Source organism: Ignavibacteriales bacterium, from assembly GCA_020635255.1.
In the GTDB taxonomy this organism is placed as follows: Bacteria; Bacteroidota; Ignavibacteria; order Tepidaquicellales; family Tepidaquicellaceae; genus JAEYVS01.
Genome location: JACKAC010000003.1, coordinates 115,343 through 173,013, shown reverse-complemented (window position 1 = coordinate 173,013; position 57,671 = coordinate 115,343). Strand labels below are relative to the sequence as shown.

General features: G+C 42.3%; 57 protein-coding genes (2 of these 57 running past the window's edge). 24 read left to right on the top strand and 33 right to left on the bottom strand.

What is annotated here, in order from left to right; translation table 11 throughout:
- On the bottom strand, window positions 1–857 hold the 5' portion of the coding sequence (gene alr / locus H6614_13300) for an alanine racemase (GenBank protein MCB9244646.1). Its footprint begins 304 nt before the window's first position; only the first 857 of its 1,161 coding nucleotides appear in the window; the start codon lies at window positions 855–857; the stop codon falls past the left edge of the window.
- Between the two features lie 406 nt (window positions 858–1,263).
- On the opposite strand from alr, the gene dnaA reads away from it, so the two are divergent.
- The 11 genes from dnaA (at window position 1,264) to H6614_13245 (ending at window position 13,059) form a co-directional block, all read left to right on the top strand.
- A complete protein-coding gene (dnaA, locus tag H6614_13295; protein MCB9244645.1) occupies window positions 1,264–2,799 on the top strand; it encodes a chromosomal replication initiator protein DnaA in 1,536 nt (511 codons plus the stop codon).
- Window positions 2,800–3,132: 333 nt separating this feature from the next.
- On the top strand, window positions 3,133–4,839 hold the full coding sequence (gene recN, locus H6614_13290) for a DNA repair protein RecN (GenBank protein ID MCB9244644.1): 1,707 nt from the start codon (window positions 3,133–3,135) through the stop codon (window positions 4,837–4,839).
- Between the two features lie 130 nt (window positions 4,840–4,969).
- Window positions 4,970–5,431 (top strand): hypothetical protein, encoded by a 462-nt coding sequence (locus H6614_13285; GenBank protein ID MCB9244643.1) that lies wholly within the window; start codon window positions 4,970–4,972, stop codon window positions 5,429–5,431.
- 10 nt (window positions 5,432–5,441) lie between these two features.
- Entirely contained in the window at window positions 5,442–6,746 is a 1,305-nt protein-coding gene (locus H6614_13280) for a tetratricopeptide repeat protein (GenBank protein ID MCB9244642.1), read from the top strand.
- A gap of 28 nt (window positions 6,747–6,774) precedes the next feature.
- On the top strand, window positions 6,775–7,089 hold the full coding sequence (locus tag H6614_13275; GenBank protein ID MCB9244641.1) for a hypothetical protein: 315 nt from the start codon (window positions 6,775–6,777) through the stop codon (window positions 7,087–7,089).
- Window positions 7,090–9,066 (top strand): tetratricopeptide repeat protein, encoded by a 1,977-nt coding sequence (locus H6614_13270; GenBank protein ID MCB9244640.1) that lies wholly within the window; start codon window positions 7,090–7,092, stop codon window positions 9,064–9,066. It abuts the gene before it with no gap.
- Between the two features lie 146 nt (window positions 9,067–9,212).
- Complete coding sequence (locus tag H6614_13265; protein MCB9244639.1) at window positions 9,213–9,725, top strand: hypothetical protein; 513 nt, start codon at window positions 9,213–9,215, stop codon at window positions 9,723–9,725.
- The gene (locus tag H6614_13260; GenBank protein ID MCB9244638.1) at window positions 9,725–10,192 is read left to right on the top strand and encodes a hypothetical protein; all 468 of its coding nucleotides are present in this window, start codon (window positions 9,725–9,727) and stop codon (window positions 10,190–10,192) included. Before H6614_13265 ends, H6614_13260 begins: the two co-directional genes overlap by 1 nt.
- Window positions 10,193–10,195: 3 nt before the next feature.
- Entirely contained in the window at window positions 10,196–10,969 is a 774-nt protein-coding gene (locus H6614_13255) for a hypothetical protein (protein MCB9244637.1), read from the top strand.
- Window positions 10,970–11,184: 215 nt separating this feature from the next.
- Complete coding sequence (locus H6614_13250) at window positions 11,185–11,553, top strand: hypothetical protein (protein MCB9244636.1); 369 nt, start codon at window positions 11,185–11,187, stop codon at window positions 11,551–11,553.
- Between the two features lie 69 nt (window positions 11,554–11,622).
- Complete coding sequence (locus tag H6614_13245) at window positions 11,623–13,059, top strand: serine hydrolase (protein ID MCB9244635.1); 1,437 nt, start codon at window positions 11,623–11,625, stop codon at window positions 13,057–13,059.
- A gap of 34 nt (window positions 13,060–13,093) precedes the next feature.
- Here H6614_13245 and H6614_13240 read toward each other — a convergent pair whose 3' ends face one another.
- Together H6614_13240 and H6614_13235 are read right to left on the bottom strand one after the other, a co-directional pair.
- On the bottom strand, window positions 13,094–14,077 hold the full coding sequence (locus H6614_13240; protein ID MCB9244634.1) for an aldo/keto reductase: 984 nt from the start codon (window positions 14,075–14,077) through the stop codon (window positions 13,094–13,096).
- An 82-nt stretch (window positions 14,078–14,159) separates the two neighbouring features.
- On the bottom strand, window positions 14,160–14,732 hold the full coding sequence (locus H6614_13235; protein MCB9244633.1) for a TetR/AcrR family transcriptional regulator: 573 nt from the start codon (window positions 14,730–14,732) through the stop codon (window positions 14,160–14,162).
- Between the two features lie 114 nt (window positions 14,733–14,846).
- On the opposite strand from H6614_13235, the gene H6614_13230 reads away from it, so the two are divergent.
- Window positions 14,847–15,209: a hypothetical protein gene (locus H6614_13230; protein ID MCB9244632.1), complete on the top strand. Its 363-nt coding sequence runs from the start codon at window positions 14,847–14,849 to the stop codon at window positions 15,207–15,209.
- A 1-nt stretch (window position 15,210) separates the two neighbouring features.
- Here the strand turns inward: H6614_13230 and H6614_13225 are convergent, their stop codons facing one another.
- A complete protein-coding gene (locus tag H6614_13225) occupies window positions 15,211–15,957 on the bottom strand; it encodes an SH3 domain-containing protein (protein ID MCB9244631.1) in 747 nt (248 codons plus the stop codon).
- Window positions 15,958–16,108: 151 nt separating this feature from the next.
- Here H6614_13225 and H6614_13220 point away from each other — a divergent pair, with 151 nt between their 5' ends.
- Window positions 16,109–16,963: a hypothetical protein gene (locus H6614_13220; GenBank protein MCB9244630.1), complete on the top strand. Its 855-nt coding sequence runs from the start codon at window positions 16,109–16,111 to the stop codon at window positions 16,961–16,963.
- Here the strand turns inward: H6614_13220 and H6614_13215 are convergent, their stop codons facing one another.
- The 4 genes from H6614_13215 to H6614_13200 all read right to left on the bottom strand — a co-directional run bounded on the left by H6614_13215 (window position 16,964) and on the right by H6614_13200 (window position 23,151).
- Window positions 16,964–17,713, bottom strand: coding sequence for a hypothetical protein (locus tag H6614_13215; GenBank protein ID MCB9244629.1), 750 nt, complete (start codon window positions 17,711–17,713; stop codon window positions 16,964–16,966).
- Window positions 17,714–17,810: 97 nt separating this feature from the next.
- Window positions 17,811–19,154, bottom strand: a complete 1,344-nt coding sequence (locus H6614_13210; protein MCB9244628.1) for a hypothetical protein — start codon at window positions 19,152–19,154, stop codon at window positions 17,811–17,813.
- A 133-nt stretch (window positions 19,155–19,287) separates the two neighbouring features.
- Complete coding sequence (locus H6614_13205) at window positions 19,288–21,414, bottom strand: T9SS type A sorting domain-containing protein (GenBank protein MCB9244627.1); 2,127 nt, start codon at window positions 21,412–21,414, stop codon at window positions 19,288–19,290.
- 369 nt (window positions 21,415–21,783) lie between these two features.
- Complete coding sequence (locus H6614_13200; GenBank protein MCB9244626.1) at window positions 21,784–23,151, bottom strand: T9SS type A sorting domain-containing protein; 1,368 nt, start codon at window positions 23,149–23,151, stop codon at window positions 21,784–21,786.
- Between the two features lie 328 nt (window positions 23,152–23,479).
- On the opposite strand from H6614_13200, the gene H6614_13195 reads away from it, so the two are divergent.
- On the top strand, window positions 23,480–24,931 hold the full coding sequence (locus H6614_13195; protein ID MCB9244625.1) for a hypothetical protein: 1,452 nt from the start codon (window positions 23,480–23,482) through the stop codon (window positions 24,929–24,931).
- On the opposite strand, the gene H6614_13190 is transcribed toward H6614_13195, so the two are convergent.
- From H6614_13190 to H6614_13180, 3 genes are all read right to left on the bottom strand, one after another.
- Entirely contained in the window at window positions 24,924–25,922 is a 999-nt protein-coding gene (locus H6614_13190; GenBank protein ID MCB9244624.1) for a choice-of-anchor J domain-containing protein, read from the bottom strand. The genes H6614_13195 and H6614_13190 overlap by 8 nt on opposite strands.
- A 291-nt stretch (window positions 25,923–26,213) precedes the next feature.
- A complete protein-coding gene (locus H6614_13185; protein MCB9244623.1) occupies window positions 26,214–27,215 on the bottom strand; it encodes a choice-of-anchor J domain-containing protein in 1,002 nt (333 codons plus the stop codon).
- A 320-nt stretch (window positions 27,216–27,535) separates the two neighbouring features.
- Entirely contained in the window at window positions 27,536–28,894 is a 1,359-nt protein-coding gene (locus H6614_13180) for a choice-of-anchor B family protein (protein ID MCB9244622.1), read from the bottom strand.
- A gap of 131 nt (window positions 28,895–29,025) precedes the next feature.
- Here H6614_13180 and H6614_13175 point away from each other — a divergent pair, with 131 nt between their 5' ends.
- On the top strand, window positions 29,026–30,087 hold the full coding sequence (locus H6614_13175; protein MCB9244621.1) for a hypothetical protein: 1,062 nt from the start codon (window positions 29,026–29,028) through the stop codon (window positions 30,085–30,087).
- Window positions 30,088–30,094: 7 nt separating this feature from the next.
- Here the strand turns inward: H6614_13175 and H6614_13170 are convergent, their stop codons facing one another.
- From H6614_13170 to H6614_13145, 6 genes are all read right to left on the bottom strand, one after another.
- Window positions 30,095–31,816 carry a GMC family oxidoreductase gene (locus H6614_13170; protein ID MCB9244620.1) on the bottom strand — a complete coding sequence of 574 codons (1,722 nt, stop codon included), beginning with the start codon at window positions 31,814–31,816 and terminating at the stop codon, window positions 30,095–30,097.
- Window positions 31,813–32,316 carry a twin-arginine translocation signal domain-containing protein gene (locus H6614_13165; protein ID MCB9244619.1) on the bottom strand — a complete coding sequence of 168 codons (504 nt, stop codon included), beginning with the start codon at window positions 32,314–32,316 and terminating at the stop codon, window positions 31,813–31,815. Before H6614_13165 ends, H6614_13170 begins: the two co-directional genes overlap by 4 nt.
- Before the next feature lie 160 nt (window positions 32,317–32,476).
- Window positions 32,477–33,217: a hypothetical protein gene (locus H6614_13160; protein ID MCB9244618.1), complete on the bottom strand. Its 741-nt coding sequence runs from the start codon at window positions 33,215–33,217 to the stop codon at window positions 32,477–32,479.
- 88 nt (window positions 33,218–33,305) lie between these two features.
- Window positions 33,306–33,851 (bottom strand): carboxymuconolactone decarboxylase family protein, encoded by a 546-nt coding sequence (locus H6614_13155; GenBank protein MCB9244617.1) that lies wholly within the window; start codon window positions 33,849–33,851, stop codon window positions 33,306–33,308.
- A 4-nt stretch (window positions 33,852–33,855) separates the two neighbouring features.
- Window positions 33,856–34,371, bottom strand: a complete 516-nt coding sequence (locus tag H6614_13150; GenBank protein ID MCB9244616.1) for a hypothetical protein — start codon at window positions 34,369–34,371, stop codon at window positions 33,856–33,858.
- A gap of 1 nt (window position 34,372) precedes the next feature.
- Complete coding sequence (locus H6614_13145) at window positions 34,373–35,038, bottom strand: DNA alkylation repair protein (protein MCB9244615.1); 666 nt, start codon at window positions 35,036–35,038, stop codon at window positions 34,373–34,375.
- 71 nt (window positions 35,039–35,109) lie between these two features.
- Between H6614_13145 and mscL the strand changes: the two genes are divergently transcribed.
- Window positions 35,110–35,538, top strand: a complete 429-nt coding sequence (mscL, locus tag H6614_13140; protein MCB9244614.1) for a large conductance mechanosensitive channel protein MscL — start codon at window positions 35,110–35,112, stop codon at window positions 35,536–35,538.
- Here mscL and H6614_13135 read toward each other — a convergent pair whose 3' ends face one another.
- Complete coding sequence (locus H6614_13135; protein MCB9244613.1) at window positions 35,539–36,399, bottom strand: hypothetical protein; 861 nt, start codon at window positions 36,397–36,399, stop codon at window positions 35,539–35,541.
- Between the two features lie 62 nt (window positions 36,400–36,461).
- On the opposite strand from H6614_13135, the gene H6614_13130 reads away from it, so the two are divergent.
- Window positions 36,462–36,965, top strand: coding sequence for a DinB family protein (locus H6614_13130; GenBank protein ID MCB9244612.1), 504 nt, complete (start codon window positions 36,462–36,464; stop codon window positions 36,963–36,965).
- Window position 36,966: 1 nt separating this feature from the next.
- On the opposite strand, the gene H6614_13125 is transcribed toward H6614_13130, so the two are convergent.
- Entirely contained in the window at window positions 36,967–37,323 is a 357-nt protein-coding gene (locus H6614_13125) for a hypothetical protein (GenBank protein MCB9244611.1), read from the bottom strand.
- A 78-nt stretch (window positions 37,324–37,401) separates the two neighbouring features.
- Between H6614_13125 and H6614_13120 the strand changes: the two genes are divergently transcribed.
- Both H6614_13120 and H6614_13115 read left to right on the top strand, forming a co-directional pair.
- Window positions 37,402–38,013 carry an NAD(P)-binding domain-containing protein gene (locus tag H6614_13120; GenBank protein MCB9244610.1) on the top strand — a complete coding sequence of 204 codons (612 nt, stop codon included), beginning with the start codon at window positions 37,402–37,404 and terminating at the stop codon, window positions 38,011–38,013.
- Between the two features lie 25 nt (window positions 38,014–38,038).
- The gene (locus H6614_13115; GenBank protein MCB9244609.1) at window positions 38,039–38,542 is read left to right on the top strand and encodes a hypothetical protein; all 504 of its coding nucleotides are present in this window, start codon (window positions 38,039–38,041) and stop codon (window positions 38,540–38,542) included.
- Between the two features lie 29 nt (window positions 38,543–38,571).
- Here the strand turns inward: H6614_13115 and H6614_13110 are convergent, their stop codons facing one another.
- Both H6614_13110 and H6614_13105 read right to left on the bottom strand, forming a co-directional pair.
- Window positions 38,572–39,831: an aspartyl protease family protein gene (locus H6614_13110; protein MCB9244608.1), complete on the bottom strand. Its 1,260-nt coding sequence runs from the start codon at window positions 39,829–39,831 to the stop codon at window positions 38,572–38,574.
- A 66-nt stretch (window positions 39,832–39,897) separates the two neighbouring features.
- Window positions 39,898–40,719 (bottom strand): DUF4886 domain-containing protein, encoded by an 822-nt coding sequence (locus H6614_13105; protein MCB9244607.1) that lies wholly within the window; start codon window positions 40,717–40,719, stop codon window positions 39,898–39,900.
- A 135-nt stretch (window positions 40,720–40,854) separates the two neighbouring features.
- On the opposite strand from H6614_13105, the gene H6614_13100 reads away from it, so the two are divergent.
- Window positions 40,855–41,433 carry a YceI family protein gene (locus H6614_13100; GenBank protein MCB9244606.1) on the top strand — a complete coding sequence of 193 codons (579 nt, stop codon included), beginning with the start codon at window positions 40,855–40,857 and terminating at the stop codon, window positions 41,431–41,433.
- Window position 41,434: 1 nt separating this feature from the next.
- On the opposite strand, the gene H6614_13095 is transcribed toward H6614_13100, so the two are convergent.
- The 8 genes from H6614_13095 to mnmG all read right to left on the bottom strand — a co-directional run bounded on the left by H6614_13095 (window position 41,435) and on the right by mnmG (window position 49,061).
- Window positions 41,435–41,728, bottom strand: a complete 294-nt coding sequence (locus H6614_13095; protein MCB9244605.1) for a hypothetical protein — start codon at window positions 41,726–41,728, stop codon at window positions 41,435–41,437.
- Window positions 41,725–42,090, bottom strand: a complete 366-nt coding sequence (locus tag H6614_13090) for a cupin domain-containing protein (GenBank protein ID MCB9244604.1) — start codon at window positions 42,088–42,090, stop codon at window positions 41,725–41,727. Before H6614_13090 ends, H6614_13095 begins: the two co-directional genes overlap by 4 nt.
- The gene (locus tag H6614_13085) at window positions 42,078–42,665 is read right to left on the bottom strand and encodes a hypothetical protein (GenBank protein MCB9244603.1); all 588 of its coding nucleotides are present in this window, start codon (window positions 42,663–42,665) and stop codon (window positions 42,078–42,080) included. The genes H6614_13090 and H6614_13085 overlap by 13 nt, the downstream gene beginning before the upstream one ends.
- The gene (locus H6614_13080; protein ID MCB9244602.1) at window positions 42,662–43,111 is read right to left on the bottom strand and encodes a damage-inducible protein DinB; all 450 of its coding nucleotides are present in this window, start codon (window positions 43,109–43,111) and stop codon (window positions 42,662–42,664) included. Before H6614_13080 ends, H6614_13085 begins: the two co-directional genes overlap by 4 nt.
- Before the next feature lie 112 nt (window positions 43,112–43,223).
- Window positions 43,224–43,919 (bottom strand): peptide-methionine (S)-S-oxide reductase MsrA, encoded by a 696-nt coding sequence (gene msrA, locus H6614_13075; protein MCB9244601.1) that lies wholly within the window; start codon window positions 43,917–43,919, stop codon window positions 43,224–43,226.
- A 40-nt stretch (window positions 43,920–43,959) separates the two neighbouring features.
- The gene (locus H6614_13070) at window positions 43,960–44,625 is read right to left on the bottom strand and encodes a class I SAM-dependent methyltransferase (protein ID MCB9244600.1); all 666 of its coding nucleotides are present in this window, start codon (window positions 44,623–44,625) and stop codon (window positions 43,960–43,962) included.
- Window positions 44,626–44,863: 238 nt separating this feature from the next.
- Window positions 44,864–46,522, bottom strand: coding sequence for an SBBP repeat-containing protein (locus H6614_13065; GenBank protein MCB9244599.1), 1,659 nt, complete (start codon window positions 46,520–46,522; stop codon window positions 44,864–44,866).
- Between the two features lie 634 nt (window positions 46,523–47,156).
- Window positions 47,157–49,061 carry a tRNA uridine-5-carboxymethylaminomethyl(34) synthesis enzyme MnmG gene (mnmG, locus tag H6614_13060; GenBank protein ID MCB9244598.1) on the bottom strand — a complete coding sequence of 635 codons (1,905 nt, stop codon included), beginning with the start codon at window positions 49,059–49,061 and terminating at the stop codon, window positions 47,157–47,159.
- A gap of 285 nt (window positions 49,062–49,346) precedes the next feature.
- Between mnmG and H6614_13055 the strand changes: the two genes are divergently transcribed.
- Window positions 49,347–50,702: an MBL fold metallo-hydrolase gene (locus tag H6614_13055; protein MCB9244597.1), complete on the top strand. Its 1,356-nt coding sequence runs from the start codon at window positions 49,347–49,349 to the stop codon at window positions 50,700–50,702.
- 48 nt (window positions 50,703–50,750) lie between these two features.
- Window positions 50,751–51,296 (top strand): hypothetical protein, encoded by a 546-nt coding sequence (locus H6614_13050; GenBank protein ID MCB9244596.1) that lies wholly within the window; start codon window positions 50,751–50,753, stop codon window positions 51,294–51,296.
- A gap of 17 nt (window positions 51,297–51,313) precedes the next feature.
- Here the strand turns inward: H6614_13050 and H6614_13045 are convergent, their stop codons facing one another.
- The 4 genes from H6614_13045 to H6614_13030 all read right to left on the bottom strand — a co-directional run bounded on the left by H6614_13045 (window position 51,314) and on the right by H6614_13030 (window position 56,311).
- Complete coding sequence (locus tag H6614_13045) at window positions 51,314–53,203, bottom strand: T9SS type A sorting domain-containing protein (protein ID MCB9244595.1); 1,890 nt, start codon at window positions 53,201–53,203, stop codon at window positions 51,314–51,316.
- A 157-nt stretch (window positions 53,204–53,360) separates the two neighbouring features.
- Entirely contained in the window at window positions 53,361–54,173 is an 813-nt protein-coding gene (locus tag H6614_13040) for a hypothetical protein (GenBank protein MCB9244594.1), read from the bottom strand.
- A 4-nt stretch (window positions 54,174–54,177) separates the two neighbouring features.
- Window positions 54,178–55,002 carry a class I SAM-dependent methyltransferase gene (locus H6614_13035; protein MCB9244593.1) on the bottom strand — a complete coding sequence of 275 codons (825 nt, stop codon included), beginning with the start codon at window positions 55,000–55,002 and terminating at the stop codon, window positions 54,178–54,180.
- A 49-nt stretch (window positions 55,003–55,051) separates the two neighbouring features.
- Window positions 55,052–56,311 (bottom strand): T9SS type A sorting domain-containing protein, encoded by a 1,260-nt coding sequence (locus H6614_13030; GenBank protein ID MCB9244592.1) that lies wholly within the window; start codon window positions 56,309–56,311, stop codon window positions 55,052–55,054.
- A 241-nt stretch (window positions 56,312–56,552) separates the two neighbouring features.
- Here H6614_13030 and H6614_13025 point away from each other — a divergent pair, with 241 nt between their 5' ends.
- The gene (locus tag H6614_13025; GenBank protein MCB9244591.1) at window positions 56,553–57,239 is read left to right on the top strand and encodes a class I SAM-dependent methyltransferase; all 687 of its coding nucleotides are present in this window, start codon (window positions 56,553–56,555) and stop codon (window positions 57,237–57,239) included.
- Window positions 57,232–57,671: the 5' portion of a DUF5063 domain-containing protein gene (locus H6614_13020; GenBank protein MCB9244590.1), read on the top strand. The gene runs 895 nt beyond the window's last position; only the first 440 of its 1,335 coding nucleotides appear in the window; the start codon lies at window positions 57,232–57,234; the stop codon falls past the right edge of the window. The genes H6614_13025 and H6614_13020 overlap by 8 nt, the downstream gene beginning before the upstream one ends.

Below are 57,671 nucleotides of genomic sequence, written 5' to 3'. Positions count from 1 at the left end.
TTTCTGCCGTAGGATATGCTCTCTCCTTTCGGCAGCTCTTTAACGAGGCTAACCTTCGATACCATTCGCATCACCGGCTTTAAGCCGATGTCTTTTTTCACCTTTGTCCTGTCGGTGTAGTATCCGTAGAGCATGATACCGGGACGCGTCATATTGCAGAAATCATCGCGGAAATTAAGTATTCCGCCGGAATTTTCTATATGCTTAAGTTCGAATTTATGGATATTACTTTCTATTTCCGAGACGACATCCTTGAAGGTTTTCAATTGTTTGAGCGAGTATGAATTTCCCGGCTGTTCGGCGGTCGCGTAGTGAGAGTATATGCCAACCAGGTTTAAATTTTTTAATTTCTTCAATTCGCTCACAGCTTTGTACGCGTCCTTTGCAAGGAATCCTATCCGGTTCATCCCTGTGTCGAGCTTTACGTGAACGTTCACGATTTTATTTTGTAAGGCCGCGTATTTATCGAGAGCCTTTGCAGATTTCAGATCTGTTATTGTAACTTCAATGGCATTTTCAATTACGTCTTTGAAATGTTCGGTGTCGAGTGTGAGCGCGCCAAGGCAAAGTATCTTCGCGTTTTTCATTTTCAAACTGAGATATTCTCTAAGGTCGACCGATTCAGTGAGAAAAGCAGTACCGAGATAATCCGCTCCGCAATCGATCAGCTCTTCGGCAATGCGTGTCATGCCGTGCCCGTAGGCATTTGCCTTAACAACAGCACAGATCTTTGTATTTTTGGACTTATTTTTTAAATTGGAGGCTTTACGTATTATGTTAAAATTGTCCTTTAAATTCCTTAAATTAATCTCCGCATAAGTATCGTATCCGTTTGAAGGGGAATTGTTCTTTTTCATTTACAAACTTAGTAAAAGCTGTCTTGAAAAAATATTTATTAATCCGTACACATTTTTGTGCGAAATTGCGGAGAAAATGAGTTCAAAATCTTGACAAAGTAAACAAGTTTGTTTAATATTATATATTAAAATTTACAAGTTCGTATCTGTTAACAACTTGTTAATAATCATCGGTTCTTAACATCGCATTTTTATTGGGTAAAAATTTCAGCTAAAGTTATTAACACCTCTTGTTAAGAACCCCGTACAATTAGCATAACCCCTTGAAATAATTGTTGTTTAGCCCTTAGGCTCTGTGTTAACAAAACAGCCGGGATGAGGGTTTTTTTCTTTACGAAATATGCGTTCACTTAAAGTAGTATTTTAAGTAATCAAGAATTGTTAATAAACATTTAAACCTCTTATCGTGGCAAGTTACTCTACTAATCTAAATGACATCAACGAACCTTTTGACAGTAGAGCCCAAAACCAAGTAAGTCCAGCCGACACAAAACCAGTAGAGCAGAAAGACGCGGAGCAGGTTTGGGGAAAGTTCTTAGAGTTACTATCGGATTCCATCAAAGAAGGAGAGATCAACACCTGGTTCTCCGTAATCACACCAAAAAGTTTTAAAGAAGGGGTATTAACAGTATCCGTGCCGAGCGAAGATTACTACGGCATGATAGAGCGCCGTTACAATTCACAGATCGCGCGCATAATCGACAGCGGTATACTGGGCGAGAACGGAAAGCTAAAGTACGAAGTAAGCCAACTGAACCTATTCACGCCGGGAATCCACGAAGAAGCGCCCGCAGAGAGAACAAGCATAAGAATCGCCGAAGAAGAGGACCGAATCGCAGATGACCCATATGACTTTAACATTATCACAGGCAAAAAAGAATACGCATCTAACCTATACCCAAAGAATACATTCGATTATTTTATAAAAGGTGAAAGCAACGAGCTGGCAACCGCGGCGGCTTACGCAATTACGAACAATCCTGGCAGAACATACAACCCGTTCTTTGTTTACGGAGGAGTTGGACTCGGCAAGACTCACCTGGTACAGGCGATCGGCAATGAGATACTGAAGAAATTTCCGGATAAGAAGATATATTACACTACTGCACCAGACTTTACGACACAGTTCACAACATCGATAGCAAAAGAGAGGATAGATTTTTCATCCAATACCGGCGGTACAAAGAAGCTGGATTCATTTTACAAGTCACTGGACGTACTTATTCTCGACGATATTCAGAACCTGAGCGGTAAGGAAAAGACTCAGGATTTTATGTACCAGATATTCAACTCCTTATTCAACGAAAAGAAACACATCATATTTTCGAGCGATAAACCTATCAGCCAGATAAAGGGCATAGAGGAGAGGCTCATATCGAGATTCCAGTGGGGCATTACGGTAGATATACAACCGCCGAACTGGGAGATGAGAGTCGCTATCACGCAAAAGAAGTTTGAAGCGGCAGGTGTATCGGTACCGGAAGAAATTATTCACTACATCGCAACAAATGTAAAGGACAGTATACGAACAATAGAGGGATGTATCGTAGGAATGATCGCTGAGAGCGCTCTCGTTCACAAAGGACAGATAACCCTAGATGTGGCTGAGAAGGTCATAAGCCGTGTTGTAGGCAATGTAAAACGCTCCAGACACATTTCCATCGAGAATATCATATTCAACGTCTCAGAGTTTTACAAGATCTCCGAGAACCAGATCCTATCACGCAGAAGAACAAAGGATGTGGCATTTGCAAGGCAGGTAGCTATGTACCTAGCAAAAGAACTTACGAACAATACGCTGGAAACTATCGGGTTGAACTTCGGCGGAAAAGACCACGCAACGGTATTGTATTCACATAAGATGATATCGGATCAGATGAAGAGGGATATAGAGATAAAGAGACAGGTAGAGGGAATAATCGAGAAGATCAAAAACATGTAGTGTTTGTAAAAATCGTATAAAAATTTTCAGACCTCCTCTTTTTAAGCGGAGGTTTTTTGTTTGTGTTAGTATCTTGTCAGTAGAGGCTCTTTGTGCACCGGCTTATTAACATATTTAAGAATATTCGCAGGAAATCCGCCCCGAATTTTTGCGAATTTTTAAGAGCCGGCGTTTTTTAACAATGCTATGTGAATTACGGGATACGGTAATCCCCTTTATTCATACCAAAAATCAATACTATTTGATATTTTCCACATAACTAACAAGACTATATCTGTTTCTAATTTTTTTATATATTAAAATACAATATAGATATTCCTAAAGGTTGAAAAGTTGATCGAGAAACTTTACATAAAGAATTATTTAATAATCAAAGAAGCCGAGATAGAGTTCGATAAAGGTTTAAACATATTAACAGGGGAAACAGGGGCAGGAAAAAGTATTATACTCGATGCACTGTCAATGATACTTGGTGAGAGAGCTGATTTTTCATTAATAAGAAGTAACTCTGATAAATTAATAATAGAAGGAAGTTTTGATTTTAGAAGAAATAAAGAAGTAAGAGACTTTCTTGTTTCAAAAGAGCTAGATGATAATGACGGTTATGTGATAATAAGGAGAGAGCTTAATCAAAAAGGTACGAGCAGAAATTTTATTAACGATACACCCATCCAATTAAGCGATCTAAAGGAGTTCGGTGATATCATTATAGATATACATTCACAGAATGAACACCAGTCGCTCCTAAAGAAAGAAACTCACATTAAGATACTGGATAACTTCATAGGACCGAATGATGTGTTCCCGGAATACTCAGGGCTGTTCGAGGAGTATAAAGTGCTTGTAAACGAATATATGGAGCTTACAAGACGTAAGGACGAGCTGATCGAGAAAAGAGATGTGATAGAATTTCAACTACGTGAAATAAACAATGTGAACCCGGTGAAGGGTGAAGAACCGGAGCTGGAAAATGAATTAAGTAAGGTAGAGAATGTCGAAAATATAGCTCAAAGTATAGATACGGTATTAAAGATACTTTACGATGATGAACAAAGTGTATATCCGTCGGTATCGATCGCATTAAAAGAGCTTAAGGACGCGGTAAAGTATGACAGCGATCTTGGTAAGCTATCAGAGGATCTGGAAAGCTCATATATAACAATAAAAGAAGTATCAAACTTTTTAAATAATTATAAGAGCGGAATAAATTTCGATCCTGTGAGGGTAGAGCAGATAAGGGACAGGCTTGGAAGTTTGAATTTTTTGAAAAAGAAGTATAATATGTCCGTGGATGAGCTGGTAGATAAAGCTGAGGTATTATCGAAAGAGCTTGATATGACTGAGAATTATGATTATGAGCTCGGAAAACTTAAAAAGAGGGTCGAGGCGCAAAAAGATGATGTTTATAAAAGGGCGGTGGAATTATCAAAAATAAGAAAGAAGAGCTCAATAGAGCTGGAGAAGGATGTAAATACATATCTTAATGAAGTTGGATTGGAATCGGCGGAATTTAAAATAGATATTTCAAATGTTATTGCAGGTGATGAACAGGAAAATTTTTCCTATTTGGTTAAAAATGAAAAAATCGTACTTTCTAAGAGCGGCATAGATAATGTTGAGTTTTTGGTAAAAATCAACAAAGGATCGGATTTCACGCCACTCAGAAAGTCAGCTTCCGGCGGTGAAATTTCGAGAATAATGCTTGCAATAAAGGCATCACTTTCAGGCAGAGACCATGTACCAATACTAGTTTTTGACGAAATAGATGCAGGTATCAGCGGAAGAATAGCGGGTAAGGTAGGAAGGGTAATGAAGAAGCTGGCAAACTCACACCAGATCATATCGATTACTCACTTACCCCAAATAGCGGCAATGAGCGAAAGGCATTTTCTCATCGAGAAGGTGGATAAAGACGACGAAACGGTGACTAATATTAAGACGCTGAGTGAAGATGAAAAGGTACAGGAGGTGGCAAAACTCATCAGCGGTGAGAAAGTCACAGAAGCGGCAGAGAAGAGCGCGCGGGAATTGATAGGTTAACATAGTGATTTATTAAAACTCTCCCAGTCTGGCATACCGGGTTGACAATACCCTTGTTTTCAATTTAATATTAATTTTATAGTGATTAAATTGAATTTTAGAAAATTCTTTTTAAATTCACTTAAAATACATGATTTCATATTTAGCAAACCTTACGGAGCAGGAACAAAGAATGCTTATCGAGGCGCCTGTGCTGATAGCAATATTGGTAGCAGGAGCAGATCACAAGATAGACGATGCAGAGAAGGACTGGGCAGAAAAAGTAGCTCATTTCAGGAGCATGAAAAACGATTCAATTTTGAAGGATTATTATTACGAGGTAGATAAGCTGTTCGACGATACGTTTAACGATTATGTGAAAAGTTTACCGGAAGATTCGCTTGAAAGGAATAAGCAAATTGCAGGAGAGTTGAAAAAATTGAACGAGGTATTCCCTCAACTCGACGCGGAATTTGCGAAGGAGTTGTACGACAGCTATTTAACTTTTGCGGACCAGGTAGCGCGCGCATCGGGCGGAGTGCTCGGTTATGCGGCGGTCAGCGCGGAGGAAAAGGAGTGGGCTCAACTCAGCATGATAAAGAAACCTTACTAAATAAACATTTGTGAAGATCCAGGACCTTGAAAAAAATCTCCCGAATCTCGGACCTGAAGAAAGAATCGTTACGCTAAAGAACTCTACAGAAGTGTTTAAATCTTCCGGCGACTCCGAATCTCTCGCACACGCACTGCTATTGCTCGGCAACGAGTACAGGTCTGCGGGCGAGTACAGCCTGGCTACAGAATGTTTTAACGGGAGCGCGGAGATATTTGAAACGACGGGAGATCTTTACGGGGAAGCGGCATCTCTAAATAACCTCGGATTTACAAACAAAGCAATAGGTGACAACCAAGCGGCACTGGGTAATTACGAAAAAGCACTGTCGCTGTATAGGGCGCTCGGTGACGCGGACCACGAATACATCGTCCTGCTCAACATTGCCAAGCTGTATTTTTCAATGAAAGAATATCTCGAAGCGGTGGAGTATTATGAAGATGCTCTTTCGCTAAAGGAAGGCGAGGGTGACGAAGGTACAGCAGAAATAGTAAGGACAATTGCGGAATCGTATCTGAATATGGGGGAGAACGAAAAAGCTGGCAGTGTGATCGCCGATAACGCACCTCTTTTAACGAAATACCCACAAGATCAAGTTAAACCGCAAGCGGAGAGTGAAGCCAAACAGGAGAGCATTCTACCGACGACAGGTAAAAAACACATCTCCATATCGCGAGGGGTGAGGAATTACCTAACCTCAATAATCGGATACTCTCAATATATCAAAGCAAATACAAGTCTATCGTTTGACGAGATAACGGAGATGATGGATGACATAGAAGTGAGCGCTCTAACGATAACGGAGCTGGTCAACAATATCGATATGTACGAAGCGATGACTGAGGGGAAGCTTGAACTAAATAAGAGCGAATTTAATTTTCCGGACATAGTATCGCTCGCGATGAGGCAGTCTTCGGCAAAGATACAATCGAAAAGGATCAACTCTATATTTAAGACATCGAAAGAGATCATTCCAATAAATTCCGACAAAAGGATTGTTTTACAAATATTAAATAATCTCATTTCCAATGCAGTGAGGTTTACTCCTCCGGGAAAGAATATCTACGCCTACGTCTCACCCGACGGTGAACTGGTGAGGTGTGAGATAATAGACGAGGGGGGCGGAATCAGCGAGGCAGAGGCATCACAGCTATTATCAAGTGATGCGGATGTAGACCACCCCGGAGTCGAGGACCCGATAGGAGTAGGTTTAGTGGTAGCAAAGAATCTGGCAGAATTAGTAGGGGGGAAGTTAAGATGTGAAAGTATGCTTGGAAAGGGAAGCGCATTTGTGCTCGAGCTTCCCGCAGTTTAAAAACTTTTATTAACTAAACCTTAAAACCATGGTTAACTTTATCGTTGTTAATAATTCTTCTTACGAAATAGACGGCATCAACGTTTTGTATGCAGATGACCAGTCTATGAACGATCAGCATGCGGATGCTGAGGGAGTTACGGTTTTGTCGGATGCAGATATTCCAACCGGGACTGCTGTTTCCGAAGTAAATGTTGACGGTGATCCGGTTACAGATAAGGGAACACCGGTACCTGTGGGAGGGGGGAGAGTAGTTATAGCTACCCTTATCCATTATACCGACCCAAAATCCGGTTCTGACCAGGTAATTGGTATGGAAGCAGAAAACGACGCAGAAGGGTAAATGATAGATTTTGAAGAAATAAAAAGCAAGCTTGCCGAACGCGGCTCCTCCAGGGAAGATTTTGAGGAAAAGGTTGATATATTAAACCGGATGGCTTATGATATCCGCTCAGATAATCCGGAGAAATCTCTGTCAATGGCGCAGGTTGCTCTGGATACATCGGAAAAGATAGGCTACGACAAAGGAAGGGCATTTGCAGTTTTTAACCAGGCGCTTGCTAACGACAAGCTTGCAAAATTTCAAGATGCGTTAAGTGCATTCGAAAAAGCATCTATTGAGTTTGAAAAAGTAGGTGATGAATACAGTCGTGGACGGGCAATACGCGGAATAGGGAAAGCGTACAAAAAGCTGTTTAAGTTACGAGACTCTATAGATTATTTACTGAAGAGTATCGAAATATTTGAATCGATTGGCGAGGACAGGCTAAAGGGGGAAGCCATGGGAGAGGTTGCCGATTCATATCATGTGTTAAATGAACACGCGACAGCGCTAGAATATTATCTAAAAGCTCTCGATCTTTTTATACTAACAGGCAATAAGGCGCGCCTTTCTGCAATGTACAACAGGGTTGCTATTATCAACATGCAGCTTGGCGAGACACAGGAGGCGATCGAGTATTATAAGAAGAGCCTTGATTTGAAAAGACAGTTGGGAGACAGGATCAACGAAGCCCTTACGCTGAACAACATCGGGCTTATCTGCGAGAACAATGAGGGTCATGACCAGGCGCTAAAATATTTTAACCAGGCGCTGGACATCAATAATGAGATCGGAGAAAAGATCAACGGGGCAATTTGCAAAATTAACATTGCTGATGTATTAATAAAGCAAGAGAAGCTCGACGAAGCGGAGAAGGTGTTGAACGAAGCAAAGGAAATTTTAGAGCCATCGAGAGAAAAAAACTACAAAGCGCATTTGTATTTAAGCTACGCAAAACTATACGCACAGAAAAAGGAGTACTATGACGCCATACATCTGGTAAATGACGCAATTGCCATTGCGAACGAAATAGAGGCGAAGGACCTTATCCTGGATTCGTATATGTGTTACTCGGAATGCCACTCGGGGCTTCTGGATTTCGAAAAGGCGCATGAGTATTTTAAGAAGTATTACGACCTGAAGAACGAGATCTTTAACAAAGAGATGTACGAGAAAATAAAGAATCTCCAATATAAGTACGAAAGAGAAACAGCGCTAAAGGAAGCTGAGACACAAAAGAAAAGAGGGCAGGAATTGGAGAAGGCGCTTAAACAGGTGGAGGAGCTGAACGAGAACCTGCAGAAAATGAACGAAGAAAAGAACACTTTTATGGCGCTGGTAGCGCACGACCTTAAGAATCCGCTGAACGCGGTACTGGGCTATGCTCAGCTGGTCAGGGTGAATCCCCAGCAATTTTCCGAAACGGAATACAAAGAGATGTTTAACGACATAGAAGTGAGCGCCCGGATAATGACGGAACTTATAACGAACTACCTAGAATTTACAACCATAGAGGCAGGCAAGGTCGAGCTCGATATGCGGGAAATAGATATTTCAAAGATAGCGCGGTACGTTACGGATTCGTTTGCAAGCAGGGCTGACTCCAAAAAAATAATTCTCGAATATAACAGCAACCCGGCGGAGATAAATATAAATGCCGACAAGAATGCTTTAATGCAAATCCTCGACAACCTGGTGTCGAATGCCGTTAAGTTTTCTAACCCGGGTAAGAGAGTTATACTTTCGCTTTCAGCTAATGACTCGACAGCGAGGTGTGTAGTCACAGATGAAGGTCCCGGTATCTCACCGGAAGACATGCAAAAGCTTTTCAAGAAATTTTCACGCCTGTCGGCGCGCCCAACTGCCGGGGAAAGTTCGACCGGTTTGGGACTGTCCATTGCCAAGAAACTCACCGAAGATATGAACGGGAAGATATGGTGCGAGAGCGAAGAGGGAAAAGGCACCTCATTTTTGCTGGAATTCCAGCTGTCGAAGTAGCTAGATAATCCCATAAAAATCAGATACTTCTTTAGAAGAAACAATCCTGTAACATTCTGTAAAAAATTTCCGTGTTTGTAAAAAGGGAACACTCTATCTTTGTATTCTAATTCGTTAGAGTACACCAAAAATTAAACACAATAAAAATGAGCATTTTAGATCCGGTAGAAGGCGTTTCCGTAGAACAATGGGCGGAAGTAAACGCAAAGCTTGCATCAGGCGCAAAAGCCGAAGACGCAATAAAAGATTACGGCATGGACATGCCAAAGTGGGACAGGGTGAACAATGAATGGACAACACGCATGAGCAATGACACATCATTTACGATCTCGCAAAAGTATGCCGCAGCATTTAACAGTACTGCAACAGGAAACCTCGGAAGCGGAGCAGGCATTACTGCAGATTCAATTCCATTCGAGAAGTATGTCGAAGCAATGGTAGCACAGGACGTATTAGGAAAGCAAGGAAGGGACGCGCAGGACGTGCTGAAAGATTTCGGCATGACGGTAGCGGATTATTCCAACGTGAGCTCTTACTGGACAGGCCAGATGATGTCAGATTTTTCACTTGCAGCAAAGATGGCACAGCTGGACGCGGAGTTCAGGCAAAAGTACGAGGCAATGAAAGGTGAGGGATCACACGGAGACATAGAATTCTAATGAGCTTTAACGAAGAAATAGAAAAAGCATTCTCGTCGGCATATCATTCGGAGAGAGGCGGGAATGCGGAATGGCAGACGGTGATGACCTCTTACGGCGCACAGCCGTTGTCAGACAATGAGAGGGAGGCGCTCCTTAATTCCGAAATGAAGATCACGAGAGGCGCATTCCCGATAGAGCTCAGGCGTGTATATGAGATCATAATGAATAAGTATCCTCAGGAGGCGAGCGGATTTAATATGGATGCCAAGGTGCTGGAGTATTATCAAAAGATCAAACCATTTTCGGGATTGGGCGATATATTTCAGAATGCGGCAACCGGCACGGCAAAATATTCGCAGGGTCTCCAGGCGGCGAAACACAAGACAATGACATGCAAGAACTGCGGGGCACCCCGCCTCGAAGAGATGCAGTATGACGATTGTCTATTCTGCGGAAGCAAACTATTCGAAGTAAAGGAAAACTAATAAATGGGACTATTCAATAAGTTCGACGCGAACTCACCGGAGTTCATCGCATTGAGCGAAAGGTGGGACGGCTATCTCAAGAAGCTGGACGACCGCTACAACGACGTTATTACTCAGGCGGAAGCCCCGATGCAGGGCGTCGTAGACGGACTGCAATATGATAACATTATCATACACAACATACTGAACGGACTAAAGAACCAGACGGTAACCGAACTCTCTGAGAAGGTGGATCAGGGCTGGAACAAGATGCGCGCCGAGATGGAGAACCTCGGCACACCCTGGGACATAATGTCAGCCCAGCAGAAGAAGGGTGAGCAGTTCAAATACAAGATGAACGACGACTTCTTCGAGTATTACGTGAACACATATACGCGCGCGGCGAACAAGATACTGGAGAACGTGCAGAGGCACATCGACGAGAACAAGCTTCACCGATGCACTCAGTGCGGAGCAGAGCTTCCCATAAAAGTATATTCCTTTATGGCAGTGAATTTAAAATGCGACAGCTGTGGATCTGTAAATACCTACCAGCCCGATGACCGTATCAGGGCGCTGGAATATTACGTTATCAACCAACTTGCTGAAGCAAAGGCAAAGGACCTCAAAAAGCAGGCACGCTTTAACAAGGATGCCGGCAAGGATTATTACAAGGCGTACTACGGTTTTCTAATGGAGAACGTACCGGACAAGAAGGAGTTTTACGAGCGGCAGATGAACGAGCGTATAAAGTGGCTCGACAGCAATCCCTTTGCCGGGGACTATTTTTCTTTCTAAAGAATAACTATTTTTAAGAGGTATTCGTAGGGGTTAAAGAACCTTCTTTTTTTGCCTGCTATGAGCGATTCTTTATATTATTGCACGTCATACCTCAGGTGTATTTCCTTGCCGGGAACAGGAAACCCGGACTCCAACCCATTTATTGTACTTATCCTCATTTTGCAGGTATTTCTATCCAGCAAATACAATCATTAACTTTAACAATATAAAACATGGAAGAGCCAATCATTATCCGTCACAGACTAATCTCATTCGAGAAATTCAGGAAGCGATTGATGGGGAGCTTGTTTTATTGTGTGATCATTCTGGGGTTCTCTTTGCTTGTTGGTATTTTGGGATACCGTATGCTGGCGGGTTTGAACTGGATGGATTCGCTATTGAATGCATCTATGATACTCAGCGGAATGGGTCCGGTGGCATCACTGGATGACGACGGCGCAAAGCTGTTTGCGAGCGCGTACTCTCTTTTCAGCGGAGTGATGTTCCTGACGGGGATCGCGGTATTTGTCGCGCCGATAATGCACCGGCTGATAGTGAAGTTTCATATACATGATGTCGCCGATGACGATAAGATATCGTAGGGGTAAGCGGTTTTCGTGGTGTTTTATTTGATGTAATTTTCGTTTATTTTAGCTCAAAATGGCAGAATTATGAGAAAGCTAATGCTTTTGTTATTGGTCCTTTTAGCCCTGAGTTTATCAGCTCAGGCGCAGGATACGATCAAGCAAAAGATCGATTCAGTTGCGAATGTGTATCTTTCGCGTCCGAATAACGTCGGATTGATGGTAGGGATATTCAGGCAGAGGACATCGCCGAGCATAGAGCCGGTGCCGGAATTTTACGGATACGGACATATACGAAAGGACACAAGCTCTCCCGCTCCCGATTCGCTTACTGTTTTTAAATTAGGCTCGGTAGGAAAAACATTCGCCGCGACGATACTTGCTTTCCTTGTGGAGTACAATATCGCGACAGTTACGCTGTATGACCGTATAAACAAATACCTGCCGGACACTTTGAATATTCCTGTGTGGGTAGATTCTTTGAGCGGAGACACGACGTTCATTACTCTCAGAGATCTTGCGATGCATATTTCGGGGTTCCCGGATGAACCATCGAATCACGTAAATCCGCCGGGCTATACGGTTCAGAAAATGTATGAATTTTTGAACAGTTATACATTGCCGTATGAGCCGGGTTCGCATTGGGTGTATTCAAATTACGGTTTCGGGCTACTGGGTGTGATCGAAACTATAGTCATGCACCAGCCATATGATTCAATTTCGCTCAGGGTTATCGCGGACTCGCTCGAAATGCCGGATACGCGGGTATTCCCGACTCCCGAGATGAAGTTACGGCTCGCGCTGGGGTACAATCATAAAAACGGGAATGTAGATACCGCGGCAACGTCACCGGCTTTTTACGGGGCGGGCGGTCACTATTCGTGCATGAAGGATATGATGAGATACCTAAGATACCAGATAGGCTTTGGGAATAAGCCGAGCATGAATAAATTGCTGGACACACTTCATCTCGAGAGGAGATATGCTTACAATAATACAAGCTGGCAGGGGCTTGCCTGGCAGATGAATTACCTATATAAAGACAAGTCTTCCGAAAAAAGGATATGGAAGGACGGAGCTACAGCGGGGTATTCCACATTTATCTGCTGGCTCCCTCTAACGAGAACAGGGGTGGTAGTGCTGTCGAATTCGACAGACGCTGTGGATAGCTACGCAATAGAGATGCTGAAAATAATCAACCCGCTCGAATCGCTTGGCGGGATAGGGATACAGCAGATCTCGACGGAGATACCGGATAAATATAATCTATATCAAAACTACCCGAACCCGTTCAATCCGACGACACAGATAAAGTTCGATATACCTTTGAATAAGAGCTTCATATCACTTAAGGTTTATGATTCCCTGGGGCAGGAAGTTGCCAATCTTGTCGAGGGGGAGTTTTCCCCGGGAACATACAGCTATACATTCGACGGCGGGAATTTAAGTTCAGGAGTTTATTATTATTCCCTACAAGTCGATGGAGAACCGGCAGGAACGAGGAAGATGGTAATTTTGAAGTAATAAAAGACCCGGCAGAACCGGGTCTTTTATGTTCTTATCTGCTCACGGTTTTCATGCTGGCTTCGGGATACCGTGTTCCCATAACTTCATTGGCAATGTTGTCAATACTTTCCATTTCATCGGGCATCAGGTCAATATCTACTGCAGCTATGTTTTCAAGAAGATACTTTACCCTTTTTGTGCCGGGTATCGGAATAATGTCGTCACCCTGAGCGAGAACCCATGCAAGAGCAACCTGAGAAGGCGTGCATTTTAATTCGTTCGCGACCTCTTCGATCTTTGCTACGAGGTCGAGATTTTTCTGGAAATTGTCACCCATAAACCTCGGCGAACTTCTCCTGTAATCATTTTCGTCAAAGTCCTCTATCTTTTTATATTTTCCCGTAAGGAATCCTCTGCCAAGAGGACTGTACGCCACAAGTGAAACTCCAAGCTCCCTGGCGGTTGGCAGGATGTCATCTTCGATCTCCCTGGTCCAGAGAGAGTACTCCGACTGAAGCGCGCTGATCGGGTGAACCGAATTCGCTCTTCGGAGAGTATCCGCTGATGCTTCAGAGATCCCGAGGCAGCGGACCTTTCCTTCTTTGACCAGCTCTGCCATAGCGCCGATAGTTTCCTCGACGGGTACCTCCAGGTCTATCCTATGCTGGTAATACAGATCGATCGTATCGATACCGAGGCGTTTCAAGCTTCCCTCACAAGACTGCTTAACGTATTCCGGCTTGCCGCTTACACCCGCAAAGCCCCGCGTCTCAGCGTTTCTCAGCACACCAAACTTAGTCGCGATGACGGCTTCATCTCTTCTGTCCTTGATGGCTTTTCCCAGCAGAGTCTCGTTATGCCCGATACCGTACATGTCAGAGGTATCAAAAAAATTAACTCCATTATCCAGAGCGGTGTGGATCGTTTTGATAGACTCTTCCTCGTTGGTCTGTCCGTAAAATTCGGACATGCCCATAGTACCAAGCCCAATCGCAGAAACTTCAATGTCACTGTGTCCTAACTTCCTAGTTTTCATTTTCTACTCCTTGGTTTAAATTAAATGAATGTTCATTCATAAATTAGACATAAAAATACCGGCTTGTAGCCGGCGAATACAATTAGCTTTTTAAAGAATCCCAGGATGCCTGGAAAACTGAGTTTAAGTTGCTGTCGTTAAGGTTGAAATTATTATTTACATGTAAAGCGATCAGGCTTTTGACTGGAGCAAAGAAATGCGCCAGTATAATATCGTTGGGCAGATCCTTGATCGCCTTCTCGGCTTTAGCTTTTTCGAAGAGCTCGAGCACAGGATGAAATATTCGAAGTCCTTCTTCTTTAGTGTATTTATTAATATATGGTGAGCTGGTGAATTGCTCAAAAAACCTAAAATCCATAGGATTTTTAAGGAAAAATTGTACATAATTATTCCAGAAAAGCTCCATTGCAACCCTGATGGAGAGCCCGGGTTTGTAGCCTTCTGTAACGGCATTGGTGAGTTTTTCTTTCAGCTTAAGATAGAGCTTATTTATCAGCTCTTCCTTATTTTCGAAATACGTATATATCGTACCTGCGGCAACATCGGCTTCCTTTGCGATAGCAGACATAGGTGTAGCGTCAAAGCCGTTCTCAGTGATAAGTTTTAAGGTGGCGTTGAATATTGCTTCCTTTTTATCTTTTTCTGTCGTAACCATAATACAAAAATAAATGAACGTTCATTCAGTGTCAAGTGAATTTTTTTCTTTTGGGTAGAAAGATAATTATTAAAAGAATTTTGTTATATTCGTTGAATTAAAATTACTCGTGTTTTGAAAAAACCAATAAAATTTCGCCGCAAACTCCCCTCCAAAAGGAAGTTCGGCAAACGTCTGTTATTCAGCGTGCTTGCCGGTTTTCTAATTGTAAATTTTTCTCTCTTAATTGGCATATTTGGTTATCATGAACTGGCGCATCTCAGCTGGATAGATTCTTTTCTAAATGCATCAATGATACTGGGAGGAATGGGTCCGGTAGACCTGCTTGAGGACGACCCCGCGAAGATATTCGCAGGGTGCTACTCTTTATTCAGCGGAGTGATGTTCCTTACCGGGGTGGCGGTATTCATAACTCCGATAGTTCACCGCATACTTCACATATTTCATTTAAGTGATATCGAGGACGAAAGGAAATAACTTATCCAGCCCAGATAAGCCCGTCCACCTTATCGCGGAAGTCTTTTAACTGTACCCAGCCTGTCGTGCCGTCGTCGGTTACAACTCTGAACCAATCGCATTCATCGTCATCTTCATAGCCGGCCGAATTTATACATACGGGAGTAATGTCTGCTTCAAGGAATTTAACATTAGCGCCAATCTTTACTGTGCCGGCTACTTTGGAATTTTCATCCCTGCTCTCTCTGAGCTCAAAAGTCTGGGTTGCGGTGGCTTCAACGTCTTTGACCGGGTAAATTTCTTTCGTTAGTTCAATGATCTTACCGTCTTTGAGCTTGTATTGTTTATTAAATCCCCAGAAGCCCATCCACCAGAATGATTCGACGATGCCATTTCCTACGGGGTCAGGCTGTGACATACCGCTGATAGTACCGAGGGGTTTTATGTCTCCGTCAAAGCGGAACATGTATGCGTCGTGACCGTCGCTCGGTCCGACATCAATGATTGCTATCTCTATGTAACCGTCACTGTCGTCCATATCTATAAGCGCGGCATAAGCATAGTCGCCGTTAAGCAATTCGCCTTTGTATTCTTTGTTATCGACCTTCAAAATATATCCATACCCGCCCTCAGGATCGAACTTAACTTCTATCCTCTCCACTTTACGGTTAGGGTTGATGTCGGCATTGATCAAGGTATCGATGTGCTGTGAAAACCCAAGGGAAGTGATAAAAAATGTAAAAATGCCCAGTAAAATAAATTTTTTCATGAATTTTGTTTAATTTCCTCTTGCTTGTAAAATACTTAAAAAAGGTAAATAATTTAATTTAAAAAGGTTTTGTATTATACAAAAAAAATACAGTTTAGTTCTCTTTGCACAAGGTGTTTTTATATAATGCAAAAAATTAATATATTAAATTATGAGCAGATACTTATTAAAAATATTTGTTGTTTTTGCCCTTTTGGCTCCTTTGGGTGGATTTGCTCAAGAAGAGGCAATGAACATAATGCGCGAAGCAAACGAATCTTATAAGGAGGGTGATTACAAAACAGCATTGAGCAAATTTAATGATATAGTATTTAATTACGAGAATAGCACAATGTATCCCCTGGCTCTGTATAAAAAAGCTGTAGTGCTTGGGAATCTGGGAGAACGTGATTATTCAATGAGTGTATATAATATGTTTTTGAAAGGGGAATATAAGGATGAAGATTTGCTGGACGAAAATAATAATGCATTTATTTATTCGAATTATTTATACAAAGCTGCCATTAAGCTGGCTGAGTATAACTTTGAGAAGGGAAGATTTGAGGAGGCTCTCAGTAACTACGTTTTAGCAGATACGGCGCATTTATATCATACAACTTGTGGAAACGATGGAATGGAAAATCATTATACTCTTATACTTCAAAAGGGCAAGTGTTTTGAAAAAATGGGAAGGTATGCAGAAGCACTTGAGATCTGCCTGAAATATGTTTTTCCCGGGATATTCGCAAAGACCGATGATATAGTAAGCTTTGCAATAACTACACTGGATAAGGTATATAGCCGGGAAGAAATAGTTAATGAGCTCAAAAATGCATTGGAAAGTATTTACGCTGAGCAGGACAAATACGACACCACCAGATACAGATATTATTTAACACTTTTTGGAACAAAGGTGCTTATACTTGATATGTACAATGCTATTTTTGTAAATGTAAAATCTATCGACAGAGCCAGAGAAGTATCCAGGAACTTATTCTTCTTCCAAAATTACCTTGCCGAAAAATAACTATCCTGCCCAGGGAAGATCCATTGTGCTCAGAATCAGGTCGTTATACTCTATCCACCCGCTTGCTCCGTTTTCGGCTTCAATGTAATACCACTCGCATTCGTGTGTGTAACCATCACTTGTCGTGCATGAGTCGCTGAATACCTTTACGGCTTTTAGTTTTATGATCATATCCTGCAGGAGCGAAGCCGATACTTCAGCTCTATACGAAGGGTTTGTGTAGAGTACCATTATGTTCGAGACTTTGGAATCCACATCGAGCTTATATTCTTCTCTTACGGGAACGAGGTACTTCCCTTCGAGTTTATATTTCTTATCGCGTGACCAGAAGCCCATCCACTCGTTCATAGTCACCACACCGTTGCCGGGAATTTCGGAATATGAGCTCCCGGGGATTTCGGCGATCTTTACGATACCGTTATCGTATATAAAATAATTATCTATTACATCGTCCGTCTGTCCGTCGAAGCGAAGGAGCAATTCCTTTTGTTTATCATGAAGATCAATGTCCACTACCTCAGCAGATACAACCCCGTCATACGGGAATCTTCCTTCGTAAACAGCATCGTCGATCGTTATTTTATAATCGTGTTCATCGCGCTCGTTCTGTCCCGTAAAAGTAACGAGGATGCTTTCTTTCTTGCCGTCAGAATTCAGATCCTCGCTGAATTGATATTTCCAGTCGCAATAGCCGGACCGGCTTAAACCAGTTATTAACAATAAAATAAAAAGTAAAGATAATTTATTCATGTATGGGAATTAATTAGTAATTATGAATTATATGCAGGAGAGTGTAATTTAGTTCAATAAAAAAGCCCGCGAGGAGCGGGCTAAAATTTTCGTTTTATTATTTAGGATACTTTAATGTACAGTAGTCGATCGCCGATGGGTTTGTCATGGTGGTCCCAGTAACGACAACACCGTCATTTGTAAGAGCGATGCCTACAGCATCAATGTGGCTTGGCTGATCCGGTAAAGAGCTGGCAAATGCGGTCCATAGCAATGAGCCATTATTATCATATTTTACAGTTGTCATAGTTGGGAGAGGGTTTACTTCAAATTTGAACGCAGTACCCACGAGAAAAACATCGCCGTTTGAATCCATTACCATTCCGCTTACGACGTCTTCACCATTAGAACCTCCGTCAAAGAGTGAACTCCACACGACTGTTCCATCCGGAGCAAATTTTATAAGCAGATAATCTTTTTTATTGTTAGTAACTGCTACACCAGCCATGTAAACGTTCCCGGAAGCGTCCGTTAAAAGCGCCACTGGCTCGTCGGGCTTATTAGCAGTACCTGCGTAAACGTGTTTCCACAATTCCTGACCCGAACTACTATATTTAATAGTGACGATATCAAAATTTCCGCTGGCGGGTTGTGTAGCGCCCGTTACAATAACGTTGCCGGTTCCATCTACGGCAATTGCTACAGGAATGTCATTTCCTCCTCCGTCGTAGCCCGCTTCCCAGAGCATATTCCCATCTTTATCATATTTAATGGTTTTAATATCGAACGAAGGACCTCCGTTTGCACCGGTGACATATACTGCGGATCCGTCTATAACCATATCTATCCCTTCACCCGAGGAGATTCCTTCATCATAAGCTTTCACCCACTGCTGCTGTCCCAGGGAATTGTATTTTACCAATACGAAGTCGTCGCCTGAATTGTCCGTGGCAATGTGAGGGGCTACACCAAAAACGTACACATCACCGTTTGCGTCAACTGCAATAGAGCGTCCCTCTTCACGGTGCCCTTCGGCAGTTCCATTGTACCTGGCTACCCATTGTTCCTGTCCGGCTGAGTTATATTTTATTGTTATCATATCCGTAGCGGTGTTATTAGCGCCGGTGCTTCCTCCCGTGATGTACACATTACCCTGCGGATCTACAAACATGTCGAGAGGCTCATCGTTGTAATTGCCGTCCCCATTATAAATTGCCGCCCAGACAAACTTACCATCTTTGTCGAGTTTAACGGTAAGTATATCTTCATTCGGCGCCATATCGGTCATGGATGTCCCAGTGACATAAGTGTTGCCGTTAGCGTCGGTTCCTATCAGCATAGCCTTATCCATGCTAAGCTGCCCTTTGGTAGTATAAAGATTCATCCAATCCTCCTTTGCCTGGGAATAGATCTGACCAGACAATACTAAAAACAATAATGCGGTAAAGATGCCCTTTGTCATTTAAGTGTTTTTAATTTTTGGAATAGTCAAAAGATAGTAATTTTACTTAAATAAAGTAATTACTAATGCTCAATAATCAATAAAAAAGGATGCCTTTAGGCATCCTTTTTAAATATGAATAAGTAAGATCCGTTTATTTAACTAATACCATTCTTTTGGTTTCAACAAACTCTGCAGTTTGGAGTTTGTAAAAATAAACCCCGCTTGAGAACTTCGAGCCATCAAAAGTGTATTCGTATGAGCCGGGAGAGAGTTTGGAGTTTACAAGAAGGGAGATCTCCCTTCCTGTGATGTCATATACTGCCAACTTAATAATTCCATCCGTATTTCCGGGAACATTAAAACGGATCTTTGTCGATGGGTTGAACGGGTTCGGATAGTTTTGCTCGAGATCGAACCTTGCGGGTATAGTTCCGGAGATCGGGTTTAGGAAGGTTGTCCCGCCGTTAGTAGTTTTTAGTATAATTCCATTATCACCAATGGCGATACCATGCTCGCTATCTGTAAAATGGACAGAGTACAACCATTCGGAAGTGGGAGAAGTTTGCTGGAACCAGTTTAAGCCTCCATTGGTAGTTTTAAAGATTCCTCCTTTTGTGTTTACAGTATAGCCGGTTGAACTGTTTGGGAGAGAAATATCATTAAGCTGCTGGACCGAGCCTGTCGAGACCGACTGCCAGTTAGTCCCTCCGTTTGTTGTTCTAAGTACTGTGCCAGTCGCGCCAACTGCCATTCCATTGGAAGGATCCGTAAATTCTATATCCTGAAGATGTATACTGCTTCCAGTTGTAAGAAGCTGCCACGTATTGCCCGAATTAGTAGTTTTCCCGATCACACCTGTATTACCGCAGAAATACCCTGTAGATTCGTCAGCAAAGGTTAATGAATTTATCGTAACAGTCGTACCGGATGTTACAGGACTCCAATTGACTCCCGCATTAGTTGTCTTATACATATTCCCGGACCACCCTGCTGTATATCCGGTCTTTGAATTAATGAAAGAGATTGCCGTTAGTGGAAAAGATGATCCGCTTGCAAATTCGGTCCACGTCTCACCTGCGTCTATACTCCTAAATGTTTTTCCAACCTGGGCGCAGATATAACCGGTATCCGGAACAGGAAAAGTCACATCTAACATAAAGTTAATCGCACCGCTGTCTTTTTGTACCCAGGCAGTACCGCCATCTGTTGTTTTATATATCACTCCTCCAGCTGCTACGATGAACCCGGTATTTTGATCTGTGAAAGTAAGGGATCTAAGATTATTATGTATTCCTCCGGAAAGGTCCATCCAGTTCAAGCCGCCGTTTGTCGATCTCAGCATCAAACCCCCCTCTCCTGTGGCATAGCCGGTAGATGATGTTGGGAAGGTGATGGAGTTTAAGCTCAATACGCCGTCAGGATTGACAATACCCCAGCTCGTTCCTCCGTTTGTCGTACGGATAATTTCCCCTTCATCCGTAGCGGTGAAGCCCTCGCTTGTGCTTAAAAAATATATCGAACTAATATAAGAGTTCACTGGGTATGATGTAATTTCAGTCCAGTTCTCACCGGAATTTAAGGTTTTATATAAACGTTCTCCAATGGCGTAGCCGGTATTATTGTCCGGAAATTGCAGGGCATAAAGATCGTAAACATCATTAAATTTTTCCACCCAGTTCAGGCCGGCATTGGTGGTTTTTAATATGATAGAAGATTCTCCGGTTACAAAGCCGGTATTAATATTAACAAAGTCGATAGCATTCAAATCGTTCGAAGTTCCTGACGTAAGATCATTCCATGCGCTTCCGCCGTCAGTAGATCTCTTAATGAGCCCGCTTTCACCGGCAATATACCCGGTTGTATTGTCCGAGAAATACACAACGGATAAGTACGAAGTAGTACCCGTTGCAATATTCTCCCAGCTTTGTCCGCCGTTGGTTGACTTAATAAGTTTTCCCGATGATCCGGAGATAAATACCGAGTTTTCATTTTGTATGAAAATAAAGTAAAGGTCTTCGGTGGTTCCGCTTGCTAAAGGCAACCAGGATAAACCTGAGTCGGTTGTTTTAATAATGGTCCCGTTATTGCCCGCGGCATACCCGGTGCTCGCATTAACGAATTTTGTATTCCACACCAGGTTTGGTGTTGTATATGGGTAAGCGGCAATCCATTGTGAATAGGACCTTGTCACGGTCAATAGGGAAATCGATACGGATAAGACAAAAAGGAGATGTTTAGCCCTGTTAAGATTCCGGAAAAATGTTTTAAAGTTTTTCATAACGCTATATTTTGTTTTCAAAAAAACTCACCTGCTCCAGTTATAATAAATCCCCCAAAAGCGACCTTCTTATCATATAGCGTTATGATAAAATTATTTTGGAAGGGGGAAGAAATTGCGATCGAGGGATTTAAAAACCACGATTACCATAACGCTAACCAAACATATGGACTGAAGCATTTACAAGAAAACAAAAATCTTTAAAATTTTAGAAGAAAGAACTGCCGAGAAACGGGTAAACCTTTCTTGAAATACTTGATAATTATGGTTTTGAGGGAGTGGGTTTTTAGAAATTGGAAAGGGGATATTAGGGGGATTTGGTATTTATATAGAGACCCCTCCGAAGAGGGGTTCTATTTTCAATCTAATTTATTTGACCAGTATCATTCTCTTTGTTTCCACAAAATTGCCTGTCTGTAGTCTATAGAAATACACACCGCTTGTTAGCTGTGAACCGTCGAAAGTATACTCATAAGAACCGGGAGAGAGTTCGGAATTTACAAGGACGGCTACCTCCTGCCCTATCGAGTTGTAAACGGATAAGCGTGTAAGTGCTTTGGAAGTGATGTCAAAACTTATTTTAGTAGAGGGGTTGAACGGATTCGGATAATTCTGTTTGAGCATGTACGAACCGGGTATCTCTGATGATATCTGTTGAATTCCGACCACGTAAGTTAGCTGATAGATCTTTGCTCCATCGACGGCATTTTCAAAACTACCAAGATAGAAAGTTACCTCGCTCACCGCGTCCAAGCCGGTCTTTGCGTAATATGAAAGCGTTGAAGGCATGGTTTGGTTTGGGAGCCCGTTGTTTAATTCTTGAAATGCAGCCTCACCCAAAGCCATCCAAAAACCGCCCTCATTTTTGAACTGAGTGACCGCCCTTACTCTTTCAAAATCACTATTGTTTTGACTTGATACAAGACAACTAACCAAGCCCGTTGTTTCATAATCCGAAAAAATTGCAAACAAAACTGTGCTTGTATAGATAGATTGTTCGAATGAATAATACAGAGCTCCGTCATCGGAACCGTATACTGCTCTCGTCTCCAATAAGTCATCTGTCTCCGGAATCGGGTAATCAAACATTATCTTTACAATCGTATCCTGCGGGTCAATTCCTGTTGCTGAGATCCAACTGGTTCCGCTGTTGGTGGTTATAAACACACCGTTAGTAGTGGCAGCGGCAACGTATCCCGTGGATGTGTCGAGCTCCAGATCTCTCACCCATGAGTTTGCGGGGATCCCGCTATTCACATAGGACCAGTTAGCTCCAGCGTTTGTGCTCCGCTTAACGCCGTTGCGTGTTCCAATGAAAATTGTATTGTTGTTATCCTTCGAGGTTATAGAAAAGATGTTGTCGCCCGCCGGCACACTGTGCAGGCGCGTCCAGTTAACACCGTCATTTGTCGAGCGGTATATTGCTTCTTCCATTGGGTAGGGCCAGAATGAAGCGAAGACAACACCATTCTGTCCAAGGTGTAGAGTCCTTCCATTGAAACCCTCGAGCACGTTATCCCAAGTGTCTCCGCCGTCTGTAGACCGCCTTACTCCACCAAGTGTACCAGAAAGGGAACTCCAACTTGCAGTTGAAACCAGTATTGTTGCAGTTGGTGTAACTATAATATCGGTTACACCTGCACCATCGGGTATGCCCCCGGTTTGCATCCATGCCTGTGATAAGGAAATGTTAGTTGTGAATACATAAAGAACGAAGATCATAATTAACTTTTTCATATGTTCCTCCTTGATTAGGAAATTTTATAGAGGCTTCCCGGTCCCCTCAAGATATTAAATCCCTTGGGGACTTATCAGCCTGTCCTGTGAGCCAGGAATAAATTGCAAAGGGAAATATGGTTGAATGGAAAAATCTTTTGCTCACAGGAATATAATTTTTAATCAAACATAAAAAATCAGAGCATGATTTAGCAAAGAATTATTTCAGTAATTGCACTATGCAGGAGGTAATATTATTCAATAGAATGCCATATAATCATTATGATTACAGGATTTATACTCATTTTATTAGGTTTGATTTGTATGCTATTTATAAGTAGTTTTGGGTATGATGGAAAGCAAATCCATAGGGCTTTTAAGAACCTTTTCAGAGAAGGAATTTAAAGAATTCGGATTATTTCTTAATTCCCCTTTTCACAATAAAGACAAAGTTCTTTTATCTCTTTATGGGGCGATAAAAAAATTCTATCCCCGGTTTGAAAGCAGCTGGGTAACAAAGGAAAAGATATTCGCAAAGATCTATCCGGGGAAGAAGTTTAATGATGCTCGTATGCGAAATCTTTTGTCAAACCTTTTGAAAAGAGCAGAGGAGTTTTTAGTAATCTGCAAAGTAAAAGGGGATAGGTTTAAAGTGAATTCTCTTCTTGCCGAAGAGTTTGTCAGGAGAGATCAAAGGAAACTGTTCGAGAAGAAATATGATAAACTGCTTTTGAGTATGGAGGGAGAAATCATCCATGACAGGAGTTATTACGAGAGAAAGAATCTGCTCGGTTTGATAGAACTAGATCACAAAAACAGGTATGAAAAATCCGATGTAAAGATAGACGAGCTGAAACTGGAGATATATGATTCATTAAGGATCTATTTCCTGATCAGCGCAATGTATCTGGAGACAGAGATCTCTAATTCATACCTGGACAGGTTTAGCTATGGCAGGAATCCGGAGGAGAGAAAAGAACTGGAAAGATACCTGGATGTGGAAGCAGAACAGCATAACGATATTATTTATGTTAAGTATTACTACAACATGTATAAGCTGGGCAGAACACAGGAACGCAAACACTACAGAGAGTTAAGAGATATAATCAGAGGTCATTACAGCAAACTGAATGAGATAGATAAAAGGAATATTTTCACTGCTCTCACTAATTACTGCTACTATGCGGCGAATAAAGGAGAAACAGATCTACAACGGGATCATTTTGAGCTGTACAGGGAAAATGTAGACAGGGGTTATTACAGGATGGGAAAGTACATGACACACATAACGTATTTTAATACGGTCATAACGGGACTCGAGGTGAAAGAATTTAAATGGGTGGACGAGTTTATTGAGAATTATATAAGCGAGCTGGAGGAGCAAAGGAGAGATAATGCTTATTCTTTTTGCAGGGCGCTTTATTTCTACCACATTAATAATTTCGATGGAGCGCTTGAGATGGCTTCGAAAGTAGTTTCCGATGAAATGACATACAAGCACCAGCTTAAATCCCTATATTTAAAGATATATTATGACATGAATGAGATAGAACCGTTTTATTCCAATATAGACGGGTACAAGCATTTTATTAACAGTGAAAGATATGTAACTGCTCCGACAAAACCGGTCTTTTTAAATTATATTAACTTTGCGAAGAAATTATTTGACATAAAAAACCGCATCGATGAAAGGGAGTATGATTTTGTAAAGCTGAAAGAAGAGGTTGTAAACGAAAAAGCCATGATCAATAAACCATGGCTTTTGCAAAAGATAAGGGAGATCGAAACTTCTATTATTTGACCAGTATCATTCTCTTTGTTTCCACAAAATTGCCTGTCTGTAGTCTATAGAAATACACACCGCTTGTTAGCTGTGAACCGTCGAAGGTATATTCGTATGAACCGGGCTGGAGCTCTTTGTTAATTAGCGAAGACACTTGCTGTCCTGCCGAATTGAAAATATCCAGTTTTGTATTTTCCCTAACAGGAATATCAAATCTTATCTTTGTCGACGGGTTGAAAGGATTAGGGTAGTTTTGTTTAAGTGCAAATTTATCCGGGATGCCTGATCCGGTTAATTGTATATTGGTTAAAGTTGTTATCTCGGTTACGTCGAGGAAGATAGCGCCGCCTTCGTTGTAATTATTTGAAACTCTTTCTCTGAATGCAATATACACATGTGAGCCCGCAGTAACACCCGGGAAGGAGGTTAGTTTGAATGCACGTCTGACCCAGTTAGTATCGTTTGTTCCGCCTGCCCAGAACATTGTGTGTGCTGTATAAAATGATCCAATACTTGCACCGGTAGTAGAGATCATAATATCTACGAAGTCCTGATAGTTATGCGAAAACCCCGGGTACTTTATCCTAAACACCAGTGAATCCTGGTCGCTTATATTATCAAGCTTAGGAGTAACAAGCCATTGATCTGTACTTGTCGATCCGCTGGTATTCCAGGTGCAATATGCAATTGCCGATTGACCACCCGGCGGAGCAGTGATGACACCTCCATTCCATCCCGGCATAGGAGAAGTGCCGACTGTCTGTCTGGTCCATCCCGTTCCGCCCAGGGGGTTAAATTTTTTCCATCCGTTTGGTGGAAAAGTTGTATTTTCGAATGATTCGTATAAACCGATCACCGGATTTTCTACCTCCGGACCAAAGACAACTTCCTGTCCGTCACCGGAAGGACTTGTACCGGGCACTTTATCACCCTGAAGCGAAAATCCCATCAAGAATAGATATACAAGAAATGCAGATAGAATTATAAATGAGGCTATAGTCTTTTTCATGATACCCTCGGAGGTTTTTGTTTTTATTGGATATAGTGATTCCATAGACTTAAAGTAATCTATTAACCTCCCAGGTGTAAGACAAAGGAATATAAGATAGTTAAAAAAATTAAATAAAAAAACTAAAATTTAAGTAATTTTCTAAATTGCTGTAATTACAGTTGCAATTTACGCATTTTTTTCTAAGGGTATTTTATAGTGAAGGGGTTTTCGCTACAACTGAAGAAAGGGATAATAAAAAACCCTGACCCGTAGACCAGATCAGGGTTTGAAAAATCAGATTTAAAGACATTATTTTACTAACATCATTTTCTTAGTTTCGACGAAGCTTCCAGTTTGGAGTTTATAGAAATAGATACCACTGTTAAGCTTGCTTGCATCGAAGTTATAGGAATAGCTTCCTGCAGTTAATTCTTTATTAACAAGATTTGCAACTTCCCTGCCAAGCATATCATATACTTTCAACGATACAAATCCTTTAGCAGCTATGTCGAAGTTAATGCTTGTCGACGGGTTGAAAGGATTCGGATAGTTTTGTGAAAGTCTGTATGCGTCCGGAGTTTGATTGCTTGTTTGCTGGATAGCAGTAAGTACAGTTACATCAACAAGGTCAAGAAGAATAGCAGCACCGTCGTTGAAGTTATCGGCAACTTTTTCTCTCCATGCAACATAGATGTTAGATCCTGCTGTTACACCTGCAAGGTCAGTAAGTTTATATGCGTACCTGGTCCAGTTTGTATCAGGTGAAGCTGCAGGCCAGAAAAGAGTATCTACCGGTGAGAAAGCTCCGGTTGTAGGAGTTGTTGTCGATACCATGATATATACATAATCAAGGTAAGAACCGTTAGTATATCCAGGACATTGAATCCAGAAGCTTAATGAGTCACCAGCGCCAACGTTAGTGATCTGCGGAGTAACAAGCCATTGATCGTTGCTAACAGCACCGCCTGTATTCCATGTACAAAAAGCAACAGCTGTGAGACCTCCCGGAGGAGTAGTTATGACACCGCCATTCCATCCCGGAATTGGAGTTGTGCCGACAGTTTGCCTATCCCAGCCAGTACCACCGTCCGGATTTAGTTTTGTCCATCCAGCTGGTGGAAATCCTACTGCTTCAAATGATTCAGATATTGGTTGTGGATTATCTCCTAATTGAGGTCCATATACAACTTTCGGATTGTCGAAGGATTGTTTGGTTCTCGGAGTTCTGTCTCCGTCAGGTGAAAAACCTAAAAAAGCTACACCTGTTACCACAATAGCCACAAGAAATAAAATAGAAAAATGTTTTTTCATGAGTACCCCCAAGGGTTGTTTATTTAATGAATATTAATTTAAAAATTATTTATTTCACCCTTTTTTAAAAGAAATAAATGTTAATTAATTAACAATCTGGGTTGACATCCCATTAAGACAATAAAACAAGTAAATTAAAACGTTAAAAAAAAGACCAAAAATAGAATATATTTGACATGTATATATTTAACATATACTTAGCACCTCTATTTAATATTTTAATGTTCTAGTAAAATTATTATATCAGTAATGTTTCTCAGGATTCGTAATAAAAAAACCCCGTTTTAGACGGGGTTTTTAAATTCATATATTTGTTTTTTCTACTTTACCAGAAGCATCTTCTTTGTATCGGTAAAGCCGTCTGTTTTTATAGAGTAGAAATATACACCGCTTGAGAAACTTGCTCCGTCGAAGTAAACAGAATACGCACCGCTCGATCTATCTTCATTTAACAGCGTTGCAACTTCACGCCCGGTATTATCATATACCTTAACCGTTACGAGCCCGCTTTTTGGAATGTTGAAATCTATTCTCGTCATCGGGTTAAAAGGGTTAGGATAGTTTTGTGATAATGAATATTCATCCGGGTTCATTCCGTTATTGTTAGTGATGTTAGTGCTTGTTCCCATCTTCAATACATAGAGTCCGGTAGCAATATCGCTTCCGATGATCTTTCCGGAAGAGAAGAATGGATAAACCATCCATGCTCCCTGGTAAGCAGTTCCGGAACCTGGGTAAGTATCATAATGACCAACCTCAACCGGTGTTGATTTATTCGAAATATCGCAGACAATTATTCCGCCTCTGTAATGCGCCATATAAAGAGAGTCCCCTTTTATTATCGCGTTATGCACCATAGAGTTTTCATAAGGAATAATCTCGGATAGCTGAATGGCGTTCGTTTTATTTGTGACATCCCAGAGGAATGTATGGTTAGAACCGCCTTCGTTGCTGATTGCGAGATAATTCCCATCAGCTGACAGCCATGCGTTATGTGTTACAGGCTGCGGATATGTGAACTCGGAAATTAAAGTAATATTGTCGGGATTCGTTGCGTTAAGTATCGACAGGTAACCCGCATTTATGCACGCAGCATAAATAGTGTCATTCCTCACATAGCAATCGTGTACATATCTAGTCGACCATGTTCCTCTTTTTACGGGATTTTCCGGATCGGTAATATCCAGTATAGTTACACCACCGGCTGGATTATTATTACCACCATTAAGGTACAGATAATGCCCGTTTTGCGAAAGTGTATGTGCTTTTGTAAATCCCGTATAATAGTAGCTCTTAATAAAGTGTACGGAGTCAGGAAGATATTGAAGGTCGACTATTTGTAAACCGTCTCCACCTTCACTCACCATGTACGCATAATGGGAATAGGTCTTAATATTCCTATAGTTATAAAATGATCCGGGTCCGGGTATCATCCCAACGTTTGTGATCGTTGGAGCATCTGTAATGTCATAAAACGCCGTTCCACCGTAAAATCCGATCATTGCGTATTCCCTTCCGTTGAGATCTGTATATCCCCAGCATGACGAATAGTGCCAGCCGGAGGGAGTTCCACCGGAAGTATATTCGTTCTTACTTCCTACAAGAGTCATATTATTAATCGTCTGCGAATAACCAACAGCCGTAAAAATCATTAATAAAACAGTTAGTAAAGTCTTCATAATTATCTGTTAATTTTAAATAAAATATACAGTAAGCCCTATAGATGCAAGATTATTATGGAGTAAATATGAAACAACTTATATGCAACCCTTCTTTGAGGATAGAGTCTAAATAAGAAAAAAGTATGCTTATGAAGCGAGGCACTGCGGTAGCTGTATTCGTTCTATTGCTTTGTTTGGTAACAGATGGATATACTCAAAAAACACAGATTCTTGTTCTGGGTACGGTTCATCTTAGTACCATAGGTGAAGAATTTGAGCCTTCTTATGTAGATCCACTTGTTGATCTTCTTAAGGATTTTAAGCCTGATCTGGTATGTATAGAAAGCTTGCCTTTTTTTGAAATTAACTATATGCAGAGTAACCAGGAATCTTACGGCGAAGTGGTAGATGCTTTTGCAAAGGATAATATTGAATATGGTGAGAAGATGCAGGATAAACTGGGAATACCGGCGGACATCGCCCGGCTAATGGCAGATAGTATTATAAATTTGATGGAAACGAGTTCAGAAAATATGAAGGTGAATTCTTTGAGGGAGAAGTTAATAACATATCTAATTGCCTCATATGACATTCCATCGGCAGTGCTACAATGGAAATACATAAAAGAAAACGGAAGGAATCCAACTGAGTCTGAGGTTGTGGAACTTATCCCATTCCTGGATGGTGAACTTGAATCAAATAATGAAATTTATTCAATAGCAGTAAAACTTGCCTATGAGCAGGGTTTGCAAAGGGTGTATAGCATAGATAGCCATACAGACAAAGACATTTTTTTGCAAATAGCCGGGCAGTTAACAGAGGAGCTACAGGGGTTAGATATTTTCAAAAGTATAGCCGGTGCGGAAATTTTTGTTAAGCTCGACGAGATGACAAAGGATAATATTAAAAGTAAAAACCTGCTTCCACTTTATGAATATATTAATTCTCCAGAATATGTTAAAGAAGACGTGGCTGTGCAGTGGGATATTTTTTTAAAAACAAATCTTCCGTCGGGACTGGATAGGAGCCGTCTTGCACTATGGGAGGTTAGAAATCTTAATATAGCATCACATATAAGAAAAGCGTCGGCATTGCATCCCGGTCAAAAAGTTTTGGTTATCATAGGAGCATCACATAAATACTTTTTGGACACATATCTCAGTGAGATGAGAGATGTGGAGGTACTACAACTCCTCGACATAGAGAATTAATATTCTCTTATTCCATTTCCTGCAGTTGCTTCTGCACTGCATCAACACACTTTAGTGTCATCGCGACAATAGTAAGCGTCGGGTTTGATGCTGCGACTGTCGGGAAGGTGTTGCTTCCCAAAATGAACATGTTTTTGTGGTCGTGACATCGGAGATCCGTGTCTACAACGGAGGTTTTGGGGTCACTTCCCATTCTTGTTGTACCTACAATATGTCCGGCGCCATATGGCCAGCTGTGATGCTGTTGGGTGGCATTTAGTGAGTCGAGCATTTTTTTCTGCAGATCGACCGCAACATTAATACCTGCCTTAGTATAATCGTCTATTGTATAGTATATCTTTGGTCTCGGTAGTCCGAATGAGTCGAGTTTTTCGAAGTCCGGTACGATCCTGTTATTCGGATCAGGCGGCTGCTCGACCAGGAAAGCAAATCTTATCTCACGCTCGACGTTCTGCTTTATCATGTTACGGAAATTCTTACCATAAAAGAAATCTTTGCTCTGCTCGTCCGGGCTGTATGTTTCTTTTGTTTCCTGACCTACGGGTGCATTTTTGTTATATGTTCTACCCGATTTTTTTAGCATCCATGGAGCAAGAACCTCAGGATACCCGACTGGCCATGACCAACCGTCATTTCCGATTTCAATCCTGAACGCGGCTCTAGTCTTTCTAAATGCGCCGTCCTTTACATTTTCTACTCCTGCTGTCGATAGCGGTGCGCGGTAAGGAAATACCGGGTCTTTCGTTAGTCCATAGCTAAGCACGCAGTTGTGATCCATCAGGTTCCTGCCTACCTGGTCGGATGAATTTCCAACACCATTCGGATAACGTTCGTCCTTTGACATCAGCATAAGCTTAGGTGTCTCGATGGCGTGCGCGGCGAGAACGTAGATCTTTCCAGTGGCGACTCCATCACCTTCGGGAGTTTTGAATTTTATTCCTGTTACCTGCGCGTCTTCGTTTGTTTGTATAAAAGTAGCAGTCGTGTTAGTTAAGATTTTTGCTCCCGCTTGTTCGGCTTTTGCCGCGTGAACCGAGCCGTCATATTTTGCTCCAACCGGACACATAGGAATGCAGTTGTTACTGCCGCAGCATCCCGGGCGGTTATCGTATTCTTTTGAATTTCTTCCCTGCGGGGTTCCTCTCACTTCCAGCTTCATGGATGGGTCATCGGGAAGAGTTAGATTTTCGAATGCTTTTTGAATTATCTTATCAGAATAAGTCATCGGAATCTCGCTCATCATGTAAGGCTGGCTTCTTGGCGCGCCGAGATCGAACTCCGAATTCCCAGAAACCGGGAGGGTGCTTTCCGCCAGGCTGTACCATGACTCAAGATCATTGTAAGTAATGGGCCAGTCAACCATGACGCCGTAAGCCGACTTCATACGAAAATCATTCGGAACAAATCTAAGGCATGTTCCCAGCCAGTGCCATGTCGTACCGCCGAGAGCTTTTACATAGTTACTTTGAAAATTATCCGGTCCCATCTGTACGTAATAATCATTCGGATTATCCATAGACGGGAAAGGAGCGTTTGCAACTTGCGGATAAGGTGTGTCATTGCTCCTATTGGGATCATTCATGTATGCCATGATGGATTTATTTCTATCGATCCGGTCGCCTGCCTCGAGTACCAATACGTTTACCCCGGATGAAGCAAGTTTCCATGCCATTATACATCCTGATATACCGCCTCCTACTATTACTACATCTGCATTGTATTCGCTCATGCCGATACTCCTTCCGGCGCGGTCGCCCAGAATCCTGTTACTCCATGACATTGCGCATTAGGTGTTACATACCCTGTTGCTTTCCATGCAAGCATGTCCTCATAAGTCGCAGATTTCAGTTCATCGTTGTCAGCAGTATAATTCCCCGTGTACCAGCATGTGATAATTTCGTTTGCAAGCTTTTGCTGATCGTCCGTTAGCTGTACATTTACATTCCCAACCGTGTCCACACCGAGCGTATCGAAGAGCTCCTGCATAGTCGTTTTTGACGGCGGGTATTTTTCCAGGCTTTTCAGGTATATCTCCGCATATTTTTCGTCAAACACACCGGAGGCTTGATCAAATCCTGTCAAAAATGCAGACAACTGAATGAACTTATCTTGAGAGAAGCCGCTCGAACATCCCGTAAAGATGCTTGGAAGCGTGGTATAAGCCGCCAATGCTGCCGCGCTCATACCGCAATAAGCGATAAACTTTCTTCTTGTAATAGTTTTTTCCATCAGGCAGGTGAGTATTAGTTAGAGAATGATGTTTATGAAGATTTAAAAAATTACGGTTTTTTTTCCGTTATTTCAATAAGATAAGGGGCTTTGAAAATATAAATAAAAAATCCCTCCCGCAAATCTGCGGAAGGGATCATGTTATTAATACTTGTCGTTTTTATTTTACTGTGAACGAAACATACTTCATTTCTTTTGCATCGGAATTATCCGAGTTCATCATCCTGAAATCGTATTTCCCGGGCTTTTCAGGAGCCTTAAATGTCATAGTTCCTTTTGTCTTACTGCTGATATATTGATACGCAATGTCATGAGCATCGTTTTCAGCTTCGCTTCCATGCTCGATATCAGATGGAATTATACCTATCCAAGCATTTGCATCGAAGTCGGGAAGGGCTCTGAAATCAAGTTTGATCTCTTCACCGGGTTTGTAAGATCCCTTATCTAGGGACAGTGAGACCACGGTATCCCCTGAATTAGCAACAACTGTAAATGTAACGGAAGCAACTTCTTTACTGCCATCTTTATCTCCTGAGTTCATTCTCAGGTCATACTTACCGGGCTTTAGCGGAGCATTGAACGTCATCTCGCCGCCTTTTTCGGTGACATATTTGTAAGACATATCATTTGCGTCGTTAACACCTTCATCACCGTGAGGAATATTGGACGGTATAAGACCGACCCAGGCATTATTAGAAAGGTCTCCGTCAGCAGTAAAAGTAACCTTAATTTCATCGGACGGATTGTACTCAGTTTTGGAAAGTTTTAAGGTCCCTGTAAGGTCTTGAGAAGAAGTAGTGCCCGCGGTTTGCTCGGTCGCCTCGGTCTTTTCCTCCTTTTTACCGCACCCAGCCAGAATAGCGAGCGACAGGAATAATACAACGATTAACCGTGTCTTCATTTTGTTAGGATTTTCTTATGGAATTAGATTATCTAAAAATACGCATACATAGTGATAATTTCATCAGCAATTTATGTCATTTGTTGCATCATTTCTCGGAGAGGTTATCATTGCCGATGTTTAACGCATGGTTAATTGTATTATAGTATGTTTCAGCGGCGACCATCCATGCTATCTCTACGATCTCCCGTTCGTTAAAATGTTTCTTTAATTCATCGAACGTTTCCTTGCTTACATGACCGTTTACGGAAACTTCCTCCGCATATGAGAGCGCGGATTTTTCCCTGTCGTTAAAATCTCCATCGGTTTTATAATTCATTATCCTGTCGAATCTATCAGTAGAAATGCTTTTTTTCTCGGCGAAGTATTTCGCGATGTCCACGCAGAAGTCGCATTTATTTATATACGCTGTTAATGTTTTTACAAGCAGAGACAACTCGCTTCCAATAGAGAGCTTCCCCTCTACATCCTGGAGCTTTCTCGAGAAATGTAATGCATCCGGCATTCTCGCGTATGTAACTGCCATTGGTGTTATGACCTTACCAAACATTTTCTTTGATGCGGCATATGCGGCTTTCATTATCCAGCTGTCCGGTTTTTCGATAGGTTCGAGTAAAGGAATATTATTATCCATAACCCTATAGATTTTGATTTTTTAAATATCGTTTGAGTTCTTTTCGTGAAGTGAAACGAAGGACCAGTTTCTTATCTTTGTATTCTTCGAGCATCCCTCTTGCGTCAGGAAGATACTGCTTGTACACACGCCACATTGCTTTGAAAATATACCCGGTCATAGGGAGAACTCTGGAATTATCCGGGTAGTATGGGTTTTGTTTGAACGCGTACTGAATCTGTCTTTTCACAGCGAAGGTATAACAAAACCATACAGGGTAATCGAGAAAGATAATAGTGTCTGACGCGTCGAACCTGTTTTTCAATGTAGTATGATACGACCAGCCATCTACAATAAACGAATCGCGTTGCAGTACTTCGTTCAGTTTAACCCTGAATTCATCAAGAGACACGTGCTCGAAACCCGGCTTCCAGGCAAGCTTATCCAGGTGCGTAGGTTCAATGCCGAGTTTTTTTCCAAGATGTGTCGCGAGCGTGGACTTCCCTGTTCCTCCATTGCCGATTATGACTATCTTCTTCATTTTAACCTATGTGCTTCAATGCCTCCCTCACGCTCAAAGGTTTTAGTTTGGTGCTTGCGACGAACTTTTTTACCGATTGCGGGTTCCACTTAGCATACTCTCTCAGTGACCAGCCGATGGCTTTGCGGATGAAGAATTCATCTTCATGATTGCATTTTTTAATATATGAATATAATAACTTCTCGTCTGTATTATGCCTGTATTTAAGCTGGAATATTATCGCCGCGCGTCTGAACCAGAAATTGTCCGACTCTATCCATCTTCCCGTTACTTCCTTTGTACCGCCGAATTTTCTGAAGTAATATCCTGCGAGCGAAGGCGCCACTCCATCGACAGTATCCCACCACGATTTTGTTTTGATAAGGTACTCGAAGAGCGGGATCATGTCGTCATTCCAGCGCCGCTTTGTCCGTGACAATAGCAAAAGCGCTGTGTACTGGTATTCTCTTTGCGGAAGTGTCCAGAGGTCTTTTGAAATTTTCTTCAGGTCCTTTGCCTCCGGTAATCCATATTCACCGATAAACTCCCGTTCCAGTTCTTTTCTCACCGGGCTCATTATACCCCAGTATTTGAACTGGTTGCGCATGTACTGGCTCATCTTCTCAGCCCTCTCCGGGTCGGCTTTCGACTTAAATAGTTTTTCCAGTGGCTTTATATACGGGTGCATATTTCCTTATTTGCTTAAAATATTTTATTTTTATACATAAGACAAATTAAACGATAATTAAAATAAAATATATGCTGAAAGAATTTAAGGAATTTGCGGTCAAGGGAAACATGGTGGACATGGCGGTGGGTATAATGATCGGCGCAGCGTTCGGCGCGATTGTCACTTCACTCGTGAATGATGTTATCATGCCTCCGATAGGACTGATGCTGGGAGGGCTGGACTTCTCATCACTCTTCATGGTATTAAAAGAAGGCGCGACTCCGGGACCGTATCTTACCGTAGCAGAAGCGAAAACCGCCGGCGCGGTTACACTGAATTACGGGTTGTTCTTTAATGCGCTGATAAGTTTCTTCCTGATAGTTGTTGTACTCTTTATGATGGTGAAAGGGATGAATAACCTGCGAAGACAGGAAGAAGAAAAAGAGGAAGCCCCGGCTGAGCCGACGGAAGAAGTAAAACTGCTGACGGAAATTAGGGATGCACTGAAAGCGAAGTGATTATTTGATCTCAAATTCTAAAGATGATTGATAAAAAGTATACATGCATTTAAACACAGGAGAATCCTCGATTGGAATACCTTTTGGCTCGGTTGAGAATGTTGAGATTACTCTATATTTATTAGGATGATCATCTGGATGATTATAACGTGTGATCGGAATACCATCAGAAGTAATAATTAGTCCCTGGACATCAGCATTAGTGGTATCTCCCGGTTTCAATGGTGGCTCATACCCTATATTTCCACACATTGCAATAAACATTTTAGGTTCTACCCATTCACCATTTTTATATACAAAAATATTCGACCAAAAATGCTTCCCGAAAGATCCGTTTCCATATATTTCTTGCTGTGAAGTATTTATTATATTAAAGCTTAGATACTTACTGGGATAAAGCGGTTTTGAATTAAAAATCAATTTTGCAAGATCGTTTCCGTCATAAAGTGTGCTTACAGTCATTCCTGTCATAGTTCTATATAATTCATCTTCTATACCAAATAGAAAATACAACGATAATCTTAATTCATTTCCATTCAGATTAAATTCAAGGGAATCGTTTTTGTAAATTATCTTATCCCTGTCTGTTAGAGGTGAGTTAGCATATGTTATTTCACAGAGTAATTTGGAATTACTATTAATTGTAATCGTATCATACATTGAAATTAAAGAACTATCATTTAGCGCATCAAAGTCTTTATTAATTAATTCCTTTCCTCCATTAAATAATTTTACATTTATAAACACTATTCCGTTAGCTTCTAGAGAATTGAAAGAGCGAGTTATCTTAACCGGGATTTTTTTCTGTGAAAACCCGTTAATATTTATCAGAAGCATCAATATTAAAATTCTTGTAAGCATAGTAAGTATTAACTATATTAAGTTAATACTTAGCCCAATATAAATCAATATTTATTAGAGTAATGGACACCAAATTCATAATAGACCGGCTGACACACAATGACGGCGTTTTTCGCGAAATTTTGACGGGAATTACAGGAGATCAGATCCATTGGCGCCCCGCCCCGGATAAGTGGTCGATGATCGAAATAGTTAATCATCTATATGACGAGGAGCAGTTCGACTTTCGTGAGCGCGTAAAGGCTTCGCTCGAAAACCGTGAAGCGCCGCCCATCGATCCGCAGGGATGGGTCAAATCAAAAAAATACGCGGAGAGGGATTATGTACAGAGCGTGGCTAACTTCCTCCTAGAGAGAGAGCGCTCGGTCGTTTGGCTAAGGTCGCTAAAAGATGTAAACTGGGAAAGCAAGTGGACGAATCCGCAGTTCGAGATGACGGCGTACGGGTTCCTGGTAAACTGGCTGGCGCACGATTGCCTGCACATCCGCCAGATAAACCGGATGAATTATTTGTACCTCAATGAAATAACGGGTGAGCAGTCATTGCAGTACGCGGGTGAGTGGTGATTCAATCGAGCTTGATGCCTATTATCTCGCCTTTTATTTTACCGTCTTTGTACGGTTTAGCCATGATGAAGATCCCATTGGTATCACGCTGGTAAAAATCCAGTATGATATCCTTATACCTGTGCTTAACGTTCTTATCCACTTCGGCGCCGTTGATCAGGAGTTTGTCTTCGGAGAAATTATAAGTTAAGTTGTATTTCCCGTCATTGATATAACCGTCGGCATTAAGCTCGGTAAGGAGCCTGTTCTTTAGTTCGCGGATATCAACGTATCCATGGCTTTCCTGCGAGTAGGAATCTCCATATATTAATACCATTAATAATAGTTGTAAAATGGTTAGCTTTATGAGGGTACTCATGATACGCTATTTTTATTAATGAGATGCGGAAATAAGTGTACGGGTTTATATCTATCTATATAAATAAATTGTAAATAAATGAAAATTGCTGTTATAGGAGCCGGCAATGTCGGTTCTGCCCTTGCTAACGGATGGGCAAAAGCCGGGCATGAAATACTGCTCGGTGTACGAAACCCGGAAGATGAAAAATATAAGGATCTGGTAGCTGACAGGATATCACTTCACTCGATAAACGAGGCGGCGCAAAATGCCGACGTGATATTGATGGCTCTCCCGCCCAGCGCAGTGGAAGAGGTTTGCAGGCAAATGGGAGACGTAAGCTCGAAAGTGATAATAGATGCAATGAATTCATTCTCATCGAAAGCAACACCCTATGATAATACAGGTGAAGCGCTGAAAGCATGGACAGACAGCAAAGATGTAGTGAAGTGTTTTAATACGATCGGCTATGAAGGAATGAAGGATCCTGATTACAACGGCATCAAAGCCGATATGTTCGTTGCGGGCAGTAGTGCAAAAGGGAAAGAGACTGCAAAGAAACTGGCGGAAGACCTCGGCTACGAAGACTGTTACGATTTTGGGGGAGATGATAAATTCGATCTGCTTGAACAGCTGGCATACGCATGGATTAATCTTGCGATCTTCCAAAAGGTGGGCAGGGACATTGCGTTCAAAGTTTTGAAGAGATAATATTTTATAAAATAAATTTTATATCATGAAAAAGTTATCACTGCTTTTCATTTTACTTACTGCCGTTTTGATAAATAACGGCTTTGCTCAGTCGGTCGGCTCATTTGAGGAAGAGCTAGCCGGAGCGCGCAATCAGACACTCCGTATCAATGCCGTTTTCTCGGTAGCAACCGATAACAGCGCATACGGCAAGGAGTTCTTTGGCGAGGACATTGCCATCATTAATTCTTTCAACCAGACAATAACCGATATAGCCGCCGATCTCAAAGTAGTCGATAAGAATTCTAACACAGCGCAGGCGATAGAAAACAACAATCCAAATTTTGGTACGACCGCTGACGTGATCAGTAAATACATTCAGGGATTCGAAAGATGGGCTACTTCGCATCAAGATGAGGTTGCAAGCTATGACGGCAGCGGGAAATGGTATGAAGAGTTTATGAAGAACGCTAACACCGCTGTATCTTTAGCGCAGGTTCTGGATAACGAATTGGCAGAAGCTGTGAACGAGATAAGAGGACATTATTAGACCAGGTCCAGTAGAACTATTTGTAAAGTTTACTTTGTAAAGATATACCGGAAGTTATCGAAGTCTATCGTCCAGGAATATTTATGCAAAAAGCCGTGGGATAGAAGCGCGTCGATATTTATCCCTCCGAAAACCCTGTCTTTGTCAAGCTTGGAATCGAAATAAATGATTACGTTGTCCTCTGTCAATCCGCCAAGGCTAACTTTATTATCGTTGTTGAACATAAATGTTTCTTTAAGTTCATTCTCGCCGTAACCCCACTTAAGAAGGGTTTCTTTTGATACGTTAAGTCCTGCCTGCTCCATTTCTCCATTCTTATTCATCCCGAATGCGATCAGCCCCGAGTCCATAAAGTAATTAAGGTTGTCGAAGTTATTATAACTCCCTTTGCAGATCATATAGTGATCACCCCAGAGGTAGAAGGGCATTGTTACTCTGTCTTCCTTCAGCATTGCGAGGTGATCATCATAGAGGTCTTTTCTCGAGCGTGGCGTCAAAATATATCTTGAGTTCGGGTAATCTATTGTGCAGAGGAACTGCTCCAGTATGTTAGTGCCCATGATGATGAAGCCTTTCAAGGATTCGACAATTCTTACGGGGACGTTATTAAAAATAAGTCCGCCCGGCAGTTCAAGCTTTTCGGCAGTAGAGTTCCAAACGCTTGTTTTAGTAGTTGCATGAACACCCTCGGTAACGGTACCCTTTTGTATTCCTAGTTTTTCAGCGTCGTCCGGTCCCATTACGATATATGTCCCCCCCGTATCCATCCTCAATGTTATCGGGCTTCCATTCAGTTCCGCGTTAATGGCAGGCATATTATCCGCTAGCTGTACACTGTCTAAAAAAGGTATTACGTATGTTTTATCTCCCGTTACGGAAAATGGTTTCAAAGACATTTCTTTTGTAACAACAGCTTTAACGCTGTCATAACCATTAAACATATCGAATGCTTCGCCGGGCTTGCCCAGATGTAACAAAGCCTCTCCCATAAGAGACCTTACCTTGCCATAATCATCATAAGTATCATTCATCTTTGTAAAAAGATGTAATGCGTCGTCATATTTTCCCCGTACATAGAGCAGATCTATTTTTAGACGCAGTGCGTCCTGCGAAGCGGGGATTGTTTCCAGGACTTCATCCGCTATTTTTTCTGCGCCGTTAAAATCGCCTATGCTCCATAGCTCCCAGCCTGTTTTTATATCCGATGTCGGGATCCAGGAGATAGTATTGTTGCCTGGATAGATCGCCAGAGCGCAGGCAAACACTGCCAATCCGGTAATAAACTTCATGATTTATGAAATTGTTTTTCTTTAAATAGGACTAATAAGGGATAGGAAAAGTCGCAAGGAAGGATTTTATTTTACACCATAAAACTGTTTATATGTTTGGTACGCGGTTTCCTGTAAAAACTTTGCATAGTTTTTATCGATACCGTCTGTATATGACAATCCCACCGGGCTTTTTCCAAAGACGGTCGCGTAAAAGACGCATGCGTTCAGGTACGTACCTTCCACGTTAGGATGGCTCAGGTCCTCCTGCCACAGGTCGGCGAAGTAGTATCTCCTTACAACATTCTGCCATGCAAGTCCTGCCGGAACGATCCTTGCTCCGAACTTTTTACCGAGGTCCCTGTAAGACTTTTCGATCACGGACTGCATCTCAAAGTAGTCTTTGTAGTTTTTTGTCTTTAGGGAGTCTAATGTTTGCTGACCACCGGTCTTTCTTCCCCATGTCATATAGAGGAGAGTCTTTGCCTTTTGTAATTTTATCAGCGAGTCGAGATATTCGATAGCCGGGTATGTGTATCTTACCCGGAATGAATCTACAAGCGTTCCTAGGCTATGCTCCTGCAATACAACATAATCCCAGTCACCTTTCTTTATCTTATTGATGGTATTCTTGTTCTTTGAATGCTTGGCAAGTGTCGTACCGCCTATCGCGCTAATATCGGTAATAACTGTTTCACCGCCCGACTCCGCCAGTTTTTTAAAAGTGCCCGGCAGGTCGTTCATAAAAGTGTAGCTGTTACCGATGAATAAGATCCGCGTCGTGTCCTTTGCCTCTTCTTTGTCTTTATCCTGTGAAAAGGAATTTGCCGAAGAGAGCAGGATCCCACTCAAGATCAGAACTAAAACGAGATATTGTTTAGTCAGTATGTTTTTAAAACAATTTTTCATAACTTACTATATTATCAAGCTGTTAATTGTGTAACAGCCTTTCCTTAGATACTTTGGTTTACTCCCAAAGTTCCGTGAACTGTATTTGCAAAAGTAACGTTTTAAAAATTAATTACAAATTAAAACTTCCTCATAATGATCAGAAAAATTACCCTTCTCTTTACAGTCGTCTTTGTTGTTTGCTTCTCGCTTGTTTACGCTTTTGAAAAACTCAATGTCGATAGGAATCACTCCACGATGGGATTCAACGTTCCGATTTTCGGAGGGCTATCGAAAGTCACCGGAAAGTTCACTGACTTCGAAGTTAATGCCGACTGGAACGACGCCGACCCATCCTCATCCACGGTCTCTGTTACCATTCAGGCTAACTCTATAAATACCGGTATAGAAAAAAGGGATAACCACTTAAGGAGCGCGGATTTTTTCGATGTAGAAAATCATCCTACTATTACTTTTGTCAGTACAGGCATAAAGGGCTCCGGCTCCGATTATGAACTCAGCGGCACTTTCACTATGAGAGGAGTTACAAAGGACGTTACGCTTGGTCTGAAAAAGGAGGAAGTTCCCTCACCCGACGGACAAAGTATGTGGAAGTCGTTCAGAGTTTCCGGATCGCTTAACCGTACCGACTACGGTGTCAGCTGGGAAAATCCGCAGGTCCCTAATTTCGTTGGCGACGAAATTGAAATGGATATTGTGATACTTAGTAAGTAGGCTAATTACCGGAACTGAGGAATTCGTTCACTATAACTTTCCATTCATCTTCGAGCGATTGATCCGGCATAGTACGCCCTGCCATCGAATACCAGTACCCGGCGTTACCGGTGTCGCCCTCGACACGGTGAAGATATGCATGAACCCATGCGGCATCACTTCCGCCGATGGACTGCGCGATTTCATGTGAACGGTCCCACTCTCCTTTCTTTGCATACCATAGAGCTGTGAGAAGCTCGTTCACTTCCGGAGGAGTGTCACTTGTCAATGATGCAGTAAACTCTTCGTATGTCATATCCACTCCATGTTTTCCGGCTTTACCGTCTTATCATTCTGAATATCACCTGTATTGACGACCGTCTTCGGTTCGAAGAGTATCAAATGAACTTCTTCATCCGCATTAGGGCAGTGTTCGACTCCTTTCGGAACGATGACGAACTCACCCTCATTTATCACTTCGGTCCTGTCAGTGTATTTCATTTCCATCGATCCTTTTATCACCAGGAATAATTCATCCTCATCATCGTGCTTATGCATTACGAAGGGTCCTTTTACTTTAGCGAGCTTTACATACTGCCCGTTAAGCTCACCGACAAGCTTAGGTGAATAGTACTCGTTTATCTTTGCGAACTTTTCCGCGAGGTTTACTTTTTCCATAATTTGTTCCAAATTCGATTTAAATAATTTCTTTTATCCTCACCCGAATTTAAGGACTCTTCTGGTAGCCTCCTTGGATAATATTGATCATTCTCTTTAAATCTCCATTCAACTATTTCGTATAGAACATCATCCCTTTTTAAATTAGTTCTTTCAAACTCTGCCATACAATAGTCGTATAATTCTTTTTTCAAATCTTCATCCAGATTTATCATCGAAGAACCACAATAAACATCCATTCCATATCGAAACAGGGAATCTAGGTAATCCATTACATATTTAGTTCTCCCTTTTTTCAGCATGTATTCAGCAATATTTCCAAAGTAAATGGAGATTCCCCAGGTTTCTTTTGAGGATTTGGCCATTTCTATATATAGATCTTGTAGGAGTTCTCCATTAATTTGTTCATAAACCATATCAAAATTTTTTACAAGAAAAAGAACAATGTTATCACGAAAAGAATAATTTTTATCCTCAAATTCGTCTCCATGTTTTCCGTTCCAGTCAAATTTTAGTTTATCAAACATGCTTGCATGGTTATAATTCAAAACAAAATTTTCAACATCGCTTGTCACTGCCCTACCCTTTTAAAGGTTATAAAATCCGTACCCGGCGGGTCGATGTCCTTTGTCCGTAATAGCTGTGCTATCTGCCCGCGGTGGTATGTTCCGTGATTGAGCAACTGCAGTACCATGTCACCCACTGCATTCGTGAAAGATGAGCCGGCGGTGTTTGAATATTCGAAAGACCGGTCCATATCGTCCTCTTCGATTATTCTTTTTGTCTCAGCCTGGTTCTGCTCATGTATTTTCATGAAGTCATTCTTATCGTGCACCTGCCACACTTTGTATTTAAATTCCCCATCGCTGATCCGCGCATTCCAGAGATGCTGCCCGTTCAGTATGTGAGAGAAGAGAAATAATTCCCTTTCGAGATCGCCGTCGGCGGTCGTCAGCAATTCGATGTATCTCCTGTTGGAGAAATCGTTGTAGTCGAGTAAAGTATTTAAAATGTTTTCCATAGGCGAAAGTATTTAAAATGGGAAATAAATAAAACTCACTTTACTAAACTAAAAACCCCCTTTCGGGGGTTTCTCTACAAACTCAATCTACTCTATAAACTCTAAGAACTGCTTAATGACTCTCTTCTTTCTTTTCCTTCAGCAGATCGGGAAACTCTTTATAAAATTTTTTCAGCTTAGGGTATATTACCGCGGAGCAGTAGCCCTTGTTCGGGTTGTTGTTGTAATAGTCCTGGTGATAGTCTTCCGCTTTATAGAAGTTTGTTAAGGGCTCTATAACCGTTACTATCGGATCGTCCCATACTTTCGCGTCCTCCACTTCCTTCTTCACTTTTTCCGCTGTTTCCTTCTGTTCATCGCTGTTGTAAAATATCACTGACCTGTACTGTTCCCCTACGTCTGCTCCCTGTTTGTTCAGCGTTGTCGGGTCGTGCGTTCGGAAGAACACATTCAGCAGTGTCTCATAAGGTATGACCTTCGGGTCGAATGTTATCCTTGCTACTTCCGCATGTCCGGTCGTGCCTGTGCATACCAGTTCATAGGACGGGTTCTCTACCGTTCCGCCCGAGTAGCCGGACTCCACTGTGTAAACGCCTTTTAAATTTTGGAATATCGCTTCCACACACCAGAAGCATCCCGCTCCCAGCGTAGCGGTATCTAAAGTTACACTTGTGTCTTCTGCCATTTTGTCAGGTGGTATAATGTTAGTTGATTGATTAGATTGTGATGTATTGTTTGAGTGCGATGATGAACAGTTAAAGAAATTGAATGATGTAAGTAATAGAAAAACAACGATTCCAAGCTTCATAATTCCCGTTTTTTATAATGAAAACAATATCCCAGGCGATTTAGTTCTTTCGCCCTGCTATAAAGATCAATTCCCATCTTATCTTCCTTACGTTCTTTATGTCTCCCCACATCTCGAGTATGTCGGGAAATACTATTTCCAGCGGGTCGAACTTGCTCTGCTCGAGGTGTCTTTGTACTGCTGACCAGCTGTGAAGGTAATTTACGAACTGCTCCAGGTCCCACTCCATTTCCATTTCAAACTTCGGCGCCTCTATAATTTCCAGAGGTATATCGAAATTCTCATATCTCTCCATCCAGTTAAGTCTGGCTTCAGCAGGCCAGTAATCATACAGATATTCCTTTGAAAAATAATCCATCACCGGGTCGATCTCATCCGATATCTTGGTTTCTGCATAGCTCCATGCCGCAAGCACACCGCCCGGCTTCAATACTCTCTTTACTTCCGGGAAGAACCTGCTGTGATCGAACCAGTGCAGTGCCGTCGCAACCGTTACCATATCCACAGTCTCATCCTCCAGGTATATTTCCTCTGCAGGAGCCACTAGGTACTCTACGTTTTCCTTCTCGATAGCATTATCTATCTGCTGAGGACTCGCATCCGTTGCGATCACTTTCTCGAAATGCTCCGCCAGTGAAACCGCCGCCTGTCCGTTTCCTGTTGCGCAATCCCAAACTAGCTCCAGCGATGGCGCTAATGTTTTCAAATATTCAAACAATTCCTTCGGGTAACGAGGGCGGGATTCCGAATATAATCTGGATTGTTTTGAGAAATGGTCTTTGAATTCCATGCGAAAGAAAAGTAATGTACTGTTTTATTAAAGATAAGTAATTTTATGGAGAATTTTAAGGCAGAACAGGATCAAAAAAAGCCCCTCTGATTTAGAGGGGCTTGCCCGAAGGTTATCCCGAAGAATAACCTTCGGAAGGGAGCTATGGGGAGAATTACTTTATTAAGTTCATTTTCTTTGTTTCCATGAATTCCCCTGACTGAAGAGTGTAGAAATATACTCCGCTCGATAATCCCGTTGCGTCGAAGTTAAATTCATGCGTTCCGGCATTCATGTTTCCGTTTACCAGCTGTGCAACTTCCTTGCCAGCCATGTCATAGATCTTTAGAGTTGTCATTCCTGCGTTAGGCAGTGAGAATGAGATCTTAGTTGAAGGGTTGAACGGGTTCGGGTAGTTCTGCTTCAGCTCGAATCCTTCCGGAGTTGAGTTAGTATTGCCTGTTACACCTGTCATTACTTCTACATACTTTATTGTAGTAATATCCTCATTACCTGTCGGACCATTGCTGACACCTGTTACATATACATTACCCATAGCATCGAGTCCGAGCGCAAATGCTTTTGAATCTATTGTTGCGCTTGTGGCGTCATGCCTGATATCCCAAAGTAGTGAACCAGTTGGGCTGTATTTTACAGTTAAGTAATCATATCTTGATCCAAAGTCTCTGCTCCAGCCTGTTACGTACACGTTGCCTGAAGCGTCTACTTTAATGTCTTCAGCTCTGTCATCACCGTCTTCGGAATTGTTGTATCTTGCTGTCCATATCGTGTCACCCATTGCCGAGTATTTTATTGTAACGTAATCGTAAGCCGATGAAATACCCGAACTGAATCCTGTTACGTAAATTGACTCGGTTGCGTCTACTGCAATTTTAGTTGCTTCATCGACGTCTGAATCCGTTCCATTGTAATGCTTCGCCCATGTTACCATACCGCTCGGAGAATATTTGATAGTTAAGTAATTGATCCCTTCTACAGGTGAACCTGAATACTCATGACCGCATACGTAGATTGCGCCTGTAATCGGGCTTACTGCAATTGAACTTGCTTTCCTACCGCCTAATCCTGTTCCCGAGTAAGGAGTTTCGAATAATGTATCACCGGATGCTGAGTAACCAACAGTATATACAAGGTCCATAAATCCCGGTGCAACACTGATGCCGGTGATATAGATTGCTGAGCCGTGCGCAGTAATTGCAGTAGGATGCTCGGCACCGCCCGGAATTGGTCTGTCAAAATATCTTACCCATCCGAAACCGCCTGATGGAGTATATTTTAAGGTAAGAAAGTCAAAGCTTTCGCCGGGCATTGATGGACCGCTTCCGCCTACATAAACGTTTCCTGCACCGTCTAGTGTAATACAATATGGGGATTCGGTCATATGCATTGCTCCGTCGAATCTCGATACCCATTTTGTTTCACCGCTTGAGCTGTACTTAATTGTTACTATGTCGATTGCCGTTCCAATTCCCTCACTATATCCGGTTACATAGACGTTAGAAGAATCATCCATAGTTATTGCGATTCCCCTGTCATCTCCGTGTGCTGTACCGTCATACTTCTTAACCCAGAGCATAGTACCCGAAGGACTGTATTTAATTGTTACTATATCTCCAAGTCCCGTACTGTCAGAAGATCCGATTACATATGAATTACCGGCATCGTCGGTTACTATAGATTCTGCGTAGTCGTAGCCGTCTGCTGTGCCGTTGTACTGCTTCACCCAGCTTTCACTCACCTGGGCGTTCACTGATTGTGAAAAGAAAGAGATCACTGCTAAAAAGATTGCTGTAAATGTTAGTGCTGTTTTCATTGTTTTGTTGTTTTTAGTTTTTAATGAAGTTTGTTTAACCATTTACTAGCAATTTATTCCTGATTATTATCGGAATTCTTATCAGTTTTTCATTAAAACTTACACAGAGACATAAAATATTGTATTAACAGCTATTTGAACCGCTAAATTTTCTTTTTTTGATGTGAAACTAATCCGGTGGAGTGAATTTTCCGGAATTAGACGGAAATTTAACAAAACCAGTCGATTTTGAGTGAAAATAGAGCGGTTTAAGTGAAAAAGGGGTGATTTTGGATGAAAATGGAATCGAAATTGATTGTATGAAAGCGCTCCCTTTGTAAAAAAACTAGATTTTTTTACTTTACTATTACAAATACATAAAATATCAGAGCGATGGGGATAATTAAATTAACAATTGGAATTAATGTGTACGGGCTTTTATGGTTATTTTTTCTTTTCCTCGGGAAGAAGAATAAAAACAACCCCGAAGAGAAACATATTAAAAATAAGATTTGCGGAAACCATTTCGACCATTCATCTGATGTATAGAAGAATTCCAGAAAGGGTAGATTAATAACTTCTATTACTTGTAGATATAAAAATAACAGATAAACATTCAAAGCGAAAAGAATATAATTTAATGATTTCATTTTCTCTATCCCCTCATATACACCATTATAGCCGATATATCCGACGGTCTCACGCCGGCGATGCGGGATGCCTGTCCTATCGAGCGGGGTTTTATTCTGGATAGTTTTTCTGTTGCTTCAGCTGAGAGCGATCTTATCCTTCCGTAGTTGAAGTCCTGCGGGATGTTTATTCCTTCATTTCTTTCGAAGTGCTCCACCTGCTCTACCTGTCTCCTGATATAGCTCTCGTATTTCACCTGTATCTCCAGCTGTTCCACTGCACCCGGGTTTCGCGCTATCTTCTGCAGAAGAGGGACATCTTGATAAGCACCGAGATTCAGCACATCCGCGAGCCTTACTTCGTGACGGCGTATAATAGAAGCCAGCAACTCACCGCCGTTGACTGTCGCCGAGCCTGCCGATTGAAGGTAATCGTTTATTGTCTTTGGACTTACGGTGTTGGAGTTCATGTAACGGATCCCTTCCTCTACCAGCTCTCTTTTCTCGCGCATTTTTTCGACGAGATCCTTTTCGATCAATCCGAGTTCATACCCCTTTTCCATGAGACGGAGATCGGCATTATCCTGCCTTAGCAAAAGCCGGTATTCAGCAGACGATGTGAACATTCTGTACGGCTCATCCGGATTTTTGTTTATGAGGTCATCCGCTAAAACTCCCATGTACGCTTCACTCCGTTTTAGTATAAACGGTTCTTTTTCGGATAATTTCAGCGCGGCATTTACTCCGGCTATAAATCCCTGCGCGGCTGCTTCTTCGTATCCCGATGTTCCGTTTATCTGCCCGGCAGTGTAGAGCCCGCTCACCAGTTTCGTCTCGAATGTAGCATTCACCTGGTAAGTAGGGAAGAAGTCGTATTCCACCGCGTAACCTCTCTTAACTATTTTCACTTTTTCCAGACCGGGAATTGTGCGTGCGGCTTTTTCCTGCACATCGAGTGGCAGGCTTGTCGAGAAGCCGTTCATGTAGATCGTTTCACCGCCGAGCGTCTCCGGTTCCAGGAATATCTGGTGGCGGGGCTTATCGGCGAAGCGGGATATCTTATCTTCTATCGAGGGACAGTACCTCGGACCCGCCCCTTTTATACGCCCCGTGAACATAGGGGAGTCTTCAAAGCCCGTGCGGAGAATATCGTGTGTGTCCTGATTTGTATAGGTAATGAAACACTGCACCTGCTCCTGATAAGGGAATTCTCCATTAGTTCTATGGGAGAAAGGCTTTGGATATTCGTCGCCCGATTGTGGTTCGGTCACGGAAAAATCTATCGTATTAATATCCAACCGCGGTGGCGTACCCGTTTTTAAGCGTCCCGTCTTAAATCCAAGCCCGATAAGGGATTCGGATAATCCCGTTGCGGATTTTTCACCGAGGCGTCCGCCTGCTTCCTGCGTATGCCCGGTATGCATTACCGCATTTAGAAAAGTCCCGGAAGTAATAATGACCGATTTACATGCTATTTCGTAACCCATACCTGTCCTTATTCCTGACACTTTGTAACTATATGTCTCATCACGGTTGTTATATATTTCAGTAAGTAGCTCGACCACCATATCCTGGATTAGCTCTATACCGGAAGTATTTTTTACCAGCTCAACGGCGGCTTTTGAATACAGATCCTTATCCGATTGACATCTCGGCGACCACACTGCGGGACCTTTTGATTTATTCAGCATCTTAAATTGTATGCCGGTCTTGTCCGCAAGAATTCCCATCACTCCGCCGAGCGCGTCGATCTCCCGAACCAGATGCCCTTTAGCAGTACCGCCGATAGCGGGATTACAGCTCATGCGTCCGATGGCTTCCAAATCCATTGTCACCATGCCAACGGAAAATCCCATTCGGGCAGAAGCCACAGCGGCTTCGATACCGGCGTGTCCCGCGCCAATTACAATTATGTCGTAAGATTTCTGCATTTTCAAATAAGGAAAAAAAATACATTATAAATTAACATAATTCTATGCAAATTCAGTTGCTTCAGATAGAATGATACCACGATTTACCCCAGATTTTCGATATTGAGTAACATATTGTAAATACATTTAATATGTGCTTACACAAGAATTATTAGCTATTATTTTTATATTTAACTACAACAATTGAAATAACAAATATTAATCAATGTTTCACGTGAAACACTTTCCTGCGAGTCGATTTTGTTTCACGTGAAACATTAGAAGGCTTCTTGGAATATTTTAAATATGGCAATTACTTTTAGAGCTCTTGGCGGTGGAGATGAAATAGGCGCTAATTCATATCTGCTGGATATTGACGGGGAAAAGATCGTGCTGGATTGCGGGTTACATCCGAGAAAATCCGGTCCCGATATGTTCCCGGATTATTCGTCTATTGCAAACGAGACTATTCAGCATTGTATAATCTCCCATGCTCATAATGATCATATTGGAGCGCTCCCGTATTTTCTGAAGCTCTTTCCATACGCAAAGATATATTCCACGCGACCTACGCTATCAATCGCCGAGATCACTCTGGGAAATACAGCCTATCTTATGGACAGGGAATTCGAAGGTATCTGGGATAAGTCATATATCAAATACTATACTGAGGAGATGCTGAACCTTATTCCCATGATAATGAAACAGCATCATTTCAATGAGGAAGTTTTTCTGGCGGAGGATATATCATTCGAATTTTACCATGCGGGACATATCCTGGGTGCCGCAGGAGTGATGCTAAAGGCAAGTGATAAGAAGATATATTATACGGGAGATTTTTCATCCAGAGATCAGAGGTTGATACTGGGAGGGGAGCTTCCATCCGAGCATGTGGATATCCTGATAACGGAATGTACGAATGGTGAATCGGAGGAGATACCGACATACGAATCACAGGATAAGCTTCTGGTGAGGTTTATTAATGAAGTAATCGGGCAGGGAGGCTCTGTATTGATTCCGGTATTTGCGCTGGGGAAATCGCAGGAGTTTTTGAAACGGATATCGGACATGATGGCGAAGAATAGGATACCTCACGTACCGGTATATTACAGCTCTCTCGCCAGGGCGCTGAATACGGTCTATGATGATTTCAATTACGATGATAATCGGGTCGAGCAGGGCTTTAAGCTGGGGTCGCTGGAATTTAACAGGCTTCGCAGGAGTGATTTTAACAGGGGTGAGTTTTATAAAAAGCCATCCATTATTCTCTCGACGAGTGGTATGGTAATTGAGGGAACTGGGTCATACAGGATCGCAAAACGTTTTCTGCCGATGAGGAATTTCGGGATTGCGATGTGCGGATATTGCGACCCGGCGACCGCCGGTCACAGGATCAAAAATGCTAAGCGCGGTGAGCGGATCTATCTCGATAGCTTCGGTATAGATCATGTAGATGTGAAATGCAGTATCGAAAATTTCAGATACACATCGCACGCCACTCCGGATGAAATAATGTTTCTCGTGAAACAAATAAACCCGAAGAAGGTAGTATTAGTCCACGGGGATGAAGGAGCAATTGATACAATAGGTCACAGGATATTGTCTCAATTTCCTCATATCAAGGTCCAGGCAGTGGAAAAGGGAAAAAATTATGTTTTATAGTATCAGTTTAGAAATTTAATGTATCAGTTATAAATAATTGATAAAACAATGTTTATAGACATAATCTGGTATTCAGCTCAGGAGAAATTTAATTTGAAAGAAGATTGGGCTGACGCAATGTGGAAAAGATTTGTTTCAACAATACCTCAAGTTAAGGAATTTGTAACCCTTGATGGAATGCTTTGTCCAGATTTTGTATTTGAAAAGAAGAATGATGATTGGAATTATGTAGTTATGAACGGTGATTATTTAACTGACCTCTATACAGATCCGATAGTGTTTTTGTCTAGAAATATCGACCTGGCAAAATATAATTTGATAGCATGCATTAAGGAACCACAAGACGAGGACAGATCTATTTTGGAGAGTGATTATGAATTTATTGGATATGACCTGATGGACAAAGATTTATCAAATAGCGCATTGACAAATTGTGGCGGTTTCTACGACGTATATTCGCCTTCTGATATTAACGAATATGGAATTTTATCTGACAGAGATTTTGCGTACAAGATCCGTGATGAGCTTTTCAAAAAACATCCGGAAGAACATCATGCTAATTGTTATGTATTTGAAATTTGGAGGATGAAGTAATTATAAAATGCCGGCGGTCATTTGACCACCAGCATTTTTTTTGTTTCTTTGAATTCACCACTTTCGAGTTTGTAAAAATATACGCCGCTTGGTATTGCCGAAGCATTGAAATCTATAATGTATGACCCGGCTTCCTTGTCTGAATTTACGAGCATTGCAACCTCCTTACCCAAAAGATCAAACAGAGCCAGTCTTACATATCCTCTTACCGGTATGGAAAAATTTATTCTAGTAACCGGATTGAATGGATTCGGATAATTTTGTGATAAAGAATACCGGACGGGAGCAGAAATATTTAGGATACCAATCGGATCTCCGGTACAGCCCCTGGCATTCCATACGCTGTGAGCCTCCGGCCCGGAGTATAGAATAAAGCAGCTGTCTCCATCCACATATCTGAATCCGGCTACAGGCGGAGCAGATCCTGTAACGGAATCTACCGCATTCATTTTATGGATCTGGTTTGTGATACCGTCCGTTGTAACGGAAATATATTGAATCGAGTCGGCAACAGCATCGGATGTTCCGAATGTAAAATAATGTATATCGCCATTACGGGTACCAATAATATCCGGGCGGTAATTTTGGTTGGTTAAACTTCCCCATAATACGCTCTGTCCCGCGAGGGAATTGAAATTACCGTAATTATCGGTACGGAAGTATTTCACATTCCGGTTTCCGGAGCTATATTGATTGAATACACAGATCACACTGCCGTTGCCGTTTCCATTGCTTGATAAACGGGCATTTGTTTTCATGCTGTTAGGATCGCTTCCCCCCTGGGTTGAACTTCCCCCTACTGATGCAAGGCTGCCTGTTATATCGGCTTTAGAAAAAAATATGGTATTACTGTCCGGTACACCTGAAAATGAAACAATGATCGAATCCTGTCCTCCATTTTGAAAATATGCTATGTCAGAATACACATCCCGAACGTATCCTGCCGGACCGGGATTACTATACCAATAGAAATTCTCCGGCTGATAGGTAAAAGCAGGACTAACGGTATATGGATTTAAACACCGGACATATTTTTGCCCGTTAAAATGGTTGCCGTTTCCGTCGGTCGAATCAAATGAGCATATAATGTAGGTATACGGATTATTGAGATACACAGAGTTATCTGAAGTTATTCGGGGATTATAATACCGTTTGAGCGAATCTCCATCAGGCCAGTTAAAAGTAAGGAATACCCCGTTAACACTCGGTGCCTGCATAATAAACCCGCCTACGTTGGATCGAAGATCTCCGGTCGGGTCCGTATATCCGCAAATCAGCCAGAGGTATTTTTGCCCTGAGTTATTCTCGATTATCTCGAGGTCGAGTTCACCGGGTACCATACGGTCGTATGGCGCGAAATTCCCCGTAACGTAGAAATTCCATGTATTGCCTCCATTGGTGGAATTATAGATCCTGATGGAATCGGGGAATGCCGGGTTGCCGGAGAAGACATATACCAGCCATATTTTCCCGGCTGACGATCCCCGCTGTTCGACCGCAGTGGCAATTCCTTTTATTGTCGAGTTAGGATTGTTATATATCCTGTTATTGTCGATCGAAATGCTGGCGGCTGAATTTTCGGGAACACGGGTAAGTATAGCTCCGGTTGGCGAGGGAGAAGTAATAACGGAAGCTTCTCCTCTCAACTTAGCAAGCTCCTCTTCGAGCTTTATAAGCTCTTCTTTATTTTCAGGACTGTCGTTTTCTTTGAGCTGTTTGATCTTGCCGATAAGAGCTTCCTCATGTTCAGAAGGAACCCGGATCTTATTAAGTCCAGATACGTCGTTTTTGTCATTAGCATTGTTACCCAGGTAGTTATAATTTGTCTGCGGTGCATTCCGGATTTCCTGGGCTGATACTAATTGAGGCAAAAAGATAAGAGTGAGAAAAATGTAGATTAGTCTCATATTGAGGGCGCTTTGTTTTTAAATAGTCTTCTACCCTAGATACGAGAGAAATAAAAGAATTGTTGCTCCTTTATATTATTGTTAAATATGTAGTTAACAGATTTTATATAAGGGCTTATGTAAAGTCCGCCAATTTGCGCTGTCGTAATTAATTCACTTAAAATTCATAAATCCAGTTTGGTCTGATATATGCCAGTTCGAATCCTGACTTTATCATGTTGCGGTATGAGGGGGATGGTCTTTCGGGAAGGTCCTCGGCGGTTTCGGTAACGAGGTATTTGCATCCGGCTTCGATGGCTTTGCGTGAGCGGTAGTTGATGAGGAGCTTCTGCGCACCTTTTCCGCGGTGCTTTTCCAGTGTACCACCAATAACAAGCGAACCGATGTCCCCGGCGGTGTACATCGCAGCGGCCGATATGGGCTCCGCGCCCTCATAAATAATAAAGTGAATCCAGTTAGGAAGACCGATAGAGGCAGCGACAAGTTCACCCGCATATCCCGGCCATTCGAAAGCACGGTTAATTATGTAAGCGAAAGTTTCTTTATCTTCGGAGTGCGCCGGCCGCGCTTCGAGTTCAGAGCTGATCGGTTCGATCTCAGCCGGCAGTGTATAACACATCTGAGCCCAGTTATTATAATGCCGAAAACCCTTTGCTGACAGGGTCTCAGCGACATTGCCCGGCATTGCCACCGGGCTGACATTAATAAAAAACCGCCGGACTTTATTAGCCCTGTAGAAATCCAGAATAGCATCCACGTCGTGATCACTGACGGGATTATTAATGCCGAGGTCGAGAACGCGATTGAAGCCGAGGACGTCCAGCGGAGGAACGGCTATTGCTCCGAAGCTCTCGACATCCAGCAATGCCACATCCTTTGTACTGCGGTGATTATGAATGTAATTTTTTACTGCCGTGGAAACCTGCTCCCATTCGGCAGATTCTATCTTTCTTAGAAACTTATCATCCATTATGCTATGCTTTAGTTGCTACCACCTGCAGGTATTCACCTATCATGACGTTATTACTTCCTTCCGATACATTATACTTTTTGAAAACGTCCGTAATGGCATCCGTAAACTCCTTTTTCTTTTCATCATCCAGCATCTCATAAACAGTTTTTATCGGTCCGAAATATTTAACGAAGGCTTCCGTAGTACCTGCCGGATCTGCATCATAGACCAGCTCTGTAGTGCGTTTTGTAAATTCGATATTCGATGCATAGTCTCCGAATCTCTGCTTCACGATCTCTTCTTCACCCCACTCATTGGGCTTAGCCATTCCGGGCGGGGGAGGAGGTGCAAACCTGCTGATGGTACCAAAGAAATCTTCCGCAAAATCGTTCTGCGTCCAGTTAGCCATAGCAACTTTTCCGCCGGGTTTGCAGACGCGGAATAGCTCTTTTGCTGTTACATCCGGACGCGGGCAGAACATTGCGCCGAACATCGTTACTACAAAATCGAATTCATTGTCGGGATATGGCATTGCTTCAGCATCGCCGGTAATAAATTCAATATTCAGATCCTCCTCATTTGCTCTCTCCTTTGACTGGCGGATCAGGTCTTCCACAATGTCTACGCCTTTTACGTCAGCGCCTTTTCGCGAAGAAACTATTGCCAGGTTACCGCTTCCGCATGCTACATCAAGAACCTTTGAGCCGGGACCAATCTCCAGGCTGTCGATAAGGTCGTTTGCAGCGGGCATAAGTGTTTTCGCGATCACACCAAAATCGCCATTTGCCCATGTGGCTGCCATTTTTTGTTTAATAATGCCAATGTCAGGACCCCCGGATTGCTCCATAATAAACTCCTATTATTTTAGTTATGAAATGTAAAGGGAGAGAAAAAGGTTATTTGACCAGAACCATTTTCCTGGTTGTGGAATATTCCCCAGTTATCAACTTATAAAAATAAATTCCGCTTGTCAAGCCATCGGCCCGGAATTCCGCCGAATATGAGCCGGGAGAGAGGTTTTCATTCACCAGCTGAGCTACCTGGCGTCCAGTGGCATCATATACTGTGAGAGTGACAAATCCGCTTTTCGGGATGTCGAATTTTATCTTTGTGGACGGGTTGAATGGATTGGGATAATTTTGATAAAGAGAAAAATTACCGGGCAATTCCGATGTAGAGTTATGTACGGCTGTTAATGATGAAATAGTTGACTTATATATTCCGTTTGACGCGGCGAGATAGAGAGTATCCCCAACAATTATCAGATCATAAGTATCCGATACAAAGGGGAGGTTACCGCTTATTTCTTCCCATGTCTGACCTTCATTGGTCGATTGGTACACACCATTCCCGCCGAATTTAGTTGATGTATATAATGTGCTTCCTCTTTGTATTATAGATGAATTATACGGATCGGATGGGAGCCCATTTACCAGTGGAGCCCAGTTAGCGCCGCCATTTGATGTAGCATACACCCCGTGCCCGGTACCTATGAATAATTTATTGTCAGGGGCGGTATGGAAACAGAAAACTTCCGGGTTGAACTGCCCGAAAAACTGGATCGTGTTCCAGGTAGCTCCGTCGTCGGTGGTTCTTTGCAGAGTACCGTTGCTGGCGGTATTGGTCCGACCTGCCCATAGCTGGTCATCATATTCGTAAAGCACTTCCACATTTGAGTGAGGTCCGGGTATACCGCTGAGGGTCCAATTGTCTCCTCCGTCAGTGGATTTATACAGTCCTGAGAAAGCCCCGCAGTATAATGCACCGTGGTACCGGATCAATGAATAGCAGTATCTTTTGGTTGCGCCCGGTCCAATGACTATACCGGTACTTTTCGCTTCCCAATTCAAGCCGCCATTAGTGGTTTTGAAATTTCCTTCGACCGTCGTTATAAAGATCGATCCGCTATCGAAAAATATATCATATGTAATTAGAGCGTCACCGGAAAGACCATTGCTTATATTGGTCCAATTCACGCCATCATTTGTAGATCTCCAGAGCCCGTTTCCTGCCGGCGCGTAGAATGCGCCTGATTCGTACTTGATCTCTCTTACTGATGTTGCTGAAAGGGAATTTATCTTTACCCATTGAGCGGATACTCCCGAGGGAATGCAATTTACTAAAAAGAATAATATGGTTAATATATATTTTATCATAAAACTTTCCCGCTTACTCCTGCAGGCTAATAACCGTCGGATGGCTCTGGCTATTTACCCGCAGGTGATCAGCGTCTTTTAGCATGTACATAATAAATTAATAATAATTATTAAGACATTACAATATTAATCTCATCTTAAACGTAGGATTCAAATATAAACTATGGAAAAATCACCAACAAAACGATTTTCTAACCGTGTAGATAATTACGCGAAGTACCGTCCCAGCTATCCAAAAGCGATGATGGACTGGTTCACATCGGATGAAGTCGGGCTCGTGCCGGAGAACGTAGTAGCCGACGTGGGAATGGGCACGGGTATCTCGACGAAGCTATTCCTGGATGCCGGGTGTACTGTCTATGGTGTGGAACCAAACGCGCCGATGCGCGAAAGAGCCGAGCAGGAGCTGGCGGTGTACGAGAAATTCCACAGCGTGGATGGGACTGCCGAGGATACGACGCTTCCCTTCGATAGTGTGGATCTCATAGTGTGCTGCCAGGCGTTCCACTGGTTCGATATAGATAAGGCGCGGGAGGAATTCAAGCGTATATTAAGGACGGATGAGTCGGAAGTCTTTCTCATCTGGAACGAGCGCACCGCGACCGTCGGGATGAAGGATTACGACCAGATACTCGTGGACTACGGGACGGACTATAAACTCGTGCGTCACAGCGACGCCGTGCAGGAGGAGGACATAGCACCATTCTTCGGAGAGAGCGGGTACGAGGTGAAGGAGTTCAGGAACATACAGGAGGTGGACCTCGCCGGACTGAAGGGACGGATATTCTCGAGTTCATATATGCCGACGGAGGAGGAAGCCACGCCCGAACTAATGAACGCAATACAAACCTTCTACGACAAACATCAGAAGGACGGAAAGATAGAGCTGGAATACATAACGAGGGTGTACAGGGGGAAGGTTGGATAAGAAGTCGACCACACGCTTCTCAGGGAGGGAAGATAACTATGCTAAGTACCGCCCGGGTTATCCAAAGGAAATGATGGACTGGTTACAGTCCGATGATGTCGGGCTATGGTCCGAAGATATAATCGCCGACGTAGGGATGGGTACGGGTATCGGGGCAAAGCTATTTCTCGAAGCGGGATGCACGGTCTATGGAGTAGAGCCAAACAAAGAAATGCGCGAAAGAGCGGAGCAGGAGCTTGCCGGGTATGAGAAATTTCACAGTGTGGACGGTACCGCGGAAAATACTGCCCTGCCGTCAGGGAGTATTGATATTATTGTTTGCTTTCAGGCTTTTCACTGGTTCGATATAGAAAAAACCAGGGAAGAATTTAAGCGAATACTAAAGTCGCCCTCCGATGAGGTTTTTCTCATATGGAATGAACACGCATCCGG

Bases quoted from the DNA above. Each gene is read 5' to 3' on its own strand.
- H6614_13160 (MCB9244618.1), bottom strand. From the start codon at position 33,217: ATGAAGACACGGTTAATCGTTGTATTATTCCTGTCGCTCGCTATTCTG.
- H6614_13195 (MCB9244625.1), top strand. From the start codon at position 23,480: ATGATGGAAAGCAAATCCATAGGGCTTTTAAGAACCTTTTCAGAGAAG.
- H6614_13105 (MCB9244607.1), bottom strand. From the start codon at position 40,719: ATGAAAAATTGTTTTAAAAACATACTGACTAAACAATATCTCGTTTTA.
- H6614_13215 (MCB9244629.1), bottom strand. From the start codon at position 17,713: ATGAATAAATTATCTTTACTTTTTATTTTATTGTTAATAACTGGTTTA.
- H6614_13150 (MCB9244616.1), bottom strand. From the start codon at position 34,371: ATGAAGAAGATAGTCATAATCGGCAATGGAGGAACAGGGAAGTCCACG.
- H6614_13210 (MCB9244628.1), bottom strand. From the start codon at position 19,154: ATGACAAAGGGCATCTTTACCGCATTATTGTTTTTAGTATTGTCTGGT.
- H6614_13190 (MCB9244624.1), bottom strand. From the start codon at position 25,922: ATGAAAAAGACTATAGCCTCATTTATAATTCTATCTGCATTTCTTGTA.
- H6614_13030 (MCB9244592.1), bottom strand. From the start codon at position 56,311: ATGATAAAATATATATTAACCATATTATTCTTTTTAGTAAATTGCATT.
- msrA (MCB9244601.1), bottom strand. From the start codon at position 43,919: ATGAAGCTTGGAATCGTTGTTTTTCTATTACTTACATCATTCAATTTC.
- H6614_13205 (MCB9244627.1), bottom strand. From the start codon at position 21,414: ATGAAAAACTTTAAAACATTTTTCCGGAATCTTAACAGGGCTAAACAT.
- H6614_13120 (MCB9244610.1), top strand. From the start codon at position 37,402: ATGAAAATTGCTGTTATAGGAGCCGGCAATGTCGGTTCTGCCCTTGCT.
- H6614_13175 (MCB9244621.1), top strand. From the start codon at position 29,026: ATGAAGCGAGGCACTGCGGTAGCTGTATTCGTTCTATTGCTTTGTTTG.
- H6614_13055 (MCB9244597.1), top strand. From the start codon at position 49,347: ATGGCAATTACTTTTAGAGCTCTTGGCGGTGGAGATGAAATAGGCGCT.
- H6614_13165 (MCB9244619.1), bottom strand. From the start codon at position 32,316: ATGGAAAAAACTATTACAAGAAGAAAGTTTATCGCTTATTGCGGTATG.
- H6614_13225 (MCB9244631.1), bottom strand. From the start codon at position 15,957: ATGAAAAAATTTATTTTACTGGGCATTTTTACATTTTTTATCACTTCC.
- H6614_13270 (MCB9244640.1), top strand. From the start codon at position 7,090: ATGATAGATTTTGAAGAAATAAAAAGCAAGCTTGCCGAACGCGGCTCC.
- H6614_13170 (MCB9244620.1), bottom strand. From the start codon at position 31,816: ATGAGCGAATACAATGCAGATGTAGTAATAGTAGGAGGCGGTATATCA.
- H6614_13245 (MCB9244635.1), top strand. From the start codon at position 11,623: ATGAGAAAGCTAATGCTTTTGTTATTGGTCCTTTTAGCCCTGAGTTTA.
- H6614_13255 (MCB9244637.1), top strand. From the start codon at position 10,196: ATGGGACTATTCAATAAGTTCGACGCGAACTCACCGGAGTTCATCGCA.
- H6614_13035 (MCB9244593.1), bottom strand. From the start codon at position 55,002: ATGGAGCAATCCGGGGGTCCTGACATTGGCATTATTAAACAAAAAATG.
- H6614_13080 (MCB9244602.1), bottom strand. From the start codon at position 43,111: ATGGAAAACATTTTAAATACTTTACTCGACTACAACGATTTCTCCAAC.
- H6614_13045 (MCB9244595.1), bottom strand. From the start codon at position 53,203: ATGAGACTAATCTACATTTTTCTCACTCTTATCTTTTTGCCTCAATTA.
- H6614_13260 (MCB9244638.1), top strand. From the start codon at position 9,725: ATGAGCTTTAACGAAGAAATAGAAAAAGCATTCTCGTCGGCATATCAT.
- H6614_13135 (MCB9244613.1), bottom strand. From the start codon at position 36,399: ATGCTTACAAGAATTTTAATATTGATGCTTCTGATAAATATTAACGGG.
- H6614_13100 (MCB9244606.1), top strand. From the start codon at position 40,855: ATGATCAGAAAAATTACCCTTCTCTTTACAGTCGTCTTTGTTGTTTGC.
- H6614_13090 (MCB9244604.1), bottom strand. From the start codon at position 42,090: ATGGAAAAAGTAAACCTCGCGGAAAAGTTCGCAAAGATAAACGAGTAC.
- H6614_13025 (MCB9244591.1), top strand. From the start codon at position 56,553: ATGATGGACTGGTTCACATCGGATGAAGTCGGGCTCGTGCCGGAGAAC.
- mnmG (MCB9244598.1), bottom strand. From the start codon at position 49,061: ATGCAGAAATCTTACGACATAATTGTAATTGGCGCGGGACACGCCGGT.
- H6614_13110 (MCB9244608.1), bottom strand. From the start codon at position 39,831: ATGAAGTTTATTACCGGATTGGCAGTGTTTGCCTGCGCTCTGGCGATC.
- H6614_13050 (MCB9244596.1), top strand. From the start codon at position 50,751: ATGTTTATAGACATAATCTGGTATTCAGCTCAGGAGAAATTTAATTTG.
- H6614_13240 (MCB9244634.1), bottom strand. From the start codon at position 14,077: ATGAAAACTAGGAAGTTAGGACACAGTGACATTGAAGTTTCTGCGATT.
- H6614_13180 (MCB9244622.1), bottom strand. From the start codon at position 28,894: ATGAAGACTTTACTAACTGTTTTATTAATGATTTTTACGGCTGTTGGT.
- H6614_13065 (MCB9244599.1), bottom strand. From the start codon at position 46,522: ATGAAAACAGCACTAACATTTACAGCAATCTTTTTAGCAGTGATCTCT.
- H6614_13220 (MCB9244630.1), top strand. From the start codon at position 16,109: ATGAGCAGATACTTATTAAAAATATTTGTTGTTTTTGCCCTTTTGGCT.
- H6614_13265 (MCB9244639.1), top strand. From the start codon at position 9,213: ATGAGCATTTTAGATCCGGTAGAAGGCGTTTCCGTAGAACAATGGGCG.
- H6614_13155 (MCB9244617.1), bottom strand. From the start codon at position 33,851: ATGGATAATAATATTCCTTTACTCGAACCTATCGAAAAACCGGACAGC.
- H6614_13275 (MCB9244641.1), top strand. From the start codon at position 6,775: ATGGTTAACTTTATCGTTGTTAATAATTCTTCTTACGAAATAGACGGC.
- H6614_13125 (MCB9244611.1), bottom strand. From the start codon at position 37,323: ATGAGTACCCTCATAAAGCTAACCATTTTACAACTATTATTAATGGTA.
- H6614_13115 (MCB9244609.1), top strand. From the start codon at position 38,039: ATGAAAAAGTTATCACTGCTTTTCATTTTACTTACTGCCGTTTTGATA.
- mscL (MCB9244614.1), top strand. From the start codon at position 35,110: ATGCTGAAAGAATTTAAGGAATTTGCGGTCAAGGGAAACATGGTGGAC.
- H6614_13185 (MCB9244623.1), bottom strand. From the start codon at position 27,215: ATGAAAAAACATTTTTCTATTTTATTTCTTGTGGCTATTGTGGTAACA.
- H6614_13040 (MCB9244594.1), bottom strand. From the start codon at position 54,173: ATGGATGATAAGTTTCTAAGAAAGATAGAATCTGCCGAATGGGAGCAG.
- H6614_13130 (MCB9244612.1), top strand. From the start codon at position 36,462: ATGGACACCAAATTCATAATAGACCGGCTGACACACAATGACGGCGTT.
- H6614_13095 (MCB9244605.1), bottom strand. From the start codon at position 41,728: ATGACATACGAAGAGTTTACTGCATCATTGACAAGTGACACTCCTCCG.
- H6614_13250 (MCB9244636.1), top strand. From the start codon at position 11,185: ATGGAAGAGCCAATCATTATCCGTCACAGACTAATCTCATTCGAGAAA.
- H6614_13285 (MCB9244643.1), top strand. From the start codon at position 4,970: ATGATTTCATATTTAGCAAACCTTACGGAGCAGGAACAAAGAATGCTT.
- H6614_13235 (MCB9244633.1), bottom strand. From the start codon at position 14,732: ATGGTTACGACAGAAAAAGATAAAAAGGAAGCAATATTCAACGCCACC.
- H6614_13200 (MCB9244626.1), bottom strand. From the start codon at position 23,151: ATGAAAAAGTTAATTATGATCTTCGTTCTTTATGTATTCACAACTAAC.
- H6614_13145 (MCB9244615.1), bottom strand. From the start codon at position 35,038: ATGCACCCGTATATAAAGCCACTGGAAAAACTATTTAAGTCGAAAGCC.